This is a genomic window from Candidatus Seongchinamella marina, assembly GCF_026262685.1.
Classification (GTDB): domain Bacteria; phylum Pseudomonadota; class Gammaproteobacteria; order Pseudomonadales; family Halieaceae; genus Halioglobus; species Halioglobus marinus.
On record NZ_SHNP01000001.1, the window covers coordinates 1,034,670 to 1,092,340 of the forward strand.

The window sequence follows — 57,671 nt, forward strand, 5'->3', positions numbered from 1 at the left end:
TTGTCATGGCAATGGCGAAATCGGTAGCGCTGAGTCCTGTTTTGCCGGTATTCACCTCGGTGAACACTGGCAAGGTTTGGTAAATGGGCGCGTCTGGATCGAACAATGCGCTACTAAAGCCTGTTTCCTGTGGTGTCCCGGTAGAACTGTCGAAGGAGAGTAAGCCCGGGTCCCCTGGTAACAGGGAACGTCTGATCAGGTTGAAAGCAGCTGGGGTAAAGGCAGTTGCGTCAGGGCGCTGTGCCGAGACTAACATCTTGCCTTGGCCATTATAGACCTGGGCGGAGGCGCTGGAATCTTCCCTGAGAAACTCGTCCAGTCGTGTTTTCAAGCGCTGAGTGTCGGCACCGTAAATAGCGAATTGAAGATCCGGATGGCTCAGTAACTCTGATTCCACACGACCGGTGACCACAGATAACTGAGTACTGTAATCCCGAGACGCTGTCGTCAGCCCGGATACGATTCCCATGAGTACAATGGCCAACGCTATTAACAGGCTGAATCGCGCAGAAATGCTCAAACTACTGGCACCGCCGGTGATACGGCTTGCCTGCCGCAAAAAAATGCATGCCAGCTCATCCCTATTATTTTAGTCTTGATTTAATGTGGCTGTCCTTTGCGGCAACACCTTGTTTTTGCGTTATCGATCGGACAAATGTGTCATCAAAACTAGCATGCGCTATCAACATCTGGCAATTTCAATTGCTGGTTTTAACCAGGTATTTTTGCCTGTAGAGGGCAGAGAAAAGGCTGCAGCACGAGGGCTCAAGGCTCCATAGAGGCTGTATCGCAGTAGCCTTCGCCGTCGCCGCCATACCATGTGGTGGGGTTCAATTGAACGTTGAGTTCCACTCCCGCCTGATAACGTTCGACCACATCGGGCGTTGAGATAAACGGGCGTCCCAGAGAGACAGCATCAGCATGGCCGCTGGCGAGTGCCGCTTCAGCGGATTGTTGGTCGTAACCGCCATTGACCATTAGCTTGCCGGTGTAGAGCTTGCGTATGTCGGCGGGGCAAAAGATACCGGGTTCAGCGTCAGTGCTATTACTAACGGCAATCGAGTCAAACCCCCGCTCAACAACTTCCAGAAAGGCCAGGCGCCTTTTGTCCAGCTCCCTGATAGCGTGGCTAAAAATGGACCTTGGGTCGCTGTCTGTGCAGTCCCAGGTCACAGTGAACGGAGACAGCCTTACGGAGGTGCGGTTTGCGCCAACGGCAGCGCAAACAGAATCCGTTACCTGAAGCAAAAAACGAGCACGGTTTTCAATGCTTCCACCAAAGTTATCGGCCCTTTGATTGACGCCATCTCGCAAGAATTGGTCTATTAAATAGCCGTTTGCGGCATGGATTTGTACGCCGTCAAAGCCTGCTTCCATAGCGTGAATAGCTCCTTGCCTGTATTGCTTCACCACTGCCGGTATTTCTTCTACTTGCAGTGCTCGCGGCGGGGTGCATGGCACGAAGCCATCGGCAGTGAAAGTGTTTACTTGCCCGGCGACAGCGGAAGAAGACACAGGGGGCTGTCCCTGATCTTGAAAACAGGCGTGCGACACTCGACCTACATGCCAAATCTGGCAAACAATTTTGCCACCCGCCGCATGCACCGCATCCGTGACTTTTCTCCATCCGGCGATTTGCTCCGGGGTTTCAATTCCGGGAGTGGCGACAGACCCCGTGCCTTGCTGTGAAATTTGGGTGGCCTCACTGATGATCAGTCCAGCGCCTGCTCTTTGAGCATAATAATTCAGCATGTTGTCGTTAGGAATGCGCTCTGGGGCTCGGCCCCGGGTCATGGGGGCCATGGCGATGCGGTTCGTCAGTGGCAGCGCACCCAGCGATACGGGGGATAAAGCTTTGGGGGAAATATTCAACAGAGCACTCCAACTGGGCAGATTCTAATCGTTCGAGTCTTATTATCCTCGCGGAGACAGCGAATTCCAGTGCGCCGTTGGGATAGGAGGCGATGGTTTGTCTGATCAGACTGTGATGATCTCCGGTTGTCCCAGTGGGCCACAACCCAGTATGCTAGGCGTTCTGTCTGTGGGAATTTGAATCGCTCAATGATTGATCAGCTGTTGATTACCGCTTTGTTTCTGTGCCTTCTGGCCAGCCTTATATTTACCGATTGGCCTGCGGTGTGGGTGTTTACCTGCACCACGCTTGCGGCCTACTTTTTGGGATTTGTCGATACTGCCGATGTGTTGGCGAAGGCCTCCAATAGCGGGCTTATGACCCTGATATTGTTGCTGCTGGTGTCAGTAGGACTGGAGAAGTTGTCCTGGCTGTCGCGCTTGTCAGGAAAGCTGATTACATCAGGTTATTCGGCGAGCCTGCTGCGACTGGGAGTTGTCACGGCGTTTTTCTCTGCGTTTGTTAATAACACTGCAGTAGTGGCAACGCTTGCGCACACGGTGCGCAGTAACAAACACCACCCCGCGTCAAAGTTGCTGATCCCCTTGTCTTACGCTGCCATTCTTGGGGGCACCATGACTCTGATCGGTACATCTACCAACCTGATCGTCAGCAGCTTTCTGGAGGATGTTACCGGGCAAGGTTTGGCCTTCTTTGACTTCTTTGTAGTGGGTGCCTCCGTCACTGTTCTGGGGTTGGTGGTCATGTTACTCAGCGCAAGGCTTCTGCCAGCATCTCAAGACGACTCAATAGATATCAACGAATACCTCATTGAGGCTGAAGTGGCCACGGATTCACCGCTGGTGGGTAAGAGCATCATGGAAAACCGCTTGCGCGATATGGATGACTTGTTCCTCGTCGAAATTGTACGTGATGATTATCTGATCTCCCCAGTGGCACCACACGAATACGTCGAAGCAGGCGACAAGCTGATATTTTCAGGAGACGTCAAGCATTTAAATGCACTGGAACGATTTAACGGTCTGCAATTGTTCGCGGTGGAAGAGGGCTTGTTGCGCGAGAATATGATGGAAGTTATCGTCATGCCCAATGCATCCATCGAGGGTAAGACGGTCAAGGACAGCGGCTTCCGCTCGCTGTTCGATGCCGCTGTAGTGGGCATGCGCCGGGGCGGCAAGCGGCTGTCCGGAAAGCTAGGTAACATTACTATTCAAGCAGGCGACAGCATGATGCTGGCTGTTGGTCCGGATTTCAATGAGCGTAAAAACCTGGACAAGAATTTTGTAGTTGTTGATGATTCCGTTGGAGGAGCGAAAACCACGCCGATTCAGAACTACCTGGTTACAGCCACGCTGCTAGTCGTTATCGCCCTGGCAACGACCGGAGCGGTTCCACTCATTAAGGGAATGGCGTTTCTACTTGTCAGCATGTTGGTTCTGGGCGTGGTTCGAGGATCTGAATTAAGGCGCAGGTTTCCATTCGAGCTCTGGCTTATTATCGCGTCTGCATTAACCTTATCCCAGGCGCTGACCAACGCTGGCTTGGTTGAGACGCTGGCTAATTTTCTGCACGACCACTTGGCCCCGCTGGGGCCATATGCAGCCTTGGCCGGCATCTATTTTGGCACCTTGTTGCTGACAGAAACAATGACCAACAACGCTGCAGCGGCACTGGTATTCCCCATCGCCTTTGGCTTGGCGGAGAGCTATGGGCTGTCCTATATGCCGTTTGTCATGACGGTGGCTTTTGGGGCGAGTGCAAGTTTTCTCACACCCTATGGCTACACCACCAACCTGATGGTGCAAAACCTGGGTCGCTATGAGCTGAAGGATTACTTCCGGGCCGGGCTGCCTTTATCCATCGTTTATTCCGCAGTGGTCATTGTTTTACTGCCTATCGTTTTTCCATTTTGATGGGCCGGTCAAGACCTCTTCCAACCATTGGGTGATACTGCTGACAACTCCGTGAGGAGACCTTGCCCACCTGCTATGGCCCAGGTAACATCCCTGTTCTTGTTCGCTCAGGGTGACTCTATGAATTGTTGATTGGGTGTAGGGTGCCAGGGCGCGCTCGACTGCGCTGTCGGTGCAGAAGTTATCCTCCTCAAAGCCGATAGACAGCACCGGTCCCTTGAAGTTATTCACCGCCGCAGCTAGGCCCCTGCGCTTGTCAAAGTCAAAGTTTCCTGTTTTAGCCCACTGTCGCCACTGGTTCATCATGTCCAGGGATTCTCTTTCGCCAAACCCCAGCAGGTGCCCGGGATAGAATCCGGGCGCGACCGAAAAAAGGGGAATTAAACCGCACAGTAGTTGCAGCATGCGCTGTTGGCGGCCGGCATAGTCGTTGATGTAAGGGAACGCACAGGCCAGGTGAACCACGGCATGAATCTCTTGTGGATGCATGCCAGCGTAGATGGTGGATAAATGCCCACCAAGGCTGTGCCCACCAAGCAAGCGCGGGACACCGGGAATCTCTGCGGCAAGCCAGTTCATGGCGGCGGGAATATCACAATCCAGGGTTTCGTTGAACGAATAGTTGCTTTTGTAGCCTGGCCTGAAACTACTGAGTCCGTGACCTCGCTGTTCCAAAATGGCCGTGGCGCAGCCTTGCTCGGCGAGCCCCTCGGCCAACTTACAATACAGTTTTGCTTGTATCCCCAGCGCCGGTTGCAGCAATAAAGTCGCCCGGGGGCTTTGTGCACAAAACCAGTAGATGGGGACCGAAATTTTATCAGCGGTTGGAATGTATTGAATTTGCATGAGAGATTTATATCATATTATCTATCCCGGTCCGGACTATATTCCCGTTGGCCTTTAATGCCATCGAAATCGGTTGATCTGGTTGTTGCTCGCAGCGGGAAGCAAAACTAAGCTGTGGTACTCGCAAACAGGGGAAATAAAACTCATGGCTGACGAAGATATTTTGGCGCGGCTGGATCGCTTGGAGTCCTTGGACGAAATTCGACAACTGGCCGCCAAGTATTCGCTGTCGCTGGACATGCGCGACCTGGACTCTCACGTCAACTTGTTCGCGGAGGATATCAGGGTCAGCAGGGACAAGGTGGGCAGAGCCTATTTGAAACATTGGCTTGATGACACCCTGAGGCTCCAGTTCACTGGAACCTCTCACCATATCGGTAATCATGTCATTGAGTTTGATGACGTAGATCATGCCCATGGCGTGGTTTACAGCAAGAATGAACACGAGACTGCTCGGTCTGATGGCGGCGCTGAATGGGTCATTATGCAGATGCTTTACTGGGACAACTACGAACGTATAGACGAGCGTTGGTATTTTCGCCGCCGGCTGCCTTGCTATTGGTATGCAACCGATATCAATAAACCACCGGTGGGTGACAACAAGATGCGCTGGCCTGATCGGGAGCCCTATGCCGGGGCATATCATGATCTTTGGCCCAGTTGGCAGGACTTCTGGAACAATCCGCCGGGCTTGGATGAACCGGAGGTTGCCTCACCGGCTCCGCTGGATCAATTTCTTAATACAATGCGCCGTAATGCTGGCGAACCAAAAATCAGGGTACGTTAGGAGGCTGGTATGGATTTGTTTACACCTTTAGCGTTGGGCGATCTGCGTTTGCGCAATAGAATCGTGATGGCGCCAATGACCCGCAGTCGATCCAGTGTCGATGCGACGCCCAATGATTTAATGGTGGAATATTATCGCCAGCGAGCCGGAGCTGGTCTGATTGTATCCGAGGGGATAGCCCCTAACGCTGATGGATTGGGCTACTGTCGTACGCCGGGTTTGTATACTTCAGAGCAGGTGGCCGCCTGGCGCAAGGTCACTGACGCAGTTCACGACGAAGGCGGTACGATTGTCGCGCAGCTTATGCATGTTGGTCGGGTGTCGAATCGACTGAACAAACCTGATGGTGCCGAGACTGTAGCCCCTTCGGCCATTGCCGCGAGAGGCGAGATTTATACCGATCAGGCAGGTATGCAGGCACTGGACACTCCAAGAGCCCTGACCATTGAAGAAATTACAGGTGTTGCAGAGGGCTATCGCAGGGCGACCCAGAACGCCTATGACGCCGGTTTCGATGGTGTTGAACTACACTGTACCAGTGGCTACCTGCCAGCACAGTTTTTGTCCACTGGCAGCAATCAACGCGAGGATGAGTACGGTGGCAGCGTGGGCAACCGTTGCAGGTTTGTATTGGAAGTACTCAGTGCTATTTCTTCAGTGGGTGGGCCGCGGAAGGTCGGTATGCGAATTTGCCCGGGCAACCCGTTCAATGATCTCAAGGACGAGAATCCAGAAGAGACTTTCACCTGCTTGCTCAAACAAGCCAGTGCTATGGGCCTGGCTTATCTCCATGTGATTCGAATGCCCTCCGCAGGAATCGACAATATCGCGTTAGGGCAACGCTTTTTTGCTGACAGTTTGATTGGCAATGACAGTTACCGTTTCGATGAGGCGACGCAAGCGATTGCAGACGGAGGCCTCAGTGCGGTGTCGTTTGGCCGGGCATTTATCGCTAATCCAGATTTACCGATTCGCTGGGCGTCCGGGGCCAAACTAGCGCGACTTGATCCGGGGACACTTTACACTCCGGGCGCGGATGGATATACCAGCTACCCAAAACTTTAAAGACAGAAGGAGCTACAGGTGCCGGTAAAACCCGTTGATCTGGCCGGAAGTAAATTATTAATCACCGGGCCCACTGGCCAGGTGGCGCTGCCAGTGGTGGAACACTTTGCCGCTATTGCAGATGTCTATGCATTGGCGCGCTTTTCCAAGCCAGCGGATAAAGAAAAGATCCAGGCACTGGGTGCTACGGTGATACAGGCTGACCTAGCGAAGCCCGAAACCTTGCAAGCTATTCCGGCTGACATCGAATATGTGCTCAATTTTGCGGTAGTAAAAAGTGGTGACTTTGATTATGACTTAGCAGCTAATGCCGAGGGGCTGGGCCACCTCATGATTCGATGCAGTCGCGTGCGCGCGTTTGTTCATTTTTCATCGACTGCAGTTTATGAGTATGCAGGGCAGGAGCCGCGCACAGAAAATGCGCCTTTGGGTGACAACCATCGAGTCATGTTTCCCACCTACAGTATCTCCAAAATAGCGGCGGAAACTGTATGCCGCTTTACAGCGCACCAGTATGGCATTCCAACCACCATAGCCAGGCTTAGCGTACCCTATGGAGACAATGGCGGCTGGATGTACTTTCATATGCTAATGATGCAGAAGGGTATACCTATCGAGCTGCATCCAGACCAACCGAATTATTACAATCCGCTGCATGTTGCAGACTATATCGAGAAAATACCCTACCTGTTGGGAGCGGCGAGTAAGGAAGTTACGACGCTTAATTTTGGTGGCTCAGAGCGGGTCAGTATTGAACAGTGGTGCGCTCACATTGGAGAGCTGACAGGCTTTGAAGCGATATTTGCAGCGAACCCCAACGCTTTCGGCAGTCTTGCTATTGATACAGAAAAAATGCACGCGTTGATAGGCCCAACTCGGATGGATTGGCGCGAGGGTATTCGTAGCCAAATCGAGCATTTGGCTCCCCAATGGTTGGTCTCTAAGAACTGAATCCGCTTACTTAACGGCGCCGCCGCCGTCAACAGAGAGCAGTTGACCGGTGATAAATGAGGCGCGATCGCTACACAGGAACACAACCGCTTCGGCAATTTCCTCAGGTTCTCCCAGGCGATTCATTACCGCTGCGCGTTTTAGCCCTTGTGCCATGTCAGGCTGATCTTCAAAATATTTCTCCACGCCCGGTGTTCGGATCACGCCTGGCGACACAGCATTGATGCGAATACCCTGGCCACCGTATTCAGCAGCGGAGCTTTTTGTCAGTAAATTGACGCCGCTTTTCGCTGCTGCATAGGCGGTGTTGTAAGCCTGCCCGCGAAGTGACGCATTGGAAGAGATGTTAACTATAGCGCCGCCGCCCTGAGCAAGCATCTGTGGAATTTCATATTTCATGCACAGCCAGGTATTGGTCAGACACATTTGCAGGGTTTGGTCGAAAACCTCTCGCGTATACTCGTGAATAGGGCCTGCACCGCGGCTAAGTGCTGCACTGTTGCAGGCAATGTCCAGACGGCCATAGCTCTTGATAACCGAGTCGATCATGGATTTCACTGACTCTTCGTCACTGACGTCGCCGAAAGCAAAAGCGGCATCTCCACCTGCTTGCTGGATCAGGTTAACCGTTTCCTCGCCCATATCCCTGTTGAAATCTGCGACCATGATTTTCGCGCCTTCTGCAGCACAGCGCATAGCAATGGCGCGCCCGATGCCCTGGCCTGCGCCGGTGACTACACCTACCTTATCGTCAAGTAATCCCATTCTTATCCCCGGATACACTGCATCAGGCGAGTTCCTTGCCTGTTTTTCGAAGTGCGACCAGCACCATTGGTAATACCAGTACAGCAGCCATAGAGCCAGCCCACAAGCCTTTGAAAATGGCATAGTGCAGTGGCGCAATCTCGGTGACACCTAGCAGGTAGAAGCCAAGGAGAGTCGTCGGCGCAATCACCAACATGCCCACGAGTCCAAACACAATGGCACTCTTGCCGGTGGAGTAGGGCAAAAGATTAGCCAAGCACTGGATGGGTGATTCAGGCCCAAGGCTCATGGTCTGCAGTTTACCTTTCTTTTGTTTGGAGCGCTGTAAGGGAATGACAATTAGCGCGACAATAAGCGGGAGAAGTAGTGCTGTGGCAGTGACATCAATGGCGAAGCTGTGCTCTCCACCCCACTGCAGGGCCGGGCCTGATCGAATCAGGAACCATGCGATGATGCCGTTAAATAGTGCATTGGACAGGCCGCTCACCAACGCCTCGTGTTTGAGATGCTCTCTCGTTGCTCCTGACACCATTACTCAACCTGTTGTTGTTCCATAATCTGCTTATGATAGGCTTACGGATATCTCAGGGTAGGGCCACTTAGGTCACATTTATAAACATTATCTACCGAAGCCTCTATGAATGAAGTTAGCGTTTCTGCCCGCAAGTTCCATCGTCTTTTTGATTATTTGAAACGACTGGAACTTGATGTCGATGCCATTGCTGCGAGGGCCAGGCTTTCACGCCAGCGCATTTTGAAACTCGACGAGGCCGAGACCATTCCCGGGCAGCACTATTCCAGGCTTTACAAAGAAGCGGTCGTGGAGATGCAGACTCTCAAGCAACCCCTGCCATGGGCTGCGGGAGTCGGCAGTGAAGCCTTCGAACTTATGTGCCATTGCATGATAGGTGCGCGTACCCTGGGCGATGCACTGGTGCTTGCTGTGCGCTATGAAAAGATGGTGTACCCAATGATAGGCCATCGGGTTTGTCTGGATGTTGAGGGCGATACCGCGATCCTGGGCTATCACATTCGCTTCACTGAACGCGGCGCGGCTCTAGTGCCTGATAACTGGGACAGGGCTGATTATCAGGATACCGTGGCAAAGGCGTCTGGGCTGTTGATTTGGCATGCACTCTGTGGCTGGTTGGTAGGTGAGTCGCTGGCGATAGAGCAGGCCAATATCTCAGCACCCTTTCTCAATAGTGCTTATCACGAAAGTCTCAGTGCGAATTTTCATAGCAAGGTCTTGTTTGATGCGCCGGATACTAATTTCTCTTTTTCTGCTGAGCAGTTGGAGCGTCGTATTGTTCATACTGTCGACTCCTTGCGGGAGTTTCTCGAAAACGCAATCTATCAATTGATCTTGATCGAGCGAAAGCCCGCCAGCACCAGTGCAGCCATCAAATCATTAATTACTATTGACCTTGCAGTGGGGCTGCCTTCGTTCTCTGATATTGCCGCACAACTGCACATGTCTGAGTCCAGCCTGCGACGCAGGTTGCAGGGCGAGTCCACCAGTTATCAGCAGCTTAAAGATGAGGTTCGGTGTCAGGTGGCGATAGACAAGTTGCTTAACGAAGATTCCAAAGTAGCTGACTTGTCGGACTACCTTGGCTTTACAGAGCCCAGTTCTTTTGTGCGGTCTTTCAAGAATTGGACGGGTGAGACGCCTCGAACCTACCGGGAAAAAATCCAGGCGCTTGCCCAGGATCTCAGCTGAACTGAAAAGCCAGTTAATCTGGCCGCTTCCGCTTCAGACTAAACAGTACGTTCGATCATAATGGTCCCTCGATATTCAGCAATCAGGAGGCGTTAAATGTTGTTGCAAGGAAAAGTGGCGCTGGTCACTGGGGCGGGGCAGGGGGTAGGACAAGGTATTGCCCTGGCATTGGCAGCAGAGGGAGCACGGGTTGCTGTCACTGGAAGAACCCTGTCAAAGTTGGAGTCTACGTGTGAACAAATTATTGAACGCGGCGGTGATGCGGTGGCAATAGAGTGTCAGGTAAAGTCTCTGGAGTCGCTGACCCGCTGTGTAGAGTCTGTGGTGGCTCATTTTGGAGGATTGCAGATTCTGGTGAATAATGCCCAGGAAGTGCCGCTTGGGACGCTGGAGCAGGTGAGTGATGAAGCGTTTACCGCCGGTTTTGAGTCGGGCCCTTTGGCGACTCTGCGGATGATGAAGCTCTGCTACCCTCATTTGAAGGGCGATGGCTCGATCGTTAATCTTGGCAGTTCCGCTGGCAAACGCTGGGATATGACAGGCTACGGAGCCTATGCCGCTACCAAAGAGTCGATTCGGTCGTTAACCAGGGCTGCGGCCTGTGAGTGGGGCGCTGACGGCATTCGTACCAATGTTATTTTGCCCCACGCCAAGTCTCCTGGACTCGCCTGGTGGATAGAAAACAAGCCGGAAGAAGCAGCTGAATTTATCCAGAGTATCCCGCAACAAAGGGTAGGTGACTGCGAGGACGATATCGGGCGATTTGTGGCACTGTTATGCAGTAAAGGATCATCCTACGTGAACGGGCAGAGCATCGGTTTAGACGGCGGCCAAGCCCTTATAGCCTAAGGAGGTAATGTGCGAGTAATGGTAACAGGTGGGACCGGGTTTATCGGTTACCACACAGTAATGGCGTTGTTGGACGCGGGACTGGAAGTGAGCCTTCTGGTTCGTAGTATAGATAAAATGGAGCGTATGTTCGGGCCGGGGGTGATTCAGCATCACACCGTTGGCGATATAGGTGACGCAGCTTCTGTGCGGCAGGCCCTCGAGGGCTGCGATGGCGTAGTGCATGTGGCAGCGCTGGTGTCCACCCATGCTGCTGATGCCGAGCGCGTTTATCGGACCAATCTGCAAGGCGCGCATAATGTCTTGGGTGAGGCCGCTGAGATGGGCATGCAAACTATTATCCATGTGTCTAGCGTGACTGCTATTTATGATCCTGCAGATAGCGTACTCAACGAGGACTCACCGCCGGGCCCCAGTCCCAGAGGTTATGGCCGCTCCAAGGTCGCTTGTGAAGAATACGCCCGCTCGTTGCAGGCCCAGGGGCATCCGGTTTTTATTACTTATCCCGCATCGGTGATGGGGCCAGATGCCCCGGAGATGACAGAAGCCCATATTGGTCTGCAAACTTACCTGAGCAAATTTGTTCCGCTGATGTCGAGCGGCAATCAGTATGTTGATGCCCGCGACATTGCGCGAGCACATTTACACATTCTGCAATACGAGGTTCCTTCCAATCGCTATGTGCTGGGCGGGCATTATCTGAGCTGGAAAAAGCTTGGGCCTGAGCTAGAGGCATTGACCGGTCGCAAGATTATTCAGCTACCGATCAGCGGGGGCCTCATGCGGGCTGCTGGTAGCTTGGCCGATACCTTGGCACCTGTTTTAAAGTTGGAATTGCCCGTTACCCGGGAGGGGCTCAATTACGCCACTCAATGGGTCCAACTCGATAACTCACGCATTGAAAATGAGCTGGACTTTGAGTTCCGCCCACTCGAAGAAACTATGGCGGACTCGATTCGCTGGCTTTATCAAGAAGGCCATATCACCGCCAGGCAGGCAGGGCGGCTGGCCCAGTCCAGGGATTAACACCCTGTTTGGCCGCCTGGCGAGACTCTCGGTTTGCAAATAAGCCTCCAGCTTAACGCTCTCCGTCTTAGGGGTCTGCCTCGTGGGTCAAATATGGCCTAAAATCACAAAATCATGTCCCATATCAATATCCCGATTAGTGCTAAGCTGTTGTAATATCCGCCGCCTCGGGAAATAGGGACATGTGCGACCAGGCTGCCCGTGGTAATGGCTGGATAAATTTGAGTTGAAAGATCGTCGCTAGGGCGATAGTTCTCGTTTGTTGCAGACTGCGTTCGCAGTCATGAAGCGGCAGTTGGGGGCGTCACAATATAGTGAACGGACACACTGGCCAGAAGAAGATAGAGATTGCATAAAAGATCCCGTGCTCCAAGGGCGTGAATCCACGCCTGGGGGCAATCGGCTTGCACATTGAAATGGAACATGACGATAGCGGTAAAGCCGCAATATGCATTAAGCACCTATTAATACTCGTAGAGGGAAGTACTATGAAGAAGAAGCTGCTAGCAATGTCGGTCCTCGCCGCCATCAGTACGCAAGCATACGCTTTTCAGTTTGACACATCCGATGATTGGGAAATTCGCTGGGACAACACGGTAAAAGCCAACGTGATGTCTCGGGTGGAAAAGCAGAACAAAAATGTTTATGAAGGCGGTAGAGGAAACTCCGCCGTTGGTGCTGGTCTTGCGGATGATGCCGACCTCTCTGTTGATCGTAGCAATCTCGGTATCATCAGCACTCGTTTGGACGTGCTGTCTGAATTCGACGTGATTTGGAAGGATGATTTCGGGTTCCGGATCAGCGGTTCTGCGTGGTATGACCACGCTTATAAAGATTCAGACCACCCGTCAGAACGCATTCAAACCTGGGCAAGCCCCAGTGTAAGTCCGGGCAAATATTCAGATTCGGCCGAAGACCTTCACTATCTTGGCGGCGAAATTTTAGATGCCTTCGTATTTGGTAACTGGTACATCGGCGATACTTCTCTCGGTGTGCGTGCTGGACGGCACACTATTTATTGGGGCAATAGCTTGCTGGCAACAGGCGCGATCGCCGGTGTGGGCGGTGCGATGGCTCCCGTTGATTTTATGAAGGCTCTCTCGGTACCTGGCTCTGAAGCCAAGGAACTATTCAGACCTACTGCCAAGCTTTCGACAGTTTTTCAGGTCACTGACAATCTAACTCTTAATGCTTATTACAGCTTTGAGCACGAGCGTTATCGCCTGCCTGAGACGGGTACTTATTTCAGCCCAGCGGAAGGCCTGACAGAAGATACAGAGTTCGCAACTTTTATAGCAGGAGATCCGCTAAGAGTTGGCCTGGAAGGCAATAAAGACCGTGCTGACAGCGATGAGTGGGGGTTTAACCTCCAGTATTGGGTTGATGCGTGGTCGCTGGAGACAAGTTTTATCTACCTGAATTATGTGGATAAAAACCTGCATGGTCTGCACGCGGGTTTTGATACAGGGCAATACGCATATTTTGCGGCAGGTCAAGGCGATCCGCTCGCAGCGGGATTACTTGGAGCCTGGAATGGCGGCTGTGCCGTCGGGCTGTTGGAGCCTTGCCCGCCAAATACACCAGACATTGATCCCAACACAGGGACCGTTGTACTGGGGCAAAGCCGTTGGCTGTTCAAAGATGATATCGATCTTTATGCCATTTCACTTGCCAAGGAAATTGGCGGCATCAGCTTTGGTGCGGATATCGTTTTGCGCCAGGATACAGGCCTTGCTCCCGATCTGACTAACTCTTTCCAGCGTTTTTATGGCGCACCTGAAGGGTTTGTAGGTTTGATTGAAGAGAACCTGCCGTTTAGTTATCTGCCCGGGGAATGGGACGAGTACGACTCCAGTAATTACCTGGGTCCGGTCGGAGATGTTTGGTCGGTCGTTATCAACGGTATTGGCCTTCTGAGTAGTGGCCCACTGTGGGATGGCGGTACGTACATTTTCGAGGCCACGTTCCAGATGTTAGACAAGTGCACCGAAGGCTGCTCTGAGGGAGCGAGCGGAGACGTGTCGCTGCTGGATTATCGCGTCTATGAAGACCGCGTTGTGAGTACCGTCGGGGGCGTATTCAAGCCGACCTGGTACCAGATTTATCCCGGCTGGGATCTCAGTGCGATCGCCTCGATTTCATACACGATTGACGGTGAAAAGAGCCCCTTCACTTTTGGTGGTGATGAGGAGCGCGGAAGCGGCAGCCTCGGCTTGGAACTGAGCATTGACCAGAAGTGGACTGTAGATATGCGTTACAACGCCTTCTTCGGTCCGGTCGCAGCAGGCATTGGCGGTTTGTTGACCGATCGTGACAATGTTTCCATTACTGCCAAGCGAACCTTCTAGGATTGGTCTAGTCTATTTGCAAGACGATTTATGTATCGTATAAGAGGATCTTAAGATGATGTACAAAAAAACTCTGGCTGCGTTATGTTTTAGCAGCTTAGTGACGTCCACTGCGCTTGCGTCTGTTTCCACTGAGGAAGCGGCACGTTTGGGTGTGGACCTCACGCCAATGGGCGCCGAGGCTGGCCCGAATGCGGACGGCAGTATTCCCGCCTGGAATCCTGCGGGTACGCCCATTCCACCAGACTTCGTTGCTGGGTCTGACAACTACGTAGATGCGTATCCGGGCGAAGAGCCGCTGTATACGATTGACGGCAGCAATTACCAGGAATACGCGGAGGTACTTACTGAAGGCTCCAAAGCGATGTTCGAAAAGCTGGGCGCCGACGGTTTTAAAATGAATGTATATCCCACCAAGCGCGACTTTGTCGTACCGGAATGGGTCTACAGCAACACCGCGAAAAACGCCACTGGCGCCACCCTTGAAGACGGTGGCCAACGAATTGCAAACGCTTACCCGGGTGTACCTTTTCCGCTGCCTCAAAGCGGACTGGAAGTGCTTTGGAATCATCTGACTCGTTATCTCTCTGACCACACGGTTAAGTACGATACTTATTATGTGAGCTCTAATGGTAAGCCAATCTTGTCCACCACGGGCCTGATGGGCAATGTGTTGCCGATGTATAAGTCGCCAGAAAGTATCATGGACGATACTCCCTGGTTGAAGCTGCGAATTAACTACAAGGCACCTGCCCGACGCGCTGGAGAAATTCTGCTGGTGCACGAGCCCGGAGCTGACTTTACCCAAGGTAAGGGTCGTAAGGCCTGGCAGTACCTGACAGGACAGCGTCGTGTTCGTTTGGCGCCAGCCGTAAACTTCGATACGCCAAACCCCGGTGTTGCGGGAACCTCTACCTACGATGATTCGTTCATCATCAACGGTTCCCCTGAGCGTTTCGACTGGAAGCTGGTTGGTAAGAAGGAAATGATCGTTCCTTACTCTTCTTATGACTTTGTGTTTCAGCGCGAACTTAAGGACACGTTAGGGGAGAAGTTCATTGACCCCGAGGTAGTGCGTTGGGAAAAGCATCGTATGTGGATTATTGAAGCGACGCTGAAAGAGGGTAATCGCCATCTTTACAGCAAGCGTCGTTTCTACATCGATGAAGATAGCTGGGCAGGTTTGGCTGCGGAGAACTATGACGGCCAGGGCAACATGTGGCGCGTTCAGTTCGCTTACGGAGCGAACTTATATGACATCAAGTCCAACTATCATTTCGCCTACGGTGCCTATGACCTGGTTCAGGGGATATACAACCTGAATACCAAACCATCGCCCGGTGGATTTAAAAACGGTGTTGACCAGAAAGACAGCTGGTTCAGCCCTAAAGGAATGGCCCGCGGCGGTGTACGCTAGGGCGGCCTGATACAGGGGGCGTTGTTTCGGCAGCGCCCCTTTTTTGGTTTTAATTTATTGGATAAAACGGGAAGTAAGTCCATGGGAATGAGACGCGCACTAATCGGTATCGTGCTTGCAGGGTTGCTGGCTCCAGTCGCAGCGACGACATACGCCAAGACTTATGACGTGCTCGAACTTCCGGCAAGCAAGAGTGAACTGGCAAGCGAGTCGCTGATTTACACGATTAGAGAGTTTCATGGTCGCTTCTACGCCACTGGGCATCGCGGTCACATTCTGATCTCTGAGGATGGAATGAATTGGCAGCAGGCCGACGTTCCGGTCAGAAGCAGTATTCTCGACATACACTTTCCCACACCTGAGCTTGGATGGGCTGTCGGGCATGAGGGCATTATTCTGCACTCAAGCGATGGCGGTAAAAGCTGGTCAAAGCAATATGACGGTTTACGCTATGGTTCGGAGGGGCTGGTCTATTACTCTGACCTTGCCGAGAAAAATCCCGACAATGAGGACTTTCCTTACCTGGTAGAGGAGATGCAGTTTGCTGTAGACCAGGGGGCAGATAAGCCGTTGTTCAGGGTCTTTTTCCATAGCCCAAGCCATGGCCATGCCTTTGGTGCTTACGGCATGATTATGAAGACAGAAGACGGTGGTGAAAACTGGATTCACGTCTTGGAAACAACCGAAAATGATTCGTTTTATCATGTTTTTGACTTTGCTCCGCTTGCAGGCGAAAAGCGCTTTTTCCTTAGCGGCGAAGCAGGTTTGTTTATGATTGGTGATGTCGAAGCCAAAACGGCGACGCTGGTCGAAACAGTCCCCTGGGAAGGTAGCTTCTTTGCCAGCGCAGCCTCTAATAGCGGAGCCGTGGTCCTCGGCGGTTTGCGCGGTCGTATGTTTCGCACAGAAGACGAAGGCCAGAGCTGGGAGGAGGTCATAAAACCACCCAGTAGTTCTATTGTGGCGGCTACCAAACTGGATGACGGTCGGCTGCTCTTCGCAGGCATCGCAGGTGAAATTCTGTTTAGTGTCGATGACGGTAGAAGTTTTAATTATTTGCCCGTATCCAGCGGCAATCGCGTCTACACCGTGGAACAAGGCCCAGAAGGCAGCATACTGGTGGGTGGCCCAGCGGGCATTCAGAAACTCGCTCTTCCAAACCAATAAAAAATTATCGGAGACAACACCATGGCGCATGTAGAACAGTCAGAACTTCCGGTAATTTCGGATCTGAACGAATTTGATTACGACTCGGGAACTTTCCTCGAAAAACTGGTTTTTAACAATCGCGCAGTAGTAATGTTGATATGCGCGCTGGTTACCCTGGTCTTGGGTTTTCAGGCTTTTCAAATTGAACTCAAGGCGGGCTTTGAAAAAACCCTGCCCAAGGCGCATCAATTTGTTATCAATTATGAGGCTAATAAGAACGACCTTAAGGGCCTTGGAAACAATTTACGTATTGTGGTCGCGGTAGAAAAAGGCACCATTTTTTCGGCGGAGAACCTGAAGTTTCTCGAAGAGGTTAATGACGCGATATTTTTTATTCCTGGCGTCGATCGAAATGGCATGAAATCTCTGTTCACGCCGAATACGCGTTGGCGAGTGGTGACAGAACAGGGGTTTGAGGGCGGCCCGGTCATTCCAGGTAACTTCGATGGTTCTGACGGTTCTATCGCTGAGGTGAAGCGCAATATTCGTCGCGCCGGAATCATGGGCGACCTTGTAGCGAACAACGAGAAGTCAGCTGCGATTATTGTGCCGCTGCTCGATAAGAACCCGGAAACGGGTGAGCGTCTGGATTACTCTGAGCTAGGCGATAAGTTAGAAGAAATACGCGCTCAATTTACCGAAGGTAGCTCGGACAAATCTATACACATTATTGGCTTCGCCAAACTGATTGCTGACCTTATCGACGGGTTGTTCGCAGTGATGGTGTTCTTCGCAGTCGCCGTTGTTATCGCGACAGCGTTACTCTACTGGTACACACGGTGTTTCCGTTCAACAGTGATGGTGATTGCCTGTACTCTGGTGGCGGTTGCCTGGCAGTTGGGCATTTTGTCGATGCTCGGTTACGAACTGGACCCGTTTTCTATTCTTGTACCGTTCCTGGTTTTCGCTATTGGTGTTAGCCATGGTGCCCAGAAGCTCAACGGCGTGTTGCAGGATATTGGTCGCGGCACTCACCGTTATATCGCTGCCCGCTACACCTTCAGACGCTTGTTCCTTGCAGGGGTCACTGCATTGTTGTCCGACGGAGTCGGCTTCGCCGTATTAATGATTATCCAGATTCAGGTGATTCAGGATTTAGCGATTACGGCGAGTATCGGTGTGTTGGTGTTGATCTTCACTAACCTCATCTTGATACCTATCGTGCTGTCTTACACTGGCGTCGGGCGCAAGTGTGCAGAACGTGCCGCTCGCCCAGTTAAAAGTGCGGAGGAAATGCACATTGTCTGGCGTTTCCTGCTCTCCTTCACCAAGCCGGGTCCTGCTGCCGCGGCAATTGCCGTCAGTGTGCTTCTTGCGGTGGTGGGTTTGTATGTCGCAATGGACCTGAAAATTGGTGATCTCGATAAGGGCGCGCCCGAACTACGTGCCGATTCAACCTACAATAAAGACGTGGCGTTTATGACTGAGAACTATTCAGTTAGCACTGATGTTTTTGCCATCATTATTAAGACAGCTCCCGATGGCTGCATCGATCTCGAAGGTTTGAATCTGGCTAATGAGCTCGAGTGGCAGTTGCGACAGGTTCCCGGTGTGGAAGATGTGAGGGGACTGAACGTTCGAACTCGCGAAATTATGATGGGTATTAATGAGGGCTTCCCTAAATGGCAGTCCTTGTTCCGCAATCAGGATACGGTTAACTATGCGGTCAGCGAGCTGGTGACTCTGGAGTATGTCGATCCCGGCTGTTCGATTTGGCCTATGCTGATTTATCTTGCAGACCATAAGGCTGAGACCCTGGAACAGGTGGTCACTGCCCTGGATACGTTTAATGAGGAATGGGGCGAGGTCGAGAAGATTGAGTTCATGGGAGCCGCAGGTAGCTCAGGCTTCGAAGCCGCGACCAACATTGTGGTGAAGAAGGCCAATCGTGAAATGCTGTTCTACGTGTACGGCGCGGTTATCGTGCTGTGTATGCTGACCTTCCGTTCAGTGCCCGGCGTGATTTGCGCGGTGTTGCCCCTCATGCTCACCTCTATTCTTTGTGAGGCTCTGATGGTGTGGCTAGGTATGGGCGTGAAGGTTGCCACTCTGCCGGTAATCGCACTCGGCGTGGGAATCGGGGTGGACTACGCGCTCTATGTGTTAACGGTGATATTGGCAAAAGAGAAGCAGGGCATGGATCTGACTACCGCTTATTACGAGACGCTTAACTTCACCGGACGTGTGGTGGCGCTGATTGGTATCACATTAGCTGCCGGGGTGATTACCTGGGCGGCCTCGCCCATTAAATTCCAGGCCGATATGGGTATCCTGCTGACCTTCATGTTCATCTGGAATATGTTCGGTGCCTTAATTTTGATGCCGGCTCTGGCTTGCTTCCTGGTCAAGCCCAATAAAGAAGTCGCCGAGGCATAAAATAACAGTTGAACCAAGCGGCCACCGGGGTATCTCGCTGGCCGCTTTTTTGTCTCCTCAATAGTCTGGAGAGTGTAATGAAATATCTGGTTCGCTCAGCCACCTGCCTGTTCGTTGTAATTGCGATCAGTGCCTGTTCTGCGCCATCGATTGATGAGCAACCCGCCCAGGAGTTTGCCGTTGAGGGCTTGCACTCGGTGAGCGCCACTGGTTTTGAAAAAGCCTACGTCCTGCCGGGAGCCAACCTAGCGGATTATAGAGCTGTTGTTTTTGAGCCTTTCCGCTCGGCAGAAGCCGACGTTACCGGCACGACAGTAACAGGGACTAATCGCAGGGATTGGCAGATGACACCCGCACGTCAGGTCAAGCTTTCGCAAGCATGGGGTAATGCCACTGGTCACGCGTTTCGTGATTATCCGCGGGAGGAAACTCGCGAGCAGGGTCTGCGGGTAGAGGCCGAGCTAACCCGGATCAGCCCCGGTCGCTCTTCAAATACCTCAGCGCTGACCGTGGGCTCGGCTTCAAGTGCCAATCGGGAAGTTGTGAATGTGTCGGTAGAGTTTCGCTTGTTCGATGAGGCGTCAGGCCAGTTACTCGCTGTTGTGCGAGACCGTCAGGCCATTGGTGCATTGCAGTGGACGCGGGCAGCGGGTGTGGATATGGCCAACCTGCTTAACAGTTGGGCCGCGCTGCTACATACCCGGATTTCGGGGCATTAGGTGGTTTGTGAGGGCTGGCCGTGGCGCTCAGAACCCAGATCGCTTTCCGAGTGACCGGAGCCTATCTGTTCTTGCCACACCCCGAGACCGAGAACGATTACTGCGATTGAAATAACGTAGACCATGATGAACCTCTTAGTGATCGCCGGTGTTGGTTCTTCCGGCCACGGGTCTAATGTAGGGTCTGAATGTTTATTCTTCAAATGGCGATAAGTCATTATTAATATGAATTAAATTCATTAATCGTCATATTGGTGGGAGCTTAAATGGAGATTAGGGACCTGGGTCAGCTAGATCTAAACCTGCTGGTGGCGCTCGAAGCGCTGTTGGAGGAGCGGTCTGTTTCCCGCGCGGCTGAGCGTCTCTATATCACCCAGTCGGCCATGAGTAAAACCTTGGGAAGGCTGCGTGATTTGTTCGATGATCAGCTGTTTGTGCGCCGCGGGTCTGGCATGGTGCCTACGCCTCGGGCGGAACAACTGGGCTTAACGTTGCCGGAAGTGTTGCGCGCGGTGCAGGGAATGGTCCAGCCTTTAGAGTTTGATCCGCTCGCGTATAAAGGGCATATGAACTTGCTGGTGCAGGGACATATGGGCGTGTGGTTTCTTCCCTCTTTGATTACCAAGCTCGCGCAAACCGCGCCTGGGCTAAAAGTGCGTGCCTATTCCCGCGCCGATCAACCGTTTGAGCAATTGGCAGATGGGGCACTCGATTTTGCGCTGCAGGTCGAACGACTACAGTATCCAAAGGACCTTGAAATAAGTACTTTGGCTTTTGCTCAACCGGTGTTGCTGGCGCGCAGGGGGCATCCACTGGAGGGCACCGAGTTTGGCATTGACGATGTCGCCCGTTATCCCCAGGTAGCGCTGCTATCTACTGATCTGAGTGAATTGAAATTTCACGAGGGCAACGCAGCAGCAATTTTAGAGTACGAGCGACGTGCGGACCCTCACGTGGAAACAGATGATTTACAGACTGCTGTGCAAATTGTCAGTCAAACCGACTACCTGTTTCCTGCCCCACCGATGTTTATTGAACAGTTTAATTTGTCGCGAGACATGGTAGCTCTGCCTCTACCCGGAGTGGGGGCATTTGCAATCAAGTATGTCGCGGTGCGTCATCAACGGGTGCTGGGATCTGCGCCGCACGAGTTCTTTTATCAACAGGTACTTGAGCTTACTGAAGAGTTCAGGCACAAATTTGGGCTGCCTGATCTGGCAGAACTTCGCAAGCTACGCTAGCTGGCTTACTGAAAGAGAGGCGAGCTGCTATCCTGCTTTTGAATCGAATAGAGGGCCATATTTTGCACGAAGACCGCTTAACCATTGCTATGCAAAAATTTGCAATTGCTGTATGTGGATTGACATTCATGACGGGGCTGGCCGGTGCTCAGCAACTGGAGGATAGCCTAGAGGTTGTGACAGACACTACGACCAGCGCCGTGGTCTCACAACAAAGAGTGGATGTACTATCTCGAGAGACTCGTCTTCTGCTGGAGGAATACCGAAGCCTGAAAGAGAGTGTGGAGTACGAGCAGGCCTATACCCGGGAACTGGAGCAGTTGGAGGTCTCTCAACAGCAACAAATTGATTCTCTCAATCGCCAGATAGCACAATCGAGAATAACCCGTCAGCGGATTGTTCCGCTAATGCGGTCAATGGTCGATGCGCTGGAAAGCTTTGTTGTGCTCGATTTACCCTTTCACCAGGAGGAGCGTATTGCGGCGGTGCTGCAACTGAAGCAGCGATTGGACAGGACGGACATCTCAGTATCTGCACGGTTTCGCTTGCTCCTGGAAACCTATCAGATCGAACAGGGTTATAGCGGAACTGTAGAAGCCTGGAGAGGCCCTCTTAACCTTGAGGGGGAAACTTTTTCCGTTGAGTATTTGCGTTTGGGGCGAGTCGCGCTGTTTTACCAGAGTCTGGACCGTAAAAGCAGTGCCTATTGGGATCGCGATACCCAGTCCTGGCTGACGTTAGAGGCAGAGCACAACCGCTCACTGTCTCAGGCGATGCGAGTGGCGCGTAGCCAAACGGCGCCGCAGTTAATGGCATTGCCCCTTATGGCGCAGGGAGGCCCGCGATGAAGCAATGGATAGCAGCGACTCTCGTTATTGCTTGTTGGCTACCTGTCGCTTCTCTGGCTGAGCAGCAAATCCAGGACCTGGATCAACTACTGACAGCGGTCAAACAGCAGCAAGCTGAGCAGCGTGAACTTAATCGACAGCGTGAACGCGAGTTTCTGTTTGATAAACGGCAACAGCAGCAGCTCTTGCAAAAAGCACGAAGTGATTTCGAGAAGTATCAGCAGGAAAACCAGCCACTGCTGGCAATCACCGATAAAAATGCAGATGAGCTCGCCCGCTTGGAGAAAGAGCTTTCCGGGGTAGTGGGCGATATGGGCGATGTTTCCAACACATTTCGTGAGTTCGCCGGTGATTTTTCTGCGGTGCTAAGGGAGTCGATGGTCAGCGCTCAATTTCCTAAGAGACTAGAGCAGGCGCAGGCTCTGGCAGACGCCGATATTCAGGCCAGCATTGAAGAAATACAGGCCCTTTGGTTGCTATTGCAGGAGGATATGACGGAGTCTGGCAAGGTGGCGCAATTTCCGGCGGCTGTGATCGACAGTGCGGGTGCGATGCAATCGGTTGACGTTCTGCGAGTTGGCGTGTTTTCCGCCTGGAGTAGTGGAGACTTTTTACGCTATGTCCCCGAGACCGCCGAATTACTGTCCTTGAGTCGGCAGCCGCCGATGCGCTATCGCAACGCGGCTCGTGAGTTTGCACAGGCTGATAGTGGTATTTACACACTGGCGATCGACCCGACTCGCGGCAGTCTATTGGGCATGCTCAGTTTTACCCCAGATTTACGCGAACGCATAGAGCAGGGCGGAACCATCGGATTTATCATTATTGGCCTGGGGATGTTGGGCATAGCGCTGACACTTTGGCGCTTGGTTTATTTGCTGGGTGTTTCTCGCCGTATCAATCGTCAGCTGCGCACTGTGTCCGTCCCCACAGCGAGTAATCCCCTGGGTAGGGTACTGCTGGCCGTTGAGGGCCTTTCAGTGGAGGATGATGAGCTCGTGCAACTCAAGCTGGACGAGGCGGTTCTTGCAGAAATACCGGCGCTGGAAAGAGGCAATGGACTGATCAAACTATTCGCTGCAACCTCACCTCTGCTAGGCCTGCTGGGCACTGTGACGGGCATGATTCTGACCTTTCAGGCTATTAGCCTGTTCGGCACCGGTGATCCGAAGTTAATGGCGGGGGGGATTTCCCAGGCATTGATGACCACTGTCTTAGGCCTGGTTGTTGCCATACCCTTGTTGTTTGGTCACAGTGTTGTAGCTTACTTATCGAGGGTCATGGTCCAGCGGCTGGATGAACAGTGTGCCGGTGTTTTAGCGCGCTCAGCTGAAAAGCAGGAGCCCTGATCAATGGTGCTCTGGTATGAAGTCACCGACTTTATGGATCAGGGAGGTCCAGTGTTATGGCTGTTGTTTTTCACCTGCCTCTTGCTTTGGCTGTTGATTTTAGAGCGAGTCTGGTTTCTGCGTTTGACCTGGCCCCCACAAGCAAGGACCTTGATCAGTGAATGGCAAGGCCGTGCGGATCGCAGGTCATGGAAGGCCAAAAAGATTCGCGAGTCGGTGGTGTCCGAATCGTCAGTTCAACTTCACGCACAACTGTCGATGATCCGTGTACTCGTTGCTATGTGCCCTTTGCTTGGCTTATTGGGTACGGTACTGGGAATGGTCGGTGTATTTGAAGTGATTGCCGTGAGTGGAAACGACGATGCCCCAGCGATGGCAAGGGGGATTTATCGGGCCACCATTCCGACCATGGCCGGGCTGGTTGTGGCTCTTACGGGAATCTATTTTACCGTTCGCCTGGGTCAGTTGGCGGATCGCCGTGCCAGTGCTCTGCGCGATGCAATGCCTTTGCTAGACACAGCAGGGGGGGCGACCCAATGATTGCCAGACGCCACCTTCCTCCGGCTGATGAAACCGAGCTGGATATGACGCCCATGTTGGATATCGTGTTCATCATGCTCATCTTTTTTATTGTTACAACGTCCTTTGTAAAAGAGTCGGGCGTCACTGTATCAACGCCCCAGGCCGACACGGCTGCGCCACAGGAGAGTGCCAATATATTCATTGCCATCACCGCCAATGGGGAAGTCTGGATAGATCGACGACCGGTGGACCCCCGTAGCGTTCGCGCCATCGTAGCGCGCTTGCACGCCGATAACCCCGAAGGTTCGGTCATCATTCAGTCGGACGGCGAGGCTTCTACCCGCATGTTAGTGGAGGTGATGGATCAAGTACGCCTCGCAGGAGTGGAAGGTATTGCTATTGCAGCTGATAAAGGCCCGCAATGACGAGGAGTATTCCCTTCAGGTTATTGCCTGCTTTCGCTGGTGCCCTGGTAATTAGTCTGGCGATTTTTCTGTTTATGCAAAGTCTGATCAAGCGCGGTCAGAGCGAGGACCTGCAGTTGGCGGTCTATCAAAAGGTGGAGATTCTGCGCCAACAGCCTGAAACAGAAGAATTCGAGGATATGAATGAGGCGCCCCAGGAGACGCAGCAGGAACCTTTGATGGAGCAGTTGCAAATGGCTCCGCCAACACCCCAGCCACAGCAGGCGCTTGAAATGCCATCACTGGATCTGGGTGTTGGCGATCTTGATATTCGCGCAGTGGGTGATAATTTTAAGGCTCCGTTGGGTGCCGCTGGTGTTGTTATCCCCGGTGGTGGACAGGATGCCAAAGGGTTTGTGGAAGTGGTTCCCTACAATACGCGTAAGCCCAATGTTCCGAATGTCGCCTGGCAGAATAAGATAACGGGTTGGGTATTGGTCGCGTTTACGGTGACGCCCGGTGGCGATACGCGTGATGTACGCGTGTTGGATGCAAAACCTCGCGGTGTATTCGAGGAAAAAGTGATTGCTGCTGTGGAGGATTGGCAGTATTCGGTGAAGTTCGCCGGTAAATCTTCTGCCAATGTGGTACTGACCCAGCGTGTCGATGTTCGTTGGCAGGATTTCCCTAACAACATTCCCAACGTAGACTGACCGTGTCCGGACTCAAATTCATATTGCTGCTTGCCTGCTTGTTCGCGCCGGTCACTTTTGGGCAGGAACAGGGACAATACCGCAGTCGAATCATGCTCGACCCATTAGGAGAGATGGGCAGGGGTTCCGAGATGTCTGTTGCAGAGCTTGAGAAGCAGATTAGTAGTATTGAAGATCCCTACGCAAAGTCCAGTGCCGGCCGCTTTCTCGCACGACATTATGTGCAGCAAAAAGACTACGCCAGCGCAATCGCCTATTACGAAGAGGCGTTAGACGCAGCGGGTCTGTCGGATGTAGCCAACCGGGAAATGCTGCGCGAACTTGCTCAGGTCTATTTGCTCGATAGCAATCACTCCCTGGCCGCGGTTGTTTTACAGCGCGCCCTGAATATTGACCTGGTCCCTGACTCTCGAGATTTTTTACTGCTGGCGCAGGCGCACTACCGTATGGGCGACTACGTGGCGGTGGTGGTCGCGCTTGATGGAATTCAAGCTAATGGCTTAAAGCTCGAAGTGCAGCAATTGCATCAGGCTCTCGCACTCTACTATCGAGCCGGCGCTTATGAGCAATGTGAAAATATTCTTAAACAGCTGCTTAAAGTTGAGGTTGATAATCCAGAGAACTGGCATCAACTGGCCTCAGTTTACCTGCAACAAAACAAGCAGAAACAGGCTTTGGACCACCTTAGTCTTGCGTTTGAAAAGAGGGTTCCTTTTATCGAATCAGAACTTTTGTTGCTGGTAGATTTACAGGCTGTAAGTGGCAATCCCTATGGTGCAGCAATGACTCTGCAAAATGCGATTGCACAGGACGCTGTTTCGGCTGATGCCGTCAACCAGCGCAAGTTGTTTGAGCTTTGGTTGCAAGCGAGGGAACGAGATAAGGCCAAGGCCGCGCTGGTGACCGCAGCACAAATTAGTGGTGATACCGAGCTGTACTTGTACCTGGCTCAACTGCAAATGGAAGAGGAAGAGTGGCTGCCCGTCCAGTCGACACTGCTTGAAGCTTGCGAAGAGCGGCTACAGGACAGGTTTGTCAGCCGGGCTAACTTACTGCTGGGTGTGAGTTTATTAAAGCAGGATAGGGCGCCAGAGGCTCGAAGGGCATTTATTAACGCGACACTGGTGGGCGGCGCCAATGCCCAGGCGGCGGAGTGGCTCTCATTTATGGATGCGCAGCCAGCGACTGAAAACGAATTGCGACGTGTGAGGGGGCCCTGCTATGGCTCTGAAGGTAAGAGAGAGCCCCTGAAGAAAAATTTAGGTGAGCCAGCACTTGCAGTAGACCCAATGACGGAGATTGCCGCTGCCCCTGTTGCAAGCGGTGACCCGGTCGCTGTAAAAACGATTGCCAAGATGCGATTTTTTTATAGCAGCCATAGTGAATCTCTGGCTGATTTGTTGCCGCAGGTGCGTTCCCTGGCGGGGCGCTTGAACGTTAGTCTGGTTAAAGCCGCAGGGACAGCAGATGGCTCCGTGCACGTTTTGGGTATACCAGGAGAAGACTTACGCCTGGCGATGCCAATTCGTGGGTCGGCGCAGGCGAAGGGTAGATACCGGATTTATAATGCCAAAGAATTTCGATGTGCATGGAAAGTTGTCGCGCTTGATGGAACAGCCTCCTCAGGAATGTTGGAGGAATTTACCCGGGATATATTGACCTCTGGCTATAAGGCAACTGGCGGCTACCGGCTGGTGGTAAAGCAGGGGAAGCCTGTAACAATTGAGTTACAGGTGGGAATAGAATAAACAGCTTAGGCGAAGATGGCAGATCGGAATGTATTCTTTTCGTTTTTTCCAAGTGTTTTTACAATAGAGCAGTGATTGGGCCTCGCATTATCGCCGCGGGAAAGTCCATCGCCACCACCGGCCGTCACGCGATTTTCACCAATGGTCGTAAGCGCGATCTTATGTTTGATCTGGGGCCAGAAGGCGGTGTGGTCAATGGCCCCTATTCAGGTTGTTGATGACTGGATTGCTGGCACTGAGTGAAAAGCCCTTACTGGCTGTGGTACCAGATTGGAGATGACCAGGCTCGTTCCTGCAGAGTAGGGGAATAAAAGGCAGCGCTAGTGGGGTCAATACAGCATTTGCTGTATACATCGCCAGTCGCGCCAGACGCCTGGGCCAGGGCCGTTGCTTTTTCTGCCTGGCTGGCACAGTTCTCTGCAAACGGATTTACACCCGCTGCCTGGCACTGCAATGTGCTCCAGCGACAGCTGGGGTTCTCCAAAACCCGAACATAGTAGAACGAATCTTCGTTCACCTTGAATTGTGGGTCACGCCATACCTTGCAGCTTTGGGTCATGCCCTGGTCGACGCGCTCACAGTTGGCAGGGTTTATTCCCGCTCCGTTGTCTTTGCGACCGGCGATATCGAAAACCTGTTCGCGACTGACTCCGTTTTCATCTACCCAGCCTTTGATGATTTGTACTCGTTGGATATCCGTACCAGCACTTCCCTGTGTTCCAGGGTCTTTTTGTACGCTGACCAGAAAGTCCGGGCTTTCGTTAAGGCCGCGAATATTTCCACCCATCGGAACTCCATTGGCATAGGCTTGTTCCAGCATGTCATAGGATTGACAAAGCTCATCCGCGAGGTCGCCAGCGAAGAAACGCAGGCTGGGTCGAGTGCCACTAGTGGCATAAGTTTCTTTGCGCCTGATTGCCGCGAATATACTATCGCGGGAATTTTCTTCCGCCCAAACTACAGCCAGACCACCGGGGTTTGAGAAGAAATGATCCTGAACGTTGGTGTACTGGGCATCGCGTCTTCCCAGGTGGCCCACGTAGTTATTTTCCTCGGCACTGCCGGGGGCTGCACTATGGGAATCGGTGCTGCCGATGAAGCCCATCACAAAGGGGTTGGTGCCTGTCTGTTGCTTAATTTTGAGGCCATCCTTGAGTGCATTTCTCACCATGTTGCGGCGCGCGAACTGCTCTAGTGGAACTTCCAGCGCCCGATCGGTTCGTACTTTTCCATGCACAGTCCCCATCATGTTCAGGTTGTCTGCGGGAATTTGTTCAAAGTCACAGGCCTCATCGATGGTATCCAGCCCCATTTTACGCAGTCGATCGAAACGGCATTCCGATGCACCCTTGTGCTGTATCAGTTCAACCACGGGTTCGAAAAACAACCTGTCCAGCGTTTCGCGCTCATTTTCAGGGTCCCTGAACATGCGGCCACCGGCGAGATTGGAATTGTGTGGGATGGAGAGCACATCACAGGTGTTGTCCTGATCGGTACATCGCGTTCTCAGTTGCCGCCACAGACTGGGGAAACTGTCGTAACCGGTGTCGTAAACTGAGACGGGCATTGCGGGCACCTCGGTATTTCTGAAGATGACGTTACGGTGCATATTGTTTTGGTCAAATGCTTCGGTATATTCGTAGGCGACAAAGGTGGTGAAGCCACATTCTTCACTGCGATCATAGTGATCCTCCGCGGCCTGTTGGGTCTGCTGCCAGGTTTCCCTGTCTCCCTTGTCACAATCAGAAACGCTGCAGGCGAAAGATTTACTCGGAGGATCTTCCAGTTGGCCGCCCAGATCTGTCCACCAATTGGCAGCAAGCAGTTGTAACCAAATGTTGCTGGCTCGGGTCATCATGCAGTGGGGCCACCAGTAACCGAGTTTTGAATCGTCCAGTGTGCAGACATTGATCTGACCGAAAAACTCAGCGTGATCCGTTACCGCAGTAAAATCCAATGGCCTGCCAATTCTCGCTTCAATGGTTTGATCGCCGTTGGCGTCGGGCAGAATGATTGCACCGCCCTTGGCGTATCGATAAGCATCCCAGGGATCGCGCCGCTGACTGGAAAGGTAAGAATCAAAGGAGTAGCTAGTGTGTACGTGGAGGTCGCCAAACAGGGCCTGGCGCGTCAACTGGTGGTCGCGGCAGGGTTCTCGGAGCTCAGTGCGTTCAAATGACTCTTTTGCTGTGCTCGGCAAAGTCAGCAGTAGTAAGCAAAGAATGCCAAATCGATGGAAAACCATCATGTAAGACTCACTTTTTTATGTATTAGAGCGCCTCTACTAATTTTCGCGCGGAGAGGATTGCACCATCAATATAGCTGATATCCTGACAGTCGCCTATGCGGTGTACTGGTCCCCGATAGTCCTCAAGCTGGTCCGCGATACGGGTGTCGCCCTCGGTGCCAATGGCGATGATCACCTGTTTGGCTTTCACACTTTGTTGAACACCGTCATGTTGGAAACGAACTGAATCTGCGGTGATTTCATCGATGGGGGAATTACTAAAAATGGTGACATTATGCTCTCGCAGGGTATGCAATACCCTGGCTCTGCGCACAATAGCCAGTTCGGCACCCAATGAGGGTCCTGGTTCTATAACCGTAATCTTACGACCCCGTTCTACCAAATACTCTGCCAGTTCAAGCCCAACCAGGCCTCCGCCAATAATTGTGACTTCGTCTGCAATGGGCATCCAGAATCTGGATGCGAAACGCATTAGGGAAATACTGCGCAATGCCTGGGTCATGTTACCCGCCCACAAAATCAGCCTGGCCAACAGTGACAGTTTCGCAGCTGCTAGCTTGTTTCCTCCAAAGAGGACACCGCGCAATTCATCGCCATCAAAAACATGGCGTTGGGACTTGCCTGGGATATTTGGGGCTTTGCGAATGGCCCCTGTCGCGAGCACGACATGATCTGCGTTGAAGCTGCGAATATCTTCAGCAGTGGCAGTTTTACCCAGTTGTACCTCTATCGGCAATCGATGCATTTCACCTGCGAGATAGTCAATAAGTCGTTCGTTAGGCTCGTAGGCCAGTGCAGCTATTCGGGCAGTGCCGCCAAAATCTTTTTCACGCTCCCAGAGTGTAACGTCGTGTCCTTTCTCCGCAAGCAGTCGCGCCGATTCCATGCCGCCGGGCCCACCACCAATAATCAAAACCTTTTTGCGATCGTTACAGCGGGCGATGATGTCGCCTTCATGCTCACGGCCCATGCTGTGGTTGACGGCACAAACCATAGGCTGGTTGATAAAGATCTGGCTGACGCAAATGTAGCAATAGATACACGGTCGGACCTGTTCCGGCGAACCTGCCTTTAACTTGTTCGGCAGATCCGGGTCGGCAAGCAATTTTCGCCCCATCGCCAGGAAGTCGAAGTGACCTGCCTGCAGGTGTCGCTCCCCGACTTCTGCTTCAATGCGGCCGACACCGATAACCGGGATACCCACGGAAGCTTTTACCTGTTTTGCGAAACTGATGAAGCCACCGGGTTCGTGTACCAGAGGTGCCTCGGTAAAGGCGATTGCGTGTGCCACGTTGCCATAAGCGCTCACATCAATGGCGTCTGCACCGGCTTGTTCGCACAAGGCTGCTGTTACCGCGCAGTCATCGGGCGTAATGCCGCCCTTAGTCCGATACTCCATTGCATCCAGTCTTACCAAAATTGGAAAGTTCGCCCCTGCGGCCTGGCGGATCGCGCTGATCATTTGGGTCAGGAATCTCGCCCGGTTTTCACGGGAACCACCGTAGTTGTCTTCGCGCGTATTGGTATAGGGGGACAAAAAGCTGGCCAATAAATACCCGTGGCCAGCATGCAGTTCGACTCCGTCAAACCCTGCACTTTTTGCTCTTAGTGCGGCCTCTACAAACTCTGCGATAATCGCGGCAATATCCTGCTCAGTCATCTCATAGTATTGAGGACCCTTGCCATCAGGCCCCGCAGCTTTGATGAAGTGTCCGATTTCCTGCTGGGTCAAGACATGAAACATGTCGCTGGCGGACCGTTTTAGCGGCGAAGGTACAGGTATGGGTCTTCCAGCGGCGGTGTCTTCCTGTGCGATCTTGCCGCCGTGATTGAGTTGTGCAACGATTTTGGCACCGTGCCGATGCACACGCTGAGCCAGTTGGGTCAATCCAGGAAGGAACTTGTCATCCGAGAAGGCGACCGTATTAGGCATGGTGGAACCATTGGGAAAGCAGGCAGCCGAAGTTTCTAAAACAATTAACCCGGTGCCGCCCTTGGCACGCGCCTCGTAATAAGCGATTAGGCGTTCGTTACATTGTCCGTCTTCGGAGGCAAAGTTAGATCCCATGGCGGCAAGTACAATGCGATTGCGTAACTCCATTGACCCTATGCGACCAGCAGAAAGCAAAATATCGAAAGATAAGGACATAAAATCGGCCTCATGGGCTTTTATAGACGCCTAATCTTAACGATGCCGGCTACGGCGCACAGTACTGCTGAGTTCAATCTTATAAACATCTGCGTTCTGACCGGGTCAGGAGTGAACGTAAATGTTTATAAAGTTGGAGGCAGAAGTTCTGTCAGAGGAGGGCTTGACTGCCCATACTATTGATCGTGCGGGTACAAAAATATATATTTGGTGCCTGAGATAAACATAATAACTCATTTGGAGATGCTCTCATGTTGAAGCAATACAAACTTTCGGTTTTGAGTCTAGCGGTCGTCGCCGCAATGGTTGCGTCTAATAATGCCAGCGCCCAGTTGGAAGAGGTGATTGTCACTGCTCAGAAAAGGGCTGAAACATTGGTTGAGGCCCCTGTTGCAGTGTCTGTGGTGACGGCACAGGAGATCAATGATCTGTCTATTTTTCAGGCGGACGAGCTCAGCAAACTAGTGGCCGGCATGGAAGTGCGTTACGAGGGAGACAGCAATGTCGGCGTGGGCCTGCGCGGTGTCGGTACGTTCGCACAACAGTCCGCGCCTGCGAGAGTGGGTGTATACCTGGATGACTTTTACATGGCATCGCAGGCAGCGGTTGCTCTAGCGTCTATGTTCGATATGGCTAATATTCAGGTTTTGAAAGGCCCGCAGGGTACTCTTTATGGTCAGCCATCGCCCACCGGTGCGCTTGTAATGGCGTCTCAAGATCCCAATTTCGATGGCCTTAGCGGTCACATACAGGGTAGTTACATGGACCCTACCGGTTACAACGTGCAGGGAGCGATCAACGTTCCGGTTACAGACACCTTTGCTATCAGACTGGCAGGTCTGGTTGATGAGCGGGAAACAGGGACAAAAGTAGTGCGCGATCCTAGTGTGAACTTTATTGAAAAGTCACTCGACGAAGAGCGTAATCGCTGGGGCGCAAGAGTCAAGTTGCTGTGGGAACCCACTGAGGACTTTCAGGCTAAGTTAGCGTACCTGTACATGGAGAGCGATGCGTCTGAAACGTATCGAGTCGTGGAAGCGGTTGCCGGTGGAAACCCCAACCTGGTGAATTATCCGAATTTGAAAAAGGGCGCTCGCACATCGATTTCCGACAACGCTGACGAAACCAGCAAAGAAGACACTATGGTCACCCTGCACTTGAACTGGTCGGTAGGTGATGTCGAAATAAAATGGTTCAGCGGTATGCTTGAGTCTATCCAGAACGTGATTAGCGATCAGGATATCTACGACCTGCCGACAGGAATTCTTGAACAGAAAACCGAGTTTGGTGAGGGAGGGGGCAGCAACCAGCATGAGCTGCGTATCAGCGGCACAGCGTTTAATAACTGGGACTGGGTTGTAGGCGGATACTATGCAGATGCTGATTCACTGACCGGTGTTGTCGTCAATCAACACATTTACAATTCGGCGGCTGATCCGAGTCTGGGAAGCCAAGGCGTCTTTCCGTTCACCTTAGACATTCCAATTCCCTCGCGCATAAAAGCAATTTTCACACACAACACGATCGCCCTGACTGACGACACTGACCTGACAGTCGGTTTGCGTTATAACTCTTTCACACAGCGGGCTGGAAACGTCCAAAGTGGTGATTTTCTGTTTGGATCAAGTATTTTACCCGGCGGCGAAATTACCGATCCGATTATAGTCATCGAAAATGCGTTCCCCTGTTTTGATGGCCAGGTGGCGCCTTGTGAATTGGGAGAATCGTATGACGTGAGTGAGTGGACGGGCACTGTAAAACTTTCGCACCAATTCAGTGACGCGTTAAACGTTTACGGCACACTGGATCACGCCTATCGTCCTGGCGCTGCTAACTTTGATACCACAGGAGTTTTTACTCCTGACCTGAATGCGTACGACGGTGAAGAAGTCGACAGTATGGAGGTGGGTGCAAAGGGTGAGTTATTCGGTGGTAGCGCCCGGTATACTGCAGCAATATATTTCAGCACTTATACCGATTATCAAGCGCGAGCTAATTTTGAAGCTTATAACCTGGCCACAGGCGCTAATGAAATTATTACTAATTCTCCGTGGGTCAATGTCGATGAGGCAGAGCAGTGGGGTATTGAGGCTGACCTGCGCTGGTACCCGGTAGACAACTGGATGCTGTTCGGCGGTGTCAGCTATGCTGACGTTGAGTTCAGTGCCGGCGACATTCCCTGTACTGATCCCGGTCAGGCACCGGTCGGCCCCGATAACCGCTACAATACGTGCGCTGCTGACGGCTTGAATGGCAGTGAACAGCCGCAATTTAATGCCACTTTGCAAACGGAATACACATTCCCGCAATTAATGTTCAACAGTGATGTTTACGTTGGCGCCCTGTACGCCTATCGTGGCGAAATTGAGGACATTCCTGGAGATACTACCGGCCGTTTGGATGCGGACGCCTATGGCACCCTGGACCTGTTCACAGGGCTGCGAGCGGAGAGCTGGACTCTGCAAGTGTTTGCGAAAAATATCACTGATGAGGATGGTGTCTACTCCCGGCGCCCGGTGGGCCTCGAGTACAATGAATTGACCATGACACCGCCTCGTACTGTAGGCGTAACTGCCAGTTATAACTTCTGAGTAAACTCGCAGGACTCTTGCATAAACCCGGGCTCGGCCCGGGTTTTTTTTTGATCATCGATGAGAATAATTTCTAAAATATTTATTGTTGAGGGTTTATAAAATGGCTTATCAGTGCATTACCACAAGTCGGGAAGGTCGAGTGTTTATCCTTACTATAAACCGCCCTGAGGTAATGAATGCCATAAGCCCGGCGGCGAGCACTGAAATGTCTGCGGCACTGGATGAATTTGAATCGGATGATGCCCTCTGGGTCGCGATCATCACTGGCGCAGGTGATTCAGCGTTTTGTGCCGGTGGCGATATCAGTCTGATGGCAAAGGCAAAAACGGAAGAGGATTATCAGATGCCGTCCAGTGGTTATGGTGGCATAACGAATCGCACCAGTTGTTATAAGCCGATAATTGCAGCAGTAAACGGCATTGCCTTTGGTGGGGGGTTCGAGGTTGCCTTGGCCTGCGACATTATTGTAGCAGGAGAAAATGCGATATTTGGTTTGCCAGAACCCAAGATTGGCACGGCAGCTGTTGCCACAGGCATGCATCGCTTGGCGCGTGAAGTGGGCCTAAAATCTGCTATGGCTCTGTTACTCACTGCAGGTTCCATAGATGCAGAGCGCGCCAGGCATCTTGGATTGGTGGCTGAAGTGGTTCCGCAGTCGGATGTAATGGCAGCAGCGCGAAAGATTGCCGAACGTATTATGCGATGCGCGCCTCTGGCGGTTCAGGCAACTAAACAGTGCGTGCTGGAAGGACTCAACTACGCCGGTGTGCCGGCTGCGCAGCAGGCACAGGAGGCAGGAAAATTCGAACGCCTTGATGTCATGCTCAAAAGCGATGATATCCGCGAAGGCCTCAACGCCTTTATGGAAAAGCGCAGGCCCGAGTGGACGGGGCGTTAAATTCAGTCACTGCAAGACGGCTTGTTACGAACGCTGGTTGATCAGCAATAGGCGCCGCATCAAAAACGATCCCTATTTTTAATTGAACGGCCGCCTGAGCCGTCGACACTATTTAACAGGAGTACACATGAGGTTTTCACTATTAACCGGTCTGGGAGGCGTTGAAGATTATCTGGAAATCGCGCGCACTGCCGAGGACACAGGATTTAACTCGCTGGCGATACCGGACAGTATTTTCTACCCGGAAATTACTGAGTCTGATTATCCTTATATGAACACTGATTCGGTACGTCAGGTACTGGATGGTGTTCCCGTTCTCGATCCGTTTGTTGCCATAGCGACGATGGCGGCTGTCACTAAAAAATTGCGCTTTTATCCAGCGGTAATGAAAGTACCCGTAAGACAGCCCTTGGTGTTGGCCAAGGCCCTGTCATCGCTGGCGGTGGTTAGTGGCAACCGTGTCAGTCTGGGAGCAGGCCTGAGTCCATGGAAAGAGGACTTTACTTTCAACGGGGTCGATTTTGACGGGCGTGGCAAGCTGTTTGATGAGTGTCTTGAAATTATCAGGGCCGCGATGAGCGGCAATTACTTTGAGCATCAGAGCGATAACTTCGCCATTGGTCGTTGCAAATTATCACCAGCACCCAGTAAGAATGTACCTATCTTGATAGGCGGGCATGCTAAACCAGCGCTTCGCCGTGCCGCTCGAATAGGGGACGGCTGGGTATCAGCCAATACGGACTACCAGACTTTACAGGGTCTGTTGTCTGAGCTTGCAGAAATGCGTCGGGAGTATGGGACTGATGAGCGAACCAATTTTGAGATTCATGCATTTGACGTCTATGCACGCAGTATCGACGACTATAGGCAGCTGGAGCAGTTGGGAGTTACCGATATCTGCGTGACTCCCTGGAACCCCTATGATCCAGACATTAACCGGGATAAAAAGCTCGCAGCCATAGAGAGTTTTGCAAAAGTGATTATCGAAAATTACTGACAGCGTTCGCTGTTACCTCGATCATCTTGTGAGATTGGTACTAAAAAACGGGCAGTGCAAAGCGTGCTAGAATTTTTCCGGGCGCAGCATGGCGTCATGTCCACCATCGACAAACAACATAGCTCCGCAGATGAACCCGGCGTGCTCACCTAACAGAAAGCTGGCGGCCTTGGCCATATCCTCGGGTTGCCCCGGGCGCCCCACCGGAATAGACGCAATGAATTGTTTGATGGCGTCGCCATAGGTGGGATCGTCTTCTACTGCTGCGCTCAGTGGCGTTTGCGTGTAGCCAGGACCTATTGCGTTCATGCGAATGCCTTGTGCGGCATACGCAGCTGCGTTGCGTCGCATCCAGATCGTAACTGCTTGCTTGGTGCCTGAGTAGACTGGTTGTCCTTGCATCTCGTCAGCCAGCGCACAGGCTTGATCGCCGTCGTTGTTGAGTAAACTTTCCACGAATGTGGGATTGGTTTTCATGGGTGCCGAGTTTGAAGATATCATTAGCACCGCCGATTTATGCTCCGCCAGGTGTTCTCTCAAGCCCTCGACCAAATCCACGCTACCAAAGTAGTTCACCTTGGTGATCAGGCGGTTGTTAGGTACGTGAGAGCCAATGCCTGCGCATGCGACCAAACCCTGGAGTCCGCTTGCTGTCATCTCGCGAATGGCTAGCACAGCGCTAGCGCGACCCTCTGGAGACGATAGGTCGGCAACGATATCTGCTTCCTGAATATCGATAGTTAATATGCTGTGGCCTTCCGATCGAAGCTGCTGCGCGATGGCCTTACCGATTCCGCTGACACCACCGGTGATCACGTATGTTCCCATGACTCTATCCTCTTAATTTTTATGTTTGATGGGAGGGGATTTTCACTTTACGTTGCGATTATCCAGTGTCAGTTCCCAGTCGGGTACATGCAATTGAGGTGTTTTACCGCCATCAACGGGCAGTACCACGCCAGTGATGAAAGTAGATTCGTCGGATGCGAGAAAGCAAACTGTATTGGCAAGATCCTCTGGCGTACCCAAACGCTGGATGGGGATTGAATTTGCCATCAACGTTTTCATTGCCTCGTTCTTCCCAACCGAAGCGTTCAGGCCTGGTGTTTCTACAGCGCCGGGAGCAACCACGTTGACGCGCACGCCATAGGGTGCAGCTTCCATCGCCGCACACATGCTGAACTGGTTAACTGCTGCTTTTGCTGCGGAGTATGCGCCGGCAGCCAAGCCGGCACGAAGGCTGCTAACAGAAGATATGTTAATGATGGATCCGCTGCCCTGTGGCTGCATCACTCGCAATGCAGCCTGAACGCCGATAAAAACGCTCTCCACGCAGACGCCGAAATTGGCTCGCCAGTCTTCTATATTCTGATCCAGAATCATCCCGCCGATCACCGTAGGCGCATTGTTAACCAGTATATCCAGGCGACCATATTTATTGGCGGTGTCGCTGATTAATTGGGCGAAGGCATCAATATCGCCAATGTCCAGCTCAACACCTTTGAACTTGCCATCAAACGCGGCGATTTCATCTCCAAGGCTATCCAGGCGCGGCATGCGACGAGCGCATGCAATGACCTGTGCACCTTCGCGCGCCAGTTGCAGCGCCGTCGCTCTACCGATGCCCATGCTGCCACCGGTGACGATTGCGACTTTGCCTTCAAATCGTTGTGCACTCATGTATCTAGCTCCAGAAATTCTGATATTAAGGGGTTAAAGCGCAAGCACTGCGGTTCCGGTGACATGAAACCCGCGGCTGTTTTTTCCGACGAAGTCCACACTGACCTGCTGGTCTTCACTGAGTGCTGAGACCTGGCCTTGCATCACCATAGTATCGCCAGGGACATTGGGCGCGAGAAGCCTGAAGCTCAGGTTTTTTAGACGGCTGGTCGGTCCCGCCCAGTCACTGAGATAGCGACCGCACAGGCCGCAGGTAGTCAGTATGTTCATAAAGATATCGGGCATGGCTGCGGCGCGCGCAGCAGGGGCGTTGTGGTGCACATCGATAAAATCCTGTGATGCCAGAGCCCCGCCAATAATTAATTTATGAGTAATGGGAATGGTCAGTTCAGGCAGCGCTTGTCCTGACTTTAGTTCGTTGAAATCCAAAGCCTTAAAGTCAGGTTCAGGCGTATCGGATGCCATTGCCCTGGCTGCAGTAGTAGACGTGTCTGAGTGTGCTGTGGCGTCTTCGGGCGAGGAGTCTGCCTTGTATTGGAAGTAGGTGATCAAAGCTTCAGCAAAGCAGTCTTCGGTGTGATCGAGGTACTCAACACGCTCAGTGACAAAGTAGCCTTGGCCCAATGCCGTAGTTTTCAGGGCGCTGATGCTAATCACCGTGGTGTAGTGGTGTGGACGATCTCCTTCCTTCAGATAGCGATGGAAGTTGATGTCATAGCTCACGGCTACATTGTCGGGGAAACCCCTTTCCGCCAGGGAATCAAATACCTCGTAGGGTGGGGCATCGGTGGAACCGGGAGCGTATGCCATATTGATATCACGCATCGTCCACATTTGCATTGTGGAGGGAGGCGCGATTGCGCCATCAACGCCGACGCAAGACTGATACACAGGATCGAGATACAGGGGGTTTTTGTCACCCATTGCGCTGCACCATTGCCAAATTTGTACCCTGCTGACAGCATTGTAGCTGTTATAGGGTCCCAGGCGATTTCCTGTCATCGATTCAAGGTCGATCTTTTCGATAGCATTCACAAGTGATTTCTCAAAAATAACAGGCTAACGATAATATCTTCACTGGGGAGCTGCCAGCGCTGAATCAGTCTATTGCATAGACATATGCGACCACTGCAAATGCACTGGACCTTACAGATAAGGGCGGCTAGTGGCCGCCCTTGGTAGCGTTGCGACTGCTAAGTCAGCTGTGGCATTAGCCAATCAGACTGGCGGTACTGAGAAGCCGCCCCATACTGGCATGTAGTTATCGTCGTAATGGCTCGCCATTGAGGTGTGCAGGTCCTCAACTTCCCACTTCGTTGCTCCCTTGGGATTAACGAAAGCGTCGCGCAGCGTGGGCCTCTGGGCCACTTGTACTTCATTACCCCAGACAACATAGACCTCACCTGAGATCTTGCCGGCCTCAGGAGAGGCCAGATACCCCACCAGTGGAGCCACGTTGGCGGGGTCGAAAGCGTGAAAGCCGCCATCGGCAGGCGGTGCGAACATCTCGGCAGTCTGGCCGCCAGCTGTCATATCTGTGAGTGCACGGGGCATGATGACGTTGGCAGTGATGCCGTACTTGATGAGCAACTGGGCAGCGCCCATCGTCATTGCGACAATGCCGGCCTTAGCCGCGGCGTAGTTGGGTTGTCCCGCAGAACCATACAGTGCCGCTTCTGATGAGGTGCTAATCAATCGGCCGTATACCTCATCGCCGGCTTTGGCTTTTTCGCGCCAGTATTTGGTGGCATTGCGCATGTTGACGAAATGGCCGCGCAAATGAACACGAACGACAGAATCAAATTCTTCGTCAGACATGCCGAAAATGGTCTTGTCGCGACAAAAGCCAGCGTTATTGATCATGATGTTCATATCGCCGTAGCTATCCAGCGTTGCTTTCAGCAGGTTCTCAGCATCGGCAGAATCGGCGCAATCACCGTAGACGGCCATCGCCTCACCACCGAAGCTCTTAATCTCTTCGACAGCTGACTGTGCAGCTTCTATGGCATCGGGCAGGCCAATGTCATTGATGACAACGCGCGCACCCTGTTTCGCCAGTTGAATGGCTTCCTCGCGGCCCAGGCCGCGCCCGGCGCCGGTAATGACGGCAACTTTTCCGGTCAGGTCTCCCATTGAACTCTCTCCTTAAATACGTTCGATGATGGTGCCGGTGCCCACAGAGGAGCCGCAACACATGGTGATTAGCGCGGTGCTTTTGTCTGCCCGCTCCAGTTCGTGAAGGGCGGTAGTGATCAGGCGAGCGCCGGTAGAGCCGACCGGATGGCCCAATGCAATGGCGCCGCCGTTGACATTTACTTTATCGAGGTCTGCGTTATGAACTTTAGCCCAGGACAGTACTACCGCCGCAAAAGCTTCGTTGATTTCGACGAGGTCGATATCATCCATGGTCATGCCACTGCGCTTGAACAGTCGTGTGGTCGCATCAACAGGGCCGTCCAACAAATAATAGGGATCTGTGCCCACTACACAATCCGAAATGATACGAGCTCGGGGTTTCAGGCCGCGAGCCTTCGCTTCCTCAGCCGTCATCCACAAGACGGCGGCTGAGCCGTCGGAAATTTGGGAAGAGTTGCCTGCTGTGTGAATATTGCCTTCCATCACCAGCCGCAGTTGGCTCAGGCCTTCCAGAGTAGTATCGCGTAAACCCTGATCGCGGGAGACGGTTCTGGTTTCACCGGTTGGCGCTCCATCTTCGCCCAGTATCGGAGCCTCGACCGCGAAGGTCTCACGATCAAATCGGCCTTCGTCCCAGGCCTGCTTGGCTTTACGCTGTGAGTGGTATCCCAGTTCATCTGCCATGGCCTTGGTGATCCCTCGATTGTCAGCAATTCTTTGAGCGCTGGAAAACTGATCCGGGCTAGAGTCCCAGGGCCACTCTGATGGAATAAAGTAACCGGGCCCGTTCATCACATTAGCGCCCAGCCCGACTCTGCTCATCGACTCCACGCCACAGGCAATGCCGATATCAATTGAGCCAGTGCCGATCATCGATGAAATCATGTGATTCGCTGTTTGCGCGGAGCCGCACTGGTTGTCCAGTGTGGTGCCTCCAGCAGTGTATCCCTTGCCCAGGTTGAGCCAAGCGTTGCGGGTAATGTTACTGGATTGCTCGCCTGCCTGGGTCACACAGCCGCCTGCGAGGTAGTCCACGTCGCTGTACTCGAGGCCACTGCGCTTCATGATCTCCGCCAGTGACAGGCCCAGGAGTTCAACGGCATGGAAACCACTCAGGTCGCCGACAATGGGTTTGCCACGGCCAATAGGCGTTCTGACTGCTTCTACAATGACTGCTTCGCGCATGTTCGATCCTCATCAGGGGGAATCCGGCGTCGCCGGACAGAAATTCGGTGGGGCCCTAGTCTACGTTAGACAAGGCCGGTAGCAATAACATATTGCGCCATTGCCGGATGCCTATTGTGCCGTTTTCGCTGATCCAGCTACAGGGCGTAAACTCGATAAAAGACAATGGTTTAGCTGGTTAGCCTGAGAGCTGTTCACTGTGGCGAGGGGCTCGCGGCAGTCGCTTCTGTCCGTAAAATACAGCCATCAGTCTTTACAGAGATAACAGTGTGAAACAGTATAAATACGATGATATAGAAGGCATGCAGGAACTGCTGTCAGAAGAGTTCGGTAGCTGGAGCAGCGAGGTTGAGGTCAGTCAGGACATGGTGAACCAGTTTGCCGAGTTGACGGGAGATGACTACTGGTTGCATACCGACCCGGAAAAAGCCAAAACAGACAGCCCGTTCGGTTGCACTGTGGCCCACGGTTTTCTCACCTTGGTATTGATTCCGAAAATGCGCGGTGAGCAAAGTTATGAGGTCATCGGGTTTAACAACATGTTGAATTATGGTTCCGATAAGCTTCGATTTACCGGTGTGGTGCCGGTGGGTTGTTCCATCCGCAGTCGCAGTCGGATCAAGGAGATAAGCACTACGGCCAAGGGTACCAAGATGGTCATGGAACAGCATATTCATGTGGTCGGTCAGGACGAACGGCCGGCGGTGATCTACGAGCTGATTTTTATCTATATGTAATTTTAAAGCGCGGCCCACTGAGGGCGAATTCCATAACGCTATCCATTGAACGCCCGGATCGCCAGGTAATCCCGTGACAACTCCTTCGGGTCGAAACCATAGATGCCCGGCGATGTCTCTCTTGGCTTGAGAATAGCCTGCAATCTTCCCTGAGGATTAAGTACCAGCAACGCAATACCATGGTTCACCCGATAGCCCTGTTGGTCGAGGCTGCCATCGGGCTTGAACATGAGGTCGAGGCTGGAAGCGATTCCCAGGCTATTTTCGAAAGCGAGATGGGTATTGTCCGGGTCATCAAGATGGGTCAGGCCGATGATGTCAGCATCAAAAAACGGCAGGTAGTTGGCCAGCTGTGCTGCGGTATCGCGGCGGTGGTCGACGGAATAAAACAAAATCTTGGGCTTGCTACCAGAGTCTATCTCCTCTTTCATTCTGGTTAATTGAGTGAGGGTGGTGGGGCAGACGTCTGGACATGCAGTAAACCCGTAAGACACAAGATGCCACTCTCCCAGCAGGTCCTTGTTCGAAAATTCATCACCGAGATGATTGATCAATTCGAAGTCGGCCAACTCACGAGATTCGATAAGCAGCACTCCCTGGATTTGCGGCGGAGGAACAGCACGATTAATCCAGGATACGATCACTGCGATAAACAACACGCTATAGGCGATGCTGAAGCCCAGGCGCATGCGATTGCGAGATGAAAAATGCATGTTAGCGATCGAAATAGGTGAAGCGCGTCAGATAGGTATAATCCCCCTCTATTGTCATCAGCGTGATAAGGACACCGATAGCAATAATGGGTAACCCCAGCGTGTATTTAAGACTCAGGCGTTCCCAGGAGAGATGCATAAAAATCGAAATAATGAAGCCGGCTTTCAGGAACATAAATATCAGAATGAGGGTCCATCGCAGATAGCCCTGTACCTGGAACCAATCCACCAGGTATGACAAGGTGCTTAATACGAACAAGAGTATCCATACCTTCAGGTATATCCCAATTGGATGCTGTTGGCCTGCAGTTGTGTCGTTCATAGTGTTACCTCACCACAGATAGAAAAAGGCAAAGATGAATACCCAGACTAAGTCGACGAAGTGCCAATAAAGGCCAGTTATTTCGACGATTTCATAACCTTTTTTCTCATAGTCCCCCCGCCTCACTTTGAATGCGACGACAGAAAGATAGATCACACCGGCAGTAACGTGCAGACCGTGAAAGCCGGTGATCATAAAGAATGTGGAGCCAAACTGAGCGGCGCCCATCGGGTTACCCCAGGGCCTCACTCCCTCCTCAAAAATCAATTTGGACCATTCGAAGGCCTGCATGCCCACGAAAGATGCGCCCAGAAGGGCGGTGGCGGCCATTAGCATGACGGTCTTTGATCGGTTGCCGCTGTAGGCGAAGTTCACAGCCATCGCCATGGTGCCGCTGGAAGTGATAAGCACAAAAGTCATTATCGCGATCAGTACCAGAGGTAGATGGGAACCGAACAGCGTCAGTGCGAAGACTTCACTGGAATTGGGCCAGGGCTCAGTTGCCGCCAGGCGTGCGTGCATATACCCAGTGAGAAAAACGCTGAAAATAAAGGTATCCGAGAGTAAGAATATCCACATCATCAACTTGCCCCAGGGCATGTCGAAGGTCTGCTTGTCTGCCGACCAGTCGGAAACCATGCCGGGCACACCGGGTGATGTATAGCTGCTGCTCTTGTCTGTCTGCAGACTCATTCTCTGCTCCTCAGAAGCCGCACATGGCGGCCAGCGCGTTAATGGTTTGAGGTGAGCTGGCCAGTAATGCAAATAGCACCATCCAGACACCCAGTAAGAAATGCCAATAGGTGGCACAAAGTTGCAATGGTTTGGCAATCGCAGTGACAGAATCCACTGCCCATGTTTTCGAGGCCAGGTAGCCGAGAACAATAAGGCCACCAACAAGGTGCAAGCCATGCACAGCTGTCAGTAAATAGAAGTAGCTGTTGGCTGGGTTGGTGCTTATATAGAAACCAAGCTGAGACAGCTGCTGCCAGAGTTGTAACTGTGCGAACAAAAACAATACGGTGAAAAACACGGCCGCACTGACGAAACCGATAGTGCGATTTTGCCGCTCTTGCTGAGCGCTCCATATCCCGGCCTGCATTGCGGCGCTCGCAAGAATCAGGAACGAGGTGTTAAGCCACAGACGAGAAGTGTCGGTAAAGGGCTGCCAAGGTGCGCCGGCCAGTGACTGAAAGTCAGGGTATTGTGACCGAGCGAGATAGGTGATCACAAAAAGGAAGAACAGTACCCCAACGACCGCAAGAATGAATCGCAGCGCAATGCGTGCGGCTGCAACCGAGTCTACTTCAGGTATTAGATTCAATTGCTCGCTGGCCTGGGTAAGCCAGGGCTTCTGCCTGAGTGTCTGCAAGGGTCGAATCATTTTCAGCTTGCCTCGCCGGCTGTGTGTTCTTCGGGGCTTACGGGGTGGTTTTGGGGAATAAAGTCTTCCTTGGCGCCGGGAACGCTAAAATCATACGCCCAGCGATAAACCTGTGGCAGCTTATCGCCCCAATTGCCGTGATGCGGAGGCACATCTTTTGTTTGCCACTCGAGACTGGTGGCACCCCATGGATTGTGTGCCGCCTTTTCTCCGTAGCGCAAGCTCCAAAAAATATTGTAGAGGAAGATCAACTGCGACAGCCCTACGATGAGTGCAGAAATCGTGATGCTGGCGTTAAGCGTCTGAGCAGACTCAGGAATGAAATCGGTGTCTCCCATTGCAAAGTAACGCCTTGGCACACCGAGAACGCCGATATAATGCATTGGCAGGTAAATGGCATAGGTGCCCAGGAAAGTAAACCAGAAGTGAGCTTTGCCCAGGGTGTCACTGAACATGCGCCCCGTTATGAGTGGGTACCAGTGATAAATGGCGGCAAACAACACCATGATTGGTGAGACCCCCATTACCATGTGGAAGTGAGCCACAACAAAATAGGTGTCAGACAAGGGCAGGTCGATGGTGACGTTACCCAGGAATAATCCGGTGAGCCCGCCGTGGGTAAAGGTAAATATGAACCCTATTGCAAACAGCATTGGAACAGTGAAATGGATATTTCCTCTCCATAGCGTCAGAACCCAATTATAAACTTTGATCGCCGTGGGTACTGCGATGATCAGGGTGGTAGTGGCAAAGAAAAACCCGAATGCAGGGTGCATGCCGCTAACGTACATATGGTGAGCCCAGACGACGAAGCTCAGGCCTCCGATGGCCACAATGGCCCATACCATCATTCGGTAGCCGAAAATATTTTTGCGTGCGTGTGTAGCAAGAACGTCAGAGACCATGCCAAAGGCGGGTAGGGCGACAATATAAACTTCAGGATGGCCAAAGAACCAGAACAGGTGTTGAAACAGCACCGGGCTGCCGCCGGTATAATCGAGGCTCTCGCCCATAGAAACCAGGGCGGGCATAAAAAAGCTGGTACCGATAACTTTATCCAGCATCATCATGATGGCACTGACAAGCAGCGCGGGAAAGGCCAATAAACCCAACACAGTGGCAGTAAAAATTCCCCAAATTGTCAGAGGCATTCGCATCAGCGTCATACCGTGAGTGCGCGCCTGTAAGACAGTGGTGACATAGTTTAAGCCGCCCATGGTGAAGGCGATGATGAAGATCGCCAGTGAAGCCAGCATTAAAATGATGCCCCAGTCATAGCCCGGTGTGCCCTGCAAAATTGCTTGTGGAGGGTAGAGCGTCCAGCCGGCCCCGGTTGGTCCGCCGGGAACAAAAAAGCTCGCCAGCAGAACGATAACTGAAAGCAAGTAAGTCCAGTAACTCAGCATGTTCATGTAGGGAAAAACCATGTCCCTGGCGCCGATCATCAGTGGAATTAGGTAATTACCAAAACCGCCCAACAGCAGGGCAGTGAGCAGATAAATCACCATGATCATACCGTGCATGGTGACGAACTGGAGATAGGAATTGGGGTCGATAAAATCAAAGCTGTCAGGAAAACCGAGCTGCAGTCGCATTAGCGCGGACAAGACTAGCGCGACCAGACCGACAAACACCGCCGTGAGCCCATACTGGATTGCAATGACTTTGTGATCCTGACTCCAGACATATTTGGTAATAAAAGTGTCTGGGTCGTGCATGGTGTCAATCTGGTCTGCAATGGCAGTGTGTTGCATTGATTACCCCCGCTTTCTTAGTGTTCCATTTTATCTTTGTGTTTTCACATGGTGTTGAGATAGGCCAGAAGATCATTTACTGATTGTTCGTTGTGCAGTGCCCGGGACATCAGAACCATTTGGTTGCCGTAGTTGTCTTTCTTGTGAGCGCCCCTGATTCCGCTGCGGAAGTTTGCCAGTTGACGCTTAAGGTACCAGTCGTGCTGTCCCGACAATTTAGGAGCTTGCAGTGCATAGTTTCCCTGGGCCTCGCCGCCATGACATGCGCCGCAAGTGACATAGTGGTCTGCTCCCTTCGCGACGTTGCCAAGCAAAGAGCTTTGCATGTCTACTGCCGGCAGCGACTCTATGTAAGCGACCATGTGGCGGACTGCATCATCGTCAGCAAGCATGGCCGCCATGGGTGCCATTTGTTGGCCATAGATATCATCCTTATGCGAGCCGCGTACGCCATCCTTGTAGTACTGAAGTTGTCGCTCCAGATACCAGCCCTGTAAGCCTGCGAGAGCTGGCGCGTTTAGTGCCACGTTTCCTTCGCCCATGGCACCGTGACAGGCGCTACACACTGCGTACTGACCTTCTCCAATGCTAGGGTCTCCGGCGATTCTTCCCTGCATCATTTCCCAGGTAGGTTGCTCTGCCAGCCATGCATTGAAGTCATCACCGGTATTAACGATCACTTGGCCACGCATGGCGTAATGGGCGATGCCACACAATTCCATACAAAGGATGTCAAAATTTCCGGTACGCGTCGGTGTAAACCAGAGGTAGGTCACTGTGCCTGGAATCAAGTCCATCTTTACGCGAAATTGCGGCACGGCAAAGTCGTGGAGAACGTCCTTGGAGCGCAGCAGGACTTTTACTGGACGGTCGATCGGAAGATGTAGGTCCTTATTTCGCACCAGGACATCGTCTCTACCTGCAGCGTCGTCTGGCGCCATACCAAACGGGTTATCCGGGCCGACATGGCGTGAATCGACTTTGCCGAGTACGCCGTCCTCACCAGGGAAGCGATAGCTCCATTGCCACTGCTCACCTACCACTTCCACAATATCGGCATCTTCCGGCGGATCGATAAAATCAGCCCAGACAATGAGTCCTGGAGCCAGCATGGCGACTACGCCAACGGCAGTAATACCGGTAAGCCAAATTTCCAGCTTCTTGTTCTCGGGCTCGTAGTGCGCTCTGCGGGATGGGTCGTGGCGATAGCGGAAGATGGCATAGGCCATAAAAAGATTAACGGCTACAAAGACAAAGCCTGTTATATAGAGAGTGATGTCAACGGTAGTGTCGACGGCACCCCAGTTGGAAGCTAGCGGAGTAAACCACCAGGGACTTAGCCAGTGAAACAACAGGGTAGCTATTACCAGTAAAACCAGTGCTATCGCCAGCTTCATCGACCATCTCCCTGCTTATTTTTTGTTATTTATCTGCCAGTCATGACTGCTTTGTTACAATGCCTGCCACATTGCTACTGATCTGCTTGCACAGATCAAGGTGCTAGTTGCATAAACCTGGACCATTTTTGCTGTGCCATGACAACTAATTTTGGAGTGGCGCTGCCCAGGCCCGCATCTTCAAGGCCAGGATGTGAACTCACCACTTGATTCAGTATTTGCTCCTGGTCCGGGTCGAAATCAACAAAAAGAATGTGTTTGCCTTCTTCCAAATCGCCTTGAAACCGAGCGAAGTCGACGTGTGGTTCCTGTATACCAATCAGCCCTCCTTCCCAGGTGCAGAATCCGAGCACGATCACTGACAAAAATATTGCGGGAACCCAGGTGTAAGTCTCGTTAATACCCGTGACCCAAGCGATGAATAGTACTGCTATAGCAGCTAAAACCCCTACGACCGCGCCGCGTTCGGTACCGTGAACGACATCTTTTTTGAGTACGGCTTCGACTTGATGAAGGTGGTGTTCTTCTACACCGGTGTCGTCATTACTAAGAACGTGAATCTGTGGAGTGGTGACACCGGCTGCTTCCAGGTCTTTCTCGATCTGTTCCAGGTCATCCAGGTCGGTGCTGATGTAGTAGTGTCGTCGCATACCGTGTTACCCCTTTATCTGGCTTTATCTTGCCGGGCTATCACGAAATTACCGTCGTTAGAGAATTCCGCAGGCCGGACAACTCATGACCAAAGCCTTCAAATTTATTACTCGCACTTTCAAGCGCGAGTGGTGTGATGGCTTATACCGAGTATAGCACTCGGGTATAAGGAGAAAAGTGTAAGTTCCGTTTGGTGCTATTCAGGCCTGTTTTTAAGGTCTTTTAGCGATTTAAAAAATGATAGATAGACGAATATGCTATTAAAACAGTAATAATTTCGATTTTTTGTAAGATATTTTTTGCGGGAAAAGGAAAAGTACTGCTTTTTAAGACTATTTAGCTACCAGCAGCATTTTTTTAAGACGCATTAGTTGTTAAAAAACCAATTTTAATCCTCTGGTATGCGCAAAGGCTTTAATATGATGGCCGCGACACAACAAACACAGGCAAATAAAACAAGGCTGTTTGCATAGGTTCCCAGTTCGTCATACATCCTTCCTATTATGGCGAAGCCGGGCATGACGCAAAGCGTTATTATCGGGCCCATTAAACCCATTGCGCGGCCAAAGCTGGCAAGCCCGAACACTTTTGCCATTAACGCGCCCCAAACGGGCAGCATGCCGCCGGCCGCGAGACCCAGCAGGGCAGACCCTACTAGCATCCACAGGTATTCCGGTTCCGTTGCCAGGACCAAAAATGCGCTGGCTACGAGTGCCTGAGCAACCCAGAGCGCGGCCTTGAGACTGAATTTATCTGCGGCCATGCCGAAGAGGATTTTGCCGCAAAAGCCGGCGATTGCTACTGACATAATCAGGGTTGATGCCTGCTCTTTACTGCCGCCCAGGTTGATCGCATAAGGCGTGAGATTAGAAAGTACTGCGGAATAAGCGCTGAATAATAAACCCAGGCTCAAACCGAGGTACCAAAACCCCGGGGTTGAAAGAATAGCTTTCATATCAAATTTTTGTCGTTGCTCTGTGTTTGCTGAGGCGGCTTGATTGCCTACCTCTGCCGATAGACCCAGGTCTGCGGGTTTTGACCTTATGGTCAGGATGACGGCAGGCAGCATAATTAACAGGATGCAGTACGACAGGTTTTGGACTGCAACCCGCCAGCCCCCTTCGTCCAGCCAGTGACTGATCAAGGCAGGTATGAGAACACCACCAACTGAGGTGCCCAGGGCTGCAATGCCAAGGGCACGACCGCGACTGCTGGAAAACCACCGGGAGATAACCGCGGAACTGCTCATAGGGCCCACCAATGAGTTGGAGACAGACATCGTCAAAGCAAATGCCAGAGTGTATTGAGTAATGCTGGTTGAAGCTGCCAGAGCGTAAAGACCCAGCGCACAGAGCAGGGTGCCTGTGATCATAATAATCCTGACTGAGTAACGATCAATCAGGAAACCACCCAATGGTTGAAGAAACAGCCCCAGGAAAGTTGCGCTGGTGAGGCTGTACATGACTTGCTCGAGTGAAACGCCGAACTCCGCTCGCACTGGTGCAACAAGAAGGCTCACCGAATAGGTAAAAAAGCCAACTACAAAAAGCTGCGCCGTGAACGCGCCGCCAACTATTCTCCAGCCGTAGAACATCTCGTTAACCTATCCGGTGTTGCCTTATGACGCAGTCATTATTTCTCCCTTGTCTGCGCAGTAGAGATTAGTGCGGTGCTCCATCAACCGGCTAGTCAAGCTTACCAAGAATCGCGCCACCGGTAGGAATGCCTACGCCGGAAGTCACCAATGCATGGTCAACATTTTTACTGGGCTGGTTCAGGGATTGCCCCCGCACCAGCCTGGTTGCTTCCACCAGGCCATTGACGCCGTGGATATAGGCTTCACTAAGCTGGCCACCGTGGGTATTGGTGGGTAGGCGCCCATCAGCTCGCAGGGCACCGTCAAGGACGAAGTCGCCCGACTCGCCAAAGCCACAGAAGTTCCAGGCTTCCAGCTGCCACAAAACAATGGGCGAAAACGCATCGTAGATAACGGCAGCGTCGATATCATCAGGAGTAAGCCCGCTCATCTGGTACACATTCTTGGCGGCTATTTCCATTTCTGGAATGGCGGCAAATTCGTCGCGGTAGAACGAGGTCATCTGTTCCTGGTCGGGAGCAGAGGCCTGAGCCACGCCGCAAACAGTAACGCCGGGCTGCCTGAGATCGCGCGCTCGTTCAGGGGTGGTCAGAATTATCGCCGAAGCGCCATCACTTTCCTGGCAGCAATCAAACAATGCCAAAGGGTCAGCGATCATCCGCGCCGCGTCGTATTCGGCTCGATCAAATGAGCGTCCATGGAAGAACGCATTCGGGTTGTTTACCGCGTACTCACGGGTGGAATGAGCGACCTCAAATAGTGCATCCTTGGTCACGCCGGTATTATGCATCCAGCGCTGGGTGAACATCGCTACCCAGGAGGCGGGGGTAAGCAGGCCATAGGGCATGTACCAGCCCCAGTGGATTGCATCAGCGGTGGTGATCTCGCCAGAAACCCCGCTTGAAAAACGGTGGCCGGACCGCCCGTTGAGTGCGCGAAAGCACACCACAACTTCGGCCATGCCCGTTGCAATCGCCATCGTCGCCTGGTGAAGCGTGCCAGTGGCGGCACCGCCACCGTAGTGTGAGCGTCCCCAGAAATTCAGTCCACCACAGCCCAGGGCGCGGGCGACTTCTATTTCGTCGTTGCTGTCCATGGTGAAGGTGGCCATGCCGTCTACATCCGATGGCTGCAGGCCGGCATCATCTAGAGCTGTTTTGATAGCCTGCACTGCCAGGCTGAGTTCCGAGACGCCGGAGTCCTTGCTGAATTTGGTATTGCCTACGCCGACAATAACGGCCTTGTCTTTAATATTAGCGACCACGACTCAGCCCTCCTGTGGCAATGCCAGTTTTACGGTGCCCTGCATATGCATGCCCCAAATATTGTTTTCGCCCAACACAGCAACGTTGACCTCACCCGTACTGTCATCTTTTTCGGTGACTTCCCCGGTAATGGTCATCACCATGCCGGGAACGTTAGGTGCCCCCAGCTTAAGGTCCAGTGATTTGATGCTGGCATCCGGTCCGCTCCAGTCGGTGACGAAGCGGCTCATCAGGCCCTGGCTGGTGAGAATGTTCATAAATACGTCCGGTAAGCCGGAGGCCTGTGCGACTGATTTATCGTGATGAACCGGTTCGAAGTCGCGGGTCGCCAGGGCGCCGCCAACAATTAGGCCGCTGCTGATATCAATATCCAGGGGGGGTAATTTGTCACCGACAGATACGTCGGCGCAGCTCAATGTCTGGTATTCGCTCATTGCTTTGCTCCTCGTTACGCCGGGTAGAACTGTGGCAGGGTGTTTTTTTCGTCGACTTGTTCCACTTTACCTTTCAGTTTCATGCCTATGTAAATGTCAGAGGGCTCGCAGCCCACGACATTTGACACAATGCTTGTTCCCTCACGCAATTTGATCACCGCACAGATTAGCGGATACTGATACCCGGGAATTTTTGGGTGGTGCAACTCGGTGTAAGACAGAACCTCACCGTCCAGACTGGATTCGATGGAGTCCCACTCCATTGACTGGCACTCACCACACATTGGGCGGGGAGGGTGGCGCAAGGTCTGGCAATTCTTGCAGCGCTGAATTAACACCTGGCCCTTGTCGCAGGCGTCCCACCACCAGCCATTGTCGTGGCCACGGGGAGAGGCAATGCGGCTGGGTACAGCCAGCTTTTCTTCAGCGGCAGCAGCAGGCTGCTCCTGCGGAATAAACTTGAGAACCCGAAATCGTTGAGTACCGATTTTCTCGTTGTTCTGGTCGGTGAACGTCGCCAGGGTTTCGAAAAAATAACCGGGACCGCGCGCGGTAGATTTTCGCTCGGAAAGATTATCTATCACCATCTCAACATGGACGGTGTCACCGGGGCTGACTTCCCTAAAGTACTCCTGCGTGACGTTAGTGCCCAATACGCCGGTGAAGCCATATTCGTTAAACAGTTCAACCATGTCAGTCTGGGGATCTGAGGCGCGCCCCGTGGTCACCGTATAGCCTTCCTGGTTCCACACATACAGCATGGCTGCGGGGGCGATGGTTTTTCCGCGCGCGCTGCTGGCCGACCACTCCTCGTTGGTGTAAGCGGGGTTGTTGTCGCCCATTACCTCGGTCCAGTGCCTGATCATGGCTGGGTTCACTGCGTCTGCAGCGGGCGTTCTTGCACAAACCTGCGCGCCTGAGTAGGCGTAGATTTTTTCTTCGAAGGCGTTTTGCTCTTCAGGTGTCATTGAACAAGCTCCAATCGGGTTGTTGTTTGATGTTAGTTCTAGCGATGCTGGGGCATGCCCAGCCCGTGAGTCGCTACCAGACCTCGCAGCACTTCCACTACGCCGCCGCCAAAGGTGTTAATAGTGGCGCGACGGTATTCATGTTCCAGGTTGCCGTGAAGAACAGCACCTTCACTGTCGCCGGCAATAAGCGAGTGTGGTCCCACCACGTCCATCAACAGGCGGCATATTTCTAATATGATTTCGGTGGAATAAACCTTAATGGCAGAGGGAAACACCGGGCTCATTTCTTCCTGGTCCAACTGCCAGGACATGCGGGCATTCATTACCCGCATGGCTTCTAGGTGTGCGTAGACCTCGGCAAGGTTACGCTGGGTACCGGGATTGTCTATCACCCGTTGTCCATCGGCTCCCTTGGTGTCGTGGACCCAGTTCATTACATCTCTGAATATTTTCCAGCCCTGAATTCCCCAGGCGGCAAGCCCAATGCGCTCATGATTGAGTTGTTCGGTGATCAGGCGCCATCCAGCGTTCTCTGCACCAATAATCATGTCCAAAGGCACCTTTACGTTCTCGTAATAGGTGACATTGGTATGCACACCACCCATGGTGTGGATGTCGCCACGAGAGAAACCCGGATCGCTGGTTTCGGCCACGAGTATTGATATTCCCTTGTGCTTTGGTACGTCGGGGTCGGTACGAACCGCGAGAAAAACATAGTCGGCGCCTTCGGCGCCACTGGTGTACAGCTTGTTACCGTTCACAAGGTAGTGGTCATCGTGCTTCACGGCAGAGGTCGTCAGTGCTGCGAGGTCAGTGCCAGCCGAGGGCTCTGTGTAGCCAATTGAGAAATGTATTTCACCCGCTGCAATGCCGGGCAGGAAACGCTGTTTTTGGGCCTCTGTGCCCTGGCTCATCAGTGCCGGGCCGACGGTATTGAGAGTGACGAAGGGCGTTGGGGCGCCAGCGAGGAGGGCTTCTTCATAGCGGATCAGCTGCTCTGATTCAGTCAGACCGCGCCCGCCATACTGCTCGGGCCAGCCTACAGCCAGCATTTGATCCTTACCTTGTTGGCGAATGAGTTCCTTATAAAGGTCCCCGCTCTCTGCGTTGCGGAGCTCTTCTCGATATTCCGGCTTGATCAGGCTGGAAAAATAGGCGCGAAACTCTCTTCGCAGCTCTTTCTGTTCGGTGGTGTATTCGACGTGCATGGACTGTTCCTCATTCGCGATGACACAATAATATTGAAATTGAATTCAAATTCAACTATTTTATTCGCATGTCGAAATCAGCAGTCATCGAAAAAAGTCATGAGAAAGCGCTCAGTGCACGAGGGCAGAGGGCCCGCGCTCGTCTAATGGCGGCGGCCTTGGTGGTGCTTGAGCGCGACGGCTACCACAAAATGCGCATCGTAGACGTGACCCGGGAGGCCGGCGTGGCTCAGGGTCTGTTCTATCACTACTTCAATGACCTGAAAACCCTCACTGTAGAAGTATTGACCGAGTTTGCTGAGGCTGCGAGGGACCCTGCGGAAATAGAGAAAGATGTCGAGCCCGGAGATTGGTACAGTCGAATTCACGCTTACAACCTGGTGATTGTTCGCAGCTATGCCAAGCGTCCAGGCGTAATGCGCTGTTTGCTGCAGCTGGCTGACGAAGATCCGGATTTTGGCAGCATGCTGCGGAACAATTATCGAGAGCAACTGATGTGGCTGGTTGAGCGAATGCCTGGCCTTTTCCCGGATGTGAAGTTCAAAAAAAATCAGGCCTTGATGGTGGTTTACTCGTTAGCTGGCGTCGGGGAGGGGTTGATTAGAGAGTACTTTATCAATCGCAGCGAGCCGTTAATGGCCGCAAATTTGAGTGTAGATCAGTTCGCGGAATTGATGTCCACCATGTTCTACCGAGCACTGTTCCTTGAACATCCGGAGCAGAATCAACTTAAATACACACGCAATCTGGCCGCGATGGTCAGGAGACACTGAGGCAGTAAAGGCATGGATTTCAATTACACAGAAGACCAGAGTGCAATCCGAGAACTCGCTTATCAAATTTTTACCGATCGAGCGACGGATGAGTTTCTGTTGAATTTTTCTCGCGGTGACGAAACTTACGATAGCGGCTTGTGGACCACCCTTGCTGAGCAAGGTTTGCTGGGAATTGCTGTGCCGGAAGCGGTCGGCGGCAGCGGACTTGGACTGACCGAGCTGTGTCTGATGCTCGAAGAACAAGGTAGGAGAGTGGCGCCGATACCGCTTTTTTCCTGCCTGGTTTTGGGCGGGTTACCCATTGCAGAGTACGGCACTGATCAACAGCAGCAAAAGTGGCTGACTGAATTGGCCAGCGGACAATCCAAGTTCAGTGCGGCTATTGCCGATCTTGGGATGAACAGCGCTTTAACCACGTCTGTCACGGCTGGTCGCGGAAGTGACGATAATTGGACACTCAATGGAACCAAGGCACTGGTGCCCGATGGTGCGGTGGCAGATTATATTCTGGTGCCTGCCGCAACGGGCGAAGACGAGACCAGCGTTTTCGTTGTGCCAGTGGCGCAAACCGGGGTGGACCTGACCGCGGTAGAAATCGGTATTTCCGGGCAGAGAGCTGCCCACCTGACCTTAAACGATGTCCGTGTGACCAGCGAAGCGTTGCTAGGAGCGCAGGGTCAGGGCGACACGATTGTTGACTGGCTTGAAGAGCGTGCCAACATTGCACATTGTGCGCAGCAGGTTGGGGTGACGCAAGAAGCGATGAAGCGCACTGCGCAATACGTCAGCGAACGCAACCAGTTTGGCGTTCCACTGGGCAGCTTCCAGGCTCTGGCTATGCGCATGGCAGATAGTTACATCGATGTAGAGGCTATCCGCACCACCTATTGGTTGGCACTGTGGTGCCTGAGCAATGGCAAGGAGGCACGAGCCGAGGTTCGCGCTGCCAAATGGTGGGCCTGCGATGCATCGCATCGTGTGGTCTGTACCGCGCAGCACTTGCATGGAGGCATGGGAGCAGACGTTGAATATCCCATTCATCGCTTTTATCTGATGGCGAAGCAGATCAGCTACTCGCTGGGCAACGCAGGCCAACAGCTGGAGAAGCTGGGCGAACTTTTAGCGGCTGACCGTACGCTCGGTTTCCGCTCTCTGGAGGTTTGACGGAGTCGCCCGCCTCTTGTTCGTCGCTAGCGGTCCTCGGGCCTAACCGGCCCGAATGCGTTGGATACAGGTTTTAGTAGGGCTTGTCCCCATCGATGGTAATACGCTCCATTCTTCGATGTGCCGGGAAATAGTCGTTGATAGGCTTGTGCTGGGTGCAGCGGTTATCCCAAATCACCAGACTGTTGGCCTGCCAATGAAAGCGGCAGGTGAATTCGTCTGTTGTTACATGCTTATACAGAAAGCCCAATAGGGCATCGCTTTCATCACGGCGTAACTCGTCAATGTGGGTGGTGAACAATTCATTCACGAATATCGCTTTCTTACCTGTTTCCGGGTGCGTGCGTATGACTGGGTGGCGAACCGGGGGATTAGCGGCAACCGCGTCCTTCAGGCGCTCAGCCCCGCCCGGTTCTGCAAGACTCTCCTTGAATCCCCAGCGGAAGTCGTGAACCGCGTTCAGATCCTCAAGGAACTTCTGCATAGGAACGGACAGCGCATCGTATGCCGCAGTCATGCTTGACCAGAGTGTGTCGCCGCCCTTGAGAGGGATGATGTCTGATTTCAGCATGGTCGCCATTGGCGGGTGCTGATTAAAGGTCATGTCTGTATGCCAGGTTTCGATTTTAGTCGGTTTTTCCGGTGTGCTTTCCAGAATGGTGATTTCGGGGAAGCCCTCGACAGTCTCATAGGCTGGGTGAGTCTGGACAGGACCGAAAGAGAGGGCGAGGGCCTTCATGTTGGCGGGGCTGATATCCTGGTCACGAATAAAAATGACCTGATACTCATTGAGTAGTTTGCGAACGCGCGCAAAATCGCCTTCGCCCAACTCCCCAGACAGGTCCAGTCCATGTATTTCAGCGCCCAATGCGCCGGCCATTGGTTTGATATCAAGCATTTGAAAGCCACTCCCCTGAAAACCCACTATTCTAGCATTCGATTGAGCTCTGCATAGTGTTTTGAATGCTATTTAGGAATGCGGGCAATCACCTTCAACCCCTTCCTGGTGTTCTCTGCTGTCAGTGCGCCCCCGTGCTGGACAATCGCACGGTGAGCGATTGATAGTCCGAGCCCATAGCCGCCGGCATCGCGACTGCGCGCGCTATCAACACGATAGAACTCATCAAAAATGCGCTGCAAGTCTTGCTCTTTAACACCCGGCCCGCAGTCCTCGATGCTGACCTGGTAGCTACCTGCCGTATCTATGACCTGAACTCGAACTTCGCTCTCTTCGGGAGTGTGCTGTAAGGCGTTGCGAATTATATTTTCAAAGCTTTTGTGCAGAAGGTCACCACTACTGGCAACGATGGCTTCAGCTAATCCGGTCGACAGCGTGACCTTCTTAGCGGTTTGATTACCTTCAAAGCATGCGTCATCGCAGAGTTGATACAGCAGTGCGATCAGGTCGACGTGTTTGTCTAGCGGCAGGGAATTTTCTTGCGTAGATAACAGCTGGGCTATCAGGTCTTCCAGGCGAACCGTTTCATTATCCATTCGACCGAGAAGGTCGAGCCGCAAATGCTCATCCTCCATAGCGAGCGCAAGCGCAACACGCATCCGCGCCAGGGGAGACCGTAGCTCGTGAGAGACATCACTGAGCAGCTGCTTTTGCTCTCGCATCCGGGTTTCCAGCTGTCTTGCCATGGTGTTGAAGTCACGGGCCAGTTCGTCAGTTTCGTCTCCACCGTGGTCGCGCACATGAATTCGAGTGTGTAAGTCGCCATCGGCTAATTTTCGCGAAGCATGGCGCAAGTCGCGCAATCGATTAGTCGTCATTCTGGAGAGCGCATAGCAGATAAGTCCGCTGACCAGTATCGCGAGTAGCAATCTCAGCCAGTTATTGGCGATGAGTAAGCCAATAATCTGGTGATTGGGTTTGGGAAACATCATTACCATTCGGCGAGGGCTACCATCAAACAGGTTAACGCTATGTGCAATTAGAGGTCCCTCACGGTGCCTGGCGAAAGCGCGTCGCTTGCGTCCGCGCAGCTGGTTTGCCACGGTAGCGACCTTGGCTGGAACCCTCTGTTCCAGCAGGTCACGACCTTGCCTGTCCAGTAGCCACACATTGATATCATGTTTGCTTTTTGCTTTTTCTATAATGGCAGGAAGCTGCTCTGCCGGCGTGTTTTGCATTGCATAGATCAGCCGCAATACAAAGCGTTGAGGAGGATCCTGCGGTGGGCGGTGCTGTTGCTCGGGTGCAGGCAGAGTTTCGATGTAGCTATCGGCCAGTAGCCAACTACCTAGCACTGCGATAGATACCAGCCAAAAGCCAAGAAAAATCTTGATAAATATTGATCCGCGCACTCTAGTAACCGCCATCTACGGCAAACTGATAGCCGAGTCCGCGGACACTGACAATCAGCTCTTTGCCACCGGCATTCGCCAGCTTGCGGCGAATTTTGCTGACGTGGACATCAACGCTGCGGTCGTAGGCCGAAAGTGGTCTTCCCAGGCCTTCTTGACTGAGCGTATCTTTATCAACGATCTTGCCCGCGCGTTTTAACAAGATCATCAACAGGTTGAACTCCGCACTAGTGAGGTTTAATGACACGCCCCGGTGTATCGCAGTGCGATTGGCGCTGTTGAGGGTGGTGCTACCAACGCTAACCTCGGTTTGTGACTCATTTATGTCGGTAAGCTGGGATCTGCGTAAAATCGCCCTCAGTCTCGCCGCGAGTTCTCGCGGGTTACAGGGCTTCGGCAAATAATCGTC

At 52.6% G+C, this 57,671-nt stretch carries 53 protein-coding genes (2 of these 53 cut by a window edge); 26 read left to right on the forward strand and 27 right to left on the reverse strand.

What is annotated here, in order from left to right:
- Nucleotides 1-520 carry the 5' end (the start) of a putative bifunctional diguanylate cyclase/phosphodiesterase gene (locus EYC87_RS04650; RefSeq protein ID WP_279251825.1) on the reverse strand. The gene continues 1,805 nt to the left of window position 1, outside the view, so only the first 520 of its 2,325 coding nucleotides appear in the window; the start codon lies at nucleotides 518-520; the stop codon falls past the left edge of the window.
- Between the two features lie 245 nt (nucleotides 521-765).
- Nucleotides 766-1,872 (reverse strand): alkene reductase, encoded by a 1,107-nt coding sequence (locus EYC87_RS04655; RefSeq protein ID WP_279251826.1) that lies wholly within the window; start codon nucleotides 1,870-1,872, stop codon nucleotides 766-768.
- Between the two features lie 189 nt (nucleotides 1,873-2,061).
- On the opposite strand from EYC87_RS04655, the gene EYC87_RS04660 reads away from it, so the two are divergent.
- Nucleotides 2,062-3,786: an SLC13 family permease gene (locus EYC87_RS04660; protein ID WP_279251827.1), complete on the forward strand. Its 1,725-nt coding sequence runs from the start codon at nucleotides 2,062-2,064 to the stop codon at nucleotides 3,784-3,786.
- Here EYC87_RS04660 and EYC87_RS04665 read toward each other — a convergent pair.
- Nucleotides 3,760-4,632 carry an alpha/beta hydrolase family protein gene (locus EYC87_RS04665; protein WP_279251828.1) on the reverse strand — a complete coding sequence of 291 codons (873 nt, stop codon included), beginning with the start codon at nucleotides 4,630-4,632 and terminating at the stop codon, nucleotides 3,760-3,762. The genes EYC87_RS04660 and EYC87_RS04665 overlap by 27 nt on opposite strands.
- 145 nt (nucleotides 4,633-4,777) lie before the next feature.
- Here EYC87_RS04665 and EYC87_RS04670 point away from each other — a divergent pair, with 145 nt between their 5' ends.
- From EYC87_RS04670 to EYC87_RS04680, 3 genes are read left to right on the forward strand one after another with little or no spacing between them, the layout of a single operon-like run.
- Nucleotides 4,778-5,419, forward strand: coding sequence for a nuclear transport factor 2 family protein (locus EYC87_RS04670; RefSeq protein ID WP_279251829.1), 642 nt, complete (start codon nucleotides 4,778-4,780; stop codon nucleotides 5,417-5,419).
- A 9-nt stretch (nucleotides 5,420-5,428) separates the two neighbouring features.
- On the forward strand, nucleotides 5,429-6,484 hold the full coding sequence (locus EYC87_RS04675; RefSeq protein WP_279251830.1) for an alkene reductase: 1,056 nt from the start codon (nucleotides 5,429-5,431) through the stop codon (nucleotides 6,482-6,484).
- An 18-nt stretch (nucleotides 6,485-6,502) separates the two neighbouring features.
- Nucleotides 6,503-7,435, forward strand: a complete 933-nt coding sequence (locus EYC87_RS04680; RefSeq protein ID WP_279251831.1) for an NAD-dependent epimerase/dehydratase family protein — start codon at nucleotides 6,503-6,505, stop codon at nucleotides 7,433-7,435.
- A gap of 6 nt (nucleotides 7,436-7,441) precedes the next feature.
- On the opposite strand, the gene EYC87_RS04685 is transcribed toward EYC87_RS04680, so the two are convergent.
- Nucleotides 7,442-8,200: an SDR family NAD(P)-dependent oxidoreductase gene (locus EYC87_RS04685; protein ID WP_279251832.1), complete on the reverse strand. Its 759-nt coding sequence runs from the start codon at nucleotides 8,198-8,200 to the stop codon at nucleotides 7,442-7,444.
- Nucleotides 8,201-8,222: 22 nt separating this feature from the next.
- Entirely contained in the window at nucleotides 8,223-8,732 is a 510-nt protein-coding gene (locus EYC87_RS04690; RefSeq protein WP_279251833.1) for a hypothetical protein, read from the reverse strand.
- A gap of 105 nt (nucleotides 8,733-8,837) precedes the next feature.
- Between EYC87_RS04690 and EYC87_RS04695 the strand changes: the two genes are divergently transcribed.
- The 16 genes from EYC87_RS04695 (at nucleotide 8,838) to EYC87_RS04770 (ending at nucleotide 26,910) form a co-directional block, all read left to right on the forward strand.
- Nucleotides 8,838-9,923, forward strand: coding sequence for an AraC family transcriptional regulator (locus EYC87_RS04695; protein WP_279251834.1), 1,086 nt, complete (start codon nucleotides 8,838-8,840; stop codon nucleotides 9,921-9,923).
- A gap of 96 nt (nucleotides 9,924-10,019) precedes the next feature.
- Nucleotides 10,020-10,772 (forward strand): SDR family NAD(P)-dependent oxidoreductase, encoded by a 753-nt coding sequence (locus EYC87_RS04700; protein ID WP_279251835.1) that lies wholly within the window; start codon nucleotides 10,020-10,022, stop codon nucleotides 10,770-10,772.
- A gap of 18 nt (nucleotides 10,773-10,790) precedes the next feature.
- Nucleotides 10,791-11,798: an NAD-dependent epimerase/dehydratase family protein gene (locus EYC87_RS04705; RefSeq protein WP_279251905.1), complete on the forward strand. Its 1,008-nt coding sequence runs from the start codon at nucleotides 10,791-10,793 to the stop codon at nucleotides 11,796-11,798.
- Between the two features lie 488 nt (nucleotides 11,799-12,286).
- Nucleotides 12,287-14,146 carry a DUF1302 domain-containing protein gene (locus EYC87_RS04710; protein ID WP_279251836.1) on the forward strand — a complete coding sequence of 620 codons (1,860 nt, stop codon included), beginning with the start codon at nucleotides 12,287-12,289 and terminating at the stop codon, nucleotides 14,144-14,146.
- A gap of 55 nt (nucleotides 14,147-14,201) precedes the next feature.
- Nucleotides 14,202-15,563: a DUF1329 domain-containing protein gene (locus tag EYC87_RS04715; RefSeq protein WP_279251837.1), complete on the forward strand. Its 1,362-nt coding sequence runs from the start codon at nucleotides 14,202-14,204 to the stop codon at nucleotides 15,561-15,563.
- A gap of 81 nt (nucleotides 15,564-15,644) precedes the next feature.
- Complete coding sequence (locus EYC87_RS04720) at nucleotides 15,645-16,730, forward strand: WD40/YVTN/BNR-like repeat-containing protein (RefSeq protein ID WP_279251838.1); 1,086 nt, start codon at nucleotides 15,645-15,647, stop codon at nucleotides 16,728-16,730.
- 21 nt (nucleotides 16,731-16,751) lie between these two features.
- Nucleotides 16,752-19,148, forward strand: a complete 2,397-nt coding sequence (locus tag EYC87_RS04725; RefSeq protein ID WP_279251839.1) for an efflux RND transporter permease subunit — start codon at nucleotides 16,752-16,754, stop codon at nucleotides 19,146-19,148.
- 77 nt (nucleotides 19,149-19,225) lie between these two features.
- Nucleotides 19,226-19,867: a DUF3313 domain-containing protein gene (locus EYC87_RS04730; RefSeq protein ID WP_279251840.1), complete on the forward strand. Its 642-nt coding sequence runs from the start codon at nucleotides 19,226-19,228 to the stop codon at nucleotides 19,865-19,867.
- A 266-nt stretch (nucleotides 19,868-20,133) separates the two neighbouring features.
- Nucleotides 20,134-21,108, forward strand: coding sequence for a LysR family transcriptional regulator (locus tag EYC87_RS04735; RefSeq protein WP_279251841.1), 975 nt, complete (start codon nucleotides 20,134-20,136; stop codon nucleotides 21,106-21,108).
- 89 nt (nucleotides 21,109-21,197) lie between these two features.
- Nucleotides 21,198-21,956, forward strand: a complete 759-nt coding sequence (locus tag EYC87_RS04740; RefSeq protein WP_279251906.1) for a DUF3450 domain-containing protein — start codon at nucleotides 21,198-21,200, stop codon at nucleotides 21,954-21,956.
- Nucleotides 21,953-23,305, forward strand: coding sequence for a MotA/TolQ/ExbB proton channel family protein (locus EYC87_RS04745; RefSeq protein WP_279251842.1), 1,353 nt, complete (start codon nucleotides 21,953-21,955; stop codon nucleotides 23,303-23,305). Before EYC87_RS04740 ends, EYC87_RS04745 begins: the two co-directional genes overlap by 4 nt.
- Before the next feature lie 3 nt (nucleotides 23,306-23,308).
- Complete coding sequence (locus EYC87_RS04750) at nucleotides 23,309-23,845, forward strand: MotA/TolQ/ExbB proton channel family protein (RefSeq protein WP_279251843.1); 537 nt, start codon at nucleotides 23,309-23,311, stop codon at nucleotides 23,843-23,845.
- Nucleotides 23,842-24,252: an ExbD/TolR family protein gene (locus EYC87_RS04755; RefSeq protein WP_279251844.1), complete on the forward strand. Its 411-nt coding sequence runs from the start codon at nucleotides 23,842-23,844 to the stop codon at nucleotides 24,250-24,252. Before EYC87_RS04750 ends, EYC87_RS04755 begins: the two co-directional genes overlap by 4 nt.
- A complete protein-coding gene (locus tag EYC87_RS04760) occupies nucleotides 24,249-24,944 on the forward strand; it encodes an energy transducer TonB (RefSeq protein WP_279251845.1) in 696 nt (231 codons plus the stop codon). Before EYC87_RS04755 ends, EYC87_RS04760 begins: the two co-directional genes overlap by 4 nt.
- A 2-nt stretch (nucleotides 24,945-24,946) precedes the next feature.
- Nucleotides 24,947-26,692 (forward strand): tetratricopeptide repeat protein, encoded by a 1,746-nt coding sequence (locus EYC87_RS04765; RefSeq protein WP_279251846.1) that lies wholly within the window; start codon nucleotides 24,947-24,949, stop codon nucleotides 26,690-26,692.
- Between the two features lie 71 nt (nucleotides 26,693-26,763).
- Nucleotides 26,764-26,910, forward strand: a complete 147-nt coding sequence (locus EYC87_RS04770) for a hypothetical protein (RefSeq protein WP_279251847.1) — start codon at nucleotides 26,764-26,766, stop codon at nucleotides 26,908-26,910.
- 32 nt (nucleotides 26,911-26,942) lie between these two features.
- On the opposite strand, the gene EYC87_RS04775 is transcribed toward EYC87_RS04770, so the two are convergent.
- Together EYC87_RS04775 and EYC87_RS04780 are read right to left on the reverse strand one after the other, a co-directional pair.
- Entirely contained in the window at nucleotides 26,943-28,940 is a 1,998-nt protein-coding gene (locus EYC87_RS04775; protein WP_279251848.1) for a DUF3604 domain-containing protein, read from the reverse strand.
- A 22-nt stretch (nucleotides 28,941-28,962) separates the two neighbouring features.
- Complete coding sequence (locus EYC87_RS04780) at nucleotides 28,963-31,089, reverse strand: oxidoreductase (RefSeq protein ID WP_279251849.1); 2,127 nt, start codon at nucleotides 31,087-31,089, stop codon at nucleotides 28,963-28,965.
- Between the two features lie 251 nt (nucleotides 31,090-31,340).
- Here EYC87_RS04780 and EYC87_RS04785 point away from each other — a divergent pair, with 251 nt between their 5' ends.
- The 3 genes from EYC87_RS04785 (at nucleotide 31,341) to EYC87_RS04795 (ending at nucleotide 35,578) form a co-directional block, all read left to right on the forward strand.
- Nucleotides 31,341-33,680 (forward strand): TonB-dependent receptor, encoded by a 2,340-nt coding sequence (locus EYC87_RS04785; protein ID WP_279251850.1) that lies wholly within the window; start codon nucleotides 31,341-31,343, stop codon nucleotides 33,678-33,680.
- Between the two features lie 142 nt (nucleotides 33,681-33,822).
- On the forward strand, nucleotides 33,823-34,581 hold the full coding sequence (locus tag EYC87_RS04790; protein ID WP_279251851.1) for an enoyl-CoA hydratase-related protein: 759 nt from the start codon (nucleotides 33,823-33,825) through the stop codon (nucleotides 34,579-34,581).
- Nucleotides 34,582-34,708: 127 nt separating this feature from the next.
- Nucleotides 34,709-35,578 carry a TIGR03619 family F420-dependent LLM class oxidoreductase gene (locus EYC87_RS04795; protein ID WP_279251852.1) on the forward strand — a complete coding sequence of 290 codons (870 nt, stop codon included), beginning with the start codon at nucleotides 34,709-34,711 and terminating at the stop codon, nucleotides 35,576-35,578.
- Between the two features lie 66 nt (nucleotides 35,579-35,644).
- Here EYC87_RS04795 and EYC87_RS04800 read toward each other — a convergent pair whose 3' ends face one another.
- The 5 genes from EYC87_RS04800 to EYC87_RS04820 form a co-directional block, all read right to left on the reverse strand.
- Nucleotides 35,645-36,406 carry an SDR family oxidoreductase gene (locus EYC87_RS04800; RefSeq protein ID WP_040541475.1) on the reverse strand — a complete coding sequence of 254 codons (762 nt, stop codon included), beginning with the start codon at nucleotides 36,404-36,406 and terminating at the stop codon, nucleotides 35,645-35,647.
- 42 nt (nucleotides 36,407-36,448) lie between these two features.
- Nucleotides 36,449-37,258, reverse strand: coding sequence for an SDR family NAD(P)-dependent oxidoreductase (locus tag EYC87_RS04805; protein WP_007229342.1), 810 nt, complete (start codon nucleotides 37,256-37,258; stop codon nucleotides 36,449-36,451).
- Nucleotides 37,259-37,291: 33 nt separating this feature from the next.
- Nucleotides 37,292-38,293 carry an FAS1-like dehydratase domain-containing protein gene (locus tag EYC87_RS04810; protein WP_007229316.1) on the reverse strand — a complete coding sequence of 334 codons (1,002 nt, stop codon included), beginning with the start codon at nucleotides 38,291-38,293 and terminating at the stop codon, nucleotides 37,292-37,294.
- Between the two features lie 183 nt (nucleotides 38,294-38,476).
- On the reverse strand, nucleotides 38,477-39,391 hold the full coding sequence (locus EYC87_RS04815) for an SDR family NAD(P)-dependent oxidoreductase (protein ID WP_007229341.1): 915 nt from the start codon (nucleotides 39,389-39,391) through the stop codon (nucleotides 38,477-38,479).
- Nucleotides 39,392-39,403: 12 nt separating this feature from the next.
- Entirely contained in the window at nucleotides 39,404-40,579 is a 1,176-nt protein-coding gene (locus tag EYC87_RS04820; RefSeq protein WP_007229226.1) for a steroid 3-ketoacyl-CoA thiolase, read from the reverse strand.
- A 269-nt stretch (nucleotides 40,580-40,848) separates the two neighbouring features.
- Here EYC87_RS04820 and EYC87_RS04825 point away from each other — a divergent pair, with 269 nt between their 5' ends.
- Complete coding sequence (locus tag EYC87_RS04825; protein ID WP_007229246.1) at nucleotides 40,849-41,316, forward strand: MaoC family dehydratase; 468 nt, start codon at nucleotides 40,849-40,851, stop codon at nucleotides 41,314-41,316.
- Nucleotides 41,317-41,354: 38 nt separating this feature from the next.
- Here EYC87_RS04825 and EYC87_RS04830 read toward each other — a convergent pair whose 3' ends face one another.
- The 12 genes from EYC87_RS04830 to EYC87_RS04885 form a co-directional block, all read right to left on the reverse strand.
- Nucleotides 41,355-42,029, reverse strand: coding sequence for an SCO family protein (locus EYC87_RS04830; RefSeq protein ID WP_279251853.1), 675 nt, complete (start codon nucleotides 42,027-42,029; stop codon nucleotides 41,355-41,357).
- 1 nt (nucleotide 42,030) lies between these two features.
- Nucleotides 42,031-42,351, reverse strand: a complete 321-nt coding sequence (locus EYC87_RS04835) for a cytochrome C oxidase subunit IV family protein (protein ID WP_040541473.1) — start codon at nucleotides 42,349-42,351, stop codon at nucleotides 42,031-42,033.
- A 9-nt stretch (nucleotides 42,352-42,360) separates the two neighbouring features.
- Nucleotides 42,361-43,044, reverse strand: a complete 684-nt coding sequence (locus EYC87_RS04840) for a heme-copper oxidase subunit III family protein (protein WP_007229353.1) — start codon at nucleotides 43,042-43,044, stop codon at nucleotides 42,361-42,363.
- A 10-nt stretch (nucleotides 43,045-43,054) separates the two neighbouring features.
- The gene (locus tag EYC87_RS04845; RefSeq protein WP_007229295.1) at nucleotides 43,055-43,735 is read right to left on the reverse strand and encodes a cytochrome c oxidase subunit 3; all 681 of its coding nucleotides are present in this window, start codon (nucleotides 43,733-43,735) and stop codon (nucleotides 43,055-43,057) included.
- Nucleotides 43,736-43,737: 2 nt separating this feature from the next.
- Entirely contained in the window at nucleotides 43,738-45,489 is a 1,752-nt protein-coding gene (locus tag EYC87_RS04850) for a cytochrome c oxidase subunit I (RefSeq protein ID WP_007229324.1), read from the reverse strand.
- A 44-nt stretch (nucleotides 45,490-45,533) separates the two neighbouring features.
- Nucleotides 45,534-46,886, reverse strand: coding sequence for a c-type cytochrome (locus EYC87_RS04855; protein WP_007229347.1), 1,353 nt, complete (start codon nucleotides 46,884-46,886; stop codon nucleotides 45,534-45,536).
- A 95-nt stretch (nucleotides 46,887-46,981) separates the two neighbouring features.
- Nucleotides 46,982-47,536 (reverse strand): NAD/FAD-utilizing enzyme, encoded by a 555-nt coding sequence (locus tag EYC87_RS04860; RefSeq protein WP_279251854.1) that lies wholly within the window; start codon nucleotides 47,534-47,536, stop codon nucleotides 46,982-46,984.
- Nucleotides 47,537-47,925: 389 nt separating this feature from the next.
- Complete coding sequence (locus EYC87_RS04865) at nucleotides 47,926-49,131, reverse strand: MFS transporter (RefSeq protein WP_279251855.1); 1,206 nt, start codon at nucleotides 49,129-49,131, stop codon at nucleotides 47,926-47,928.
- Between the two features lie 91 nt (nucleotides 49,132-49,222).
- Entirely contained in the window at nucleotides 49,223-50,398 is a 1,176-nt protein-coding gene (locus EYC87_RS04870; RefSeq protein WP_007229239.1) for a lipid-transfer protein, read from the reverse strand.
- Between the two features lie 3 nt (nucleotides 50,399-50,401).
- Nucleotides 50,402-50,833, reverse strand: coding sequence for a hotdog family protein (locus EYC87_RS04875; protein ID WP_007229392.1), 432 nt, complete (start codon nucleotides 50,831-50,833; stop codon nucleotides 50,402-50,404).
- 14 nt (nucleotides 50,834-50,847) lie between these two features.
- A complete protein-coding gene (locus tag EYC87_RS04880) occupies nucleotides 50,848-51,801 on the reverse strand; it encodes a bifunctional MaoC family dehydratase N-terminal/OB-fold nucleic acid binding domain-containing protein (protein ID WP_279251856.1) in 954 nt (317 codons plus the stop codon).
- Between the two features lie 38 nt (nucleotides 51,802-51,839).
- The gene (locus EYC87_RS04885) at nucleotides 51,840-53,012 is read right to left on the reverse strand and encodes an acyl-CoA dehydrogenase family protein (protein ID WP_279251857.1); all 1,173 of its coding nucleotides are present in this window, start codon (nucleotides 53,010-53,012) and stop codon (nucleotides 51,840-51,842) included.
- A gap of 68 nt (nucleotides 53,013-53,080) precedes the next feature.
- On the opposite strand from EYC87_RS04885, the gene EYC87_RS04890 reads away from it, so the two are divergent.
- Complete coding sequence (locus tag EYC87_RS04890; RefSeq protein WP_279251858.1) at nucleotides 53,081-53,785, forward strand: TetR/AcrR family transcriptional regulator; 705 nt, start codon at nucleotides 53,081-53,083, stop codon at nucleotides 53,783-53,785.
- Nucleotides 53,786-53,797: 12 nt separating this feature from the next.
- Nucleotides 53,798-54,952, forward strand: a complete 1,155-nt coding sequence (locus EYC87_RS04895) for an acyl-CoA dehydrogenase family protein (protein ID WP_279251859.1) — start codon at nucleotides 53,798-53,800, stop codon at nucleotides 54,950-54,952.
- A gap of 73 nt (nucleotides 54,953-55,025) precedes the next feature.
- On the opposite strand, the gene tauD is transcribed toward EYC87_RS04895, so the two are convergent.
- From tauD to EYC87_RS04910, 3 genes are all read right to left on the reverse strand, one after another.
- Nucleotides 55,026-55,850: a taurine dioxygenase gene (tauD, locus tag EYC87_RS04900; protein ID WP_279251860.1), complete on the reverse strand. Its 825-nt coding sequence runs from the start codon at nucleotides 55,848-55,850 to the stop codon at nucleotides 55,026-55,028.
- 68 nt (nucleotides 55,851-55,918) lie between these two features.
- The gene (locus EYC87_RS04905; protein ID WP_279251861.1) at nucleotides 55,919-57,262 is read right to left on the reverse strand and encodes a sensor histidine kinase; all 1,344 of its coding nucleotides are present in this window, start codon (nucleotides 57,260-57,262) and stop codon (nucleotides 55,919-55,921) included.
- Between the two features lies 1 nt (nucleotide 57,263).
- Nucleotides 57,264-57,671 carry the 3' portion of a response regulator transcription factor gene (locus EYC87_RS04910; RefSeq protein ID WP_279251862.1) on the reverse strand. It continues 288 nt past the right edge of the window, so only the last 408 of its 696 coding nucleotides appear in the window; its start codon lies beyond the right edge, outside the window; its stop codon occupies nucleotides 57,264-57,266.

What these genes read in the sequence shown, in the direction of transcription:
- EYC87_RS04715 (WP_279251837.1), top strand. Translation starts at nt 14,202, where the DNA reads ATGATGTACAAAAAAACTCTGGCTGCGTTATGTTTTAGCAGCTTAGTG.
- EYC87_RS04710 (WP_279251836.1), top strand. Translation starts at nt 12,287, where the DNA reads ATGAAGAAGAAGCTGCTAGCAATGTCGGTCCTCGCCGCCATCAGTACG.
- EYC87_RS04890 (WP_279251858.1), top strand. Translation starts at nt 53,081, where the DNA reads ATGTCGAAATCAGCAGTCATCGAAAAAAGTCATGAGAAAGCGCTCAGT.
- EYC87_RS04755 (WP_279251844.1), top strand. Translation starts at nt 23,842, where the DNA reads ATGATTGCCAGACGCCACCTTCCTCCGGCTGATGAAACCGAGCTGGAT.
- EYC87_RS04795 (WP_279251852.1), top strand. Translation starts at nt 34,709, where the DNA reads ATGAGGTTTTCACTATTAACCGGTCTGGGAGGCGTTGAAGATTATCTG.
- EYC87_RS04775 (WP_279251848.1), bottom strand. Translation starts at nt 28,940, where the DNA reads ATGATGGTTTTCCATCGATTTGGCATTCTTTGCTTACTACTGCTGACT.
- EYC87_RS04675 (WP_279251830.1), top strand. Translation starts at nt 5,429, where the DNA reads ATGGATTTGTTTACACCTTTAGCGTTGGGCGATCTGCGTTTGCGCAAT.
- EYC87_RS04745 (WP_279251842.1), top strand. Translation starts at nt 21,953, where the DNA reads ATGAAGCAATGGATAGCAGCGACTCTCGTTATTGCTTGTTGGCTACCT.
- EYC87_RS04740 (WP_279251906.1), top strand. Translation starts at nt 21,198, where the DNA reads ATGCAAAAATTTGCAATTGCTGTATGTGGATTGACATTCATGACGGGG.
- EYC87_RS04705 (WP_279251905.1), top strand. Translation starts at nt 10,791, where the DNA reads ATGGTAACAGGTGGGACCGGGTTTATCGGTTACCACACAGTAATGGCG.
- EYC87_RS04855 (WP_007229347.1), bottom strand. Translation starts at nt 46,886, where the DNA reads ATGAAGCTGGCGATAGCACTGGTTTTACTGGTAATAGCTACCCTGTTG.
- EYC87_RS04665 (WP_279251828.1), bottom strand. Translation starts at nt 4,632, where the DNA reads ATGCAAATTCAATACATTCCAACCGCTGATAAAATTTCGGTCCCCATC.
- EYC87_RS04660 (WP_279251827.1), top strand. Translation starts at nt 2,062, where the DNA reads ATGATTGATCAGCTGTTGATTACCGCTTTGTTTCTGTGCCTTCTGGCC.
- EYC87_RS04690 (WP_279251833.1), bottom strand. Translation starts at nt 8,732, where the DNA reads ATGGTGTCAGGAGCAACGAGAGAGCATCTCAAACACGAGGCGTTGGTG.
- EYC87_RS04785 (WP_279251850.1), top strand. Translation starts at nt 31,341, where the DNA reads ATGTTGAAGCAATACAAACTTTCGGTTTTGAGTCTAGCGGTCGTCGCC.
- EYC87_RS04880 (WP_279251856.1), bottom strand. Translation starts at nt 51,801, where the DNA reads ATGACACCTGAAGAGCAAAACGCCTTCGAAGAAAAAATCTACGCCTAC.
- EYC87_RS04725 (WP_279251839.1), top strand. Translation starts at nt 16,752, where the DNA reads ATGGCGCATGTAGAACAGTCAGAACTTCCGGTAATTTCGGATCTGAAC.
- EYC87_RS04820 (WP_007229226.1), bottom strand. Translation starts at nt 40,579, where the DNA reads ATGCGCGAAGCAGTCATTGTAGAAGCAGTCAGAACGCCTATTGGCCGT.
- EYC87_RS04835 (WP_040541473.1), bottom strand. Translation starts at nt 42,351, where the DNA reads ATGAACGACACAACTGCAGGCCAACAGCATCCAATTGGGATATACCTG.
- EYC87_RS04720 (WP_279251838.1), top strand. Translation starts at nt 15,645, where the DNA reads ATGGGAATGAGACGCGCACTAATCGGTATCGTGCTTGCAGGGTTGCTG.
- EYC87_RS04730 (WP_279251840.1), top strand. Translation starts at nt 19,226, where the DNA reads ATGAAATATCTGGTTCGCTCAGCCACCTGCCTGTTCGTTGTAATTGCG.
- EYC87_RS04670 (WP_279251829.1), top strand. Translation starts at nt 4,778, where the DNA reads ATGGCTGACGAAGATATTTTGGCGCGGCTGGATCGCTTGGAGTCCTTG.
- EYC87_RS04760 (WP_279251845.1), top strand. Translation starts at nt 24,249, where the DNA reads ATGACGAGGAGTATTCCCTTCAGGTTATTGCCTGCTTTCGCTGGTGCC.
- EYC87_RS04840 (WP_007229353.1), bottom strand. Translation starts at nt 43,044, where the DNA reads ATGAGTCTGCAGACAGACAAGAGCAGCAGCTATACATCACCCGGTGTG.
- EYC87_RS04850 (WP_007229324.1), bottom strand. Translation starts at nt 45,489, where the DNA reads ATGCAACACACTGCCATTGCAGACCAGATTGACACCATGCACGACCCA.
- EYC87_RS04805 (WP_007229342.1), bottom strand. Translation starts at nt 37,258, where the DNA reads ATGAGTGCACAACGATTTGAAGGCAAAGTCGCAATCGTCACCGGTGGC.
- EYC87_RS04830 (WP_279251853.1), bottom strand. Translation starts at nt 42,029, where the DNA reads ATGCATTTTTCATCTCGCAATCGCATGCGCCTGGGCTTCAGCATCGCC.
- EYC87_RS04895 (WP_279251859.1), top strand. Translation starts at nt 53,798, where the DNA reads ATGGATTTCAATTACACAGAAGACCAGAGTGCAATCCGAGAACTCGCT.
- EYC87_RS04695 (WP_279251834.1), top strand. Translation starts at nt 8,838, where the DNA reads ATGAATGAAGTTAGCGTTTCTGCCCGCAAGTTCCATCGTCTTTTTGAT.
- EYC87_RS04865 (WP_279251855.1), bottom strand. Translation starts at nt 49,131, where the DNA reads ATGTTCTACGGCTGGAGAATAGTTGGCGGCGCGTTCACGGCGCAGCTT.
- EYC87_RS04735 (WP_279251841.1), top strand. Translation starts at nt 20,134, where the DNA reads ATGGAGATTAGGGACCTGGGTCAGCTAGATCTAAACCTGCTGGTGGCG.
- tauD (WP_279251860.1), bottom strand. Translation starts at nt 55,850, where the DNA reads ATGCTTGATATCAAACCAATGGCCGGCGCATTGGGCGCTGAAATACAT.
- EYC87_RS04860 (WP_279251854.1), bottom strand. Translation starts at nt 47,536, where the DNA reads ATGCGACGACACTACTACATCAGCACCGACCTGGATGACCTGGAACAG.
- EYC87_RS04750 (WP_279251843.1), top strand. Translation starts at nt 23,309, where the DNA reads ATGGTGCTCTGGTATGAAGTCACCGACTTTATGGATCAGGGAGGTCCA.
- EYC87_RS04780 (WP_279251849.1), bottom strand. Translation starts at nt 31,089, where the DNA reads ATGTCCTTATCTTTCGATATTTTGCTTTCTGCTGGTCGCATAGGGTCA.
- EYC87_RS04800 (WP_040541475.1), bottom strand. Translation starts at nt 36,406, where the DNA reads ATGGGAACATACGTGATCACCGGTGGTGTCAGCGGAATCGGTAAGGCC.
- EYC87_RS04875 (WP_007229392.1), bottom strand. Translation starts at nt 50,833, where the DNA reads ATGAGCGAATACCAGACATTGAGCTGCGCCGACGTATCTGTCGGTGAC.
- EYC87_RS04885 (WP_279251857.1), bottom strand. Translation starts at nt 53,012, where the DNA reads ATGCACGTCGAATACACCACCGAACAGAAAGAGCTGCGAAGAGAGTTT.
- EYC87_RS04700 (WP_279251835.1), top strand. Translation starts at nt 10,020, where the DNA reads ATGTTGTTGCAAGGAAAAGTGGCGCTGGTCACTGGGGCGGGGCAGGGG.
- EYC87_RS04845 (WP_007229295.1), bottom strand. Translation starts at nt 43,735, where the DNA reads ATGATTCGACCCTTGCAGACACTCAGGCAGAAGCCCTGGCTTACCCAG.
- EYC87_RS04685 (WP_279251832.1), bottom strand. Translation starts at nt 8,200, where the DNA reads ATGGGATTACTTGACGATAAGGTAGGTGTAGTCACCGGCGCAGGCCAG.
- EYC87_RS04815 (WP_007229341.1), bottom strand. Translation starts at nt 39,391, where the DNA reads ATGGGAGACCTGACCGGAAAAGTTGCCGTCATTACCGGCGCCGGGCGC.